The sequence below is a fragment of the Undibacterium sp. GrIS 1.8 genome (assembly GCF_040544445.1).
In the GTDB taxonomy this organism is placed as follows: Bacteria; Pseudomonadota; Gammaproteobacteria; order Burkholderiales; family Burkholderiaceae_D; genus Undibacterium.
Genome location: NZ_JBEONQ010000035.1, coordinates 1 through 51,439, shown reverse-complemented (window position 1 = coordinate 51,439; position 51,439 = coordinate 1). Strand labels below are relative to the sequence as shown.

42 protein-coding genes and 1 tRNA gene are annotated in these 51,439 nt (G+C 45.3%); 17 read left to right on the top strand and 26 right to left on the bottom strand.

What is annotated here, in order from left to right:
* Positions 1–79 precede the first annotated feature (79 nt).
* Positions 80–664 carry a hypothetical protein gene (locus AAKU64_RS15960; protein WP_354334261.1) on the bottom strand — a complete coding sequence of 195 codons (585 nt, stop codon included), beginning with the start codon at positions 662–664 and terminating at the stop codon, positions 80–82.
* Between the two features lie 512 nt (positions 665–1,176).
* On the opposite strand from AAKU64_RS15960, the gene AAKU64_RS15955 reads away from it, so the two are divergent.
* From AAKU64_RS15955 to AAKU64_RS15945, 3 genes are all read left to right on the top strand, one after another.
* Positions 1,177–1,917, top strand: a complete 741-nt coding sequence (locus AAKU64_RS15955; protein WP_354334263.1) for a hypothetical protein — start codon at positions 1,177–1,179, stop codon at positions 1,915–1,917.
* 534 nt (positions 1,918–2,451) lie between these two features.
* The gene (locus AAKU64_RS15950) at positions 2,452–3,336 is read left to right on the top strand and encodes a CPBP family intramembrane glutamic endopeptidase (RefSeq protein WP_354334265.1); all 885 of its coding nucleotides are present in this window, start codon (positions 2,452–2,454) and stop codon (positions 3,334–3,336) included.
* A 144-nt stretch (positions 3,337–3,480) separates the two neighbouring features.
* Positions 3,481–4,587, top strand: a complete 1,107-nt coding sequence (locus AAKU64_RS15945) for an alpha/beta fold hydrolase (protein ID WP_354334267.1) — start codon at positions 3,481–3,483, stop codon at positions 4,585–4,587.
* Positions 4,588–4,713: 126 nt separating this feature from the next.
* On the opposite strand, the gene AAKU64_RS15940 is transcribed toward AAKU64_RS15945, so the two are convergent.
* Positions 4,714–5,679, bottom strand: a complete 966-nt coding sequence (locus tag AAKU64_RS15940; RefSeq protein ID WP_354334269.1) for a DUF808 domain-containing protein — start codon at positions 5,677–5,679, stop codon at positions 4,714–4,716.
* Between the two features lie 525 nt (positions 5,680–6,204).
* On the opposite strand from AAKU64_RS15940, the gene AAKU64_RS15935 reads away from it, so the two are divergent.
* Positions 6,205–6,750, top strand: a complete 546-nt coding sequence (locus tag AAKU64_RS15935; protein ID WP_354362415.1) for a YybH family protein — start codon at positions 6,205–6,207, stop codon at positions 6,748–6,750.
* 168 nt (positions 6,751–6,918) lie between these two features.
* Positions 6,919–7,596, top strand: coding sequence for a Bax inhibitor-1/YccA family protein (locus tag AAKU64_RS15930; RefSeq protein ID WP_322118782.1), 678 nt, complete (start codon positions 6,919–6,921; stop codon positions 7,594–7,596).
* 237 nt (positions 7,597–7,833) lie between these two features.
* Here the strand turns inward: AAKU64_RS15930 and AAKU64_RS15925 are convergent, their stop codons facing one another.
* The 8 genes from AAKU64_RS15925 to AAKU64_RS15890 form a co-directional block, all read right to left on the bottom strand.
* A complete protein-coding gene (locus AAKU64_RS15925; RefSeq protein WP_354334273.1) occupies positions 7,834–8,658 on the bottom strand; it encodes a formyltransferase family protein in 825 nt (274 codons plus the stop codon).
* A 373-nt stretch (positions 8,659–9,031) separates the two neighbouring features.
* A complete protein-coding gene (locus AAKU64_RS15920; protein ID WP_354334274.1) occupies positions 9,032–9,616 on the bottom strand; it encodes a response regulator in 585 nt (194 codons plus the stop codon).
* 226 nt (positions 9,617–9,842) lie between these two features.
* Positions 9,843–11,168 (bottom strand): TAXI family TRAP transporter solute-binding subunit, encoded by a 1,326-nt coding sequence (locus AAKU64_RS15915; protein WP_354334276.1) that lies wholly within the window; start codon positions 11,166–11,168, stop codon positions 9,843–9,845.
* Between the two features lie 48 nt (positions 11,169–11,216).
* The gene (locus AAKU64_RS15910) at positions 11,217–12,002 is read right to left on the bottom strand and encodes a competence/damage-inducible protein A (RefSeq protein WP_322119346.1); all 786 of its coding nucleotides are present in this window, start codon (positions 12,000–12,002) and stop codon (positions 11,217–11,219) included.
* A 133-nt stretch (positions 12,003–12,135) separates the two neighbouring features.
* Positions 12,136–12,966 carry an EI24 domain-containing protein gene (locus tag AAKU64_RS15905; RefSeq protein ID WP_354334278.1) on the bottom strand — a complete coding sequence of 277 codons (831 nt, stop codon included), beginning with the start codon at positions 12,964–12,966 and terminating at the stop codon, positions 12,136–12,138.
* Positions 12,966–14,000 (bottom strand): sterol desaturase family protein, encoded by a 1,035-nt coding sequence (locus AAKU64_RS15900; protein WP_354362414.1) that lies wholly within the window; start codon positions 13,998–14,000, stop codon positions 12,966–12,968. Before AAKU64_RS15900 ends, AAKU64_RS15905 begins: the two co-directional genes overlap by 1 nt.
* 71 nt (positions 14,001–14,071) lie before the next feature.
* A complete protein-coding gene (locus AAKU64_RS15895) occupies positions 14,072–14,806 on the bottom strand; it encodes a polysaccharide deacetylase family protein (protein ID WP_354334311.1) in 735 nt (244 codons plus the stop codon).
* A gap of 101 nt (positions 14,807–14,907) precedes the next feature.
* A complete protein-coding gene (locus AAKU64_RS15890) occupies positions 14,908–15,882 on the bottom strand; it encodes a YncE family protein (RefSeq protein ID WP_354362413.1) in 975 nt (324 codons plus the stop codon).
* 373 nt (positions 15,883–16,255) lie between these two features.
* Here AAKU64_RS15890 and AAKU64_RS15885 point away from each other — a divergent pair, with 373 nt between their 5' ends.
* From AAKU64_RS15885 to AAKU64_RS15875, 3 genes are all read left to right on the top strand, one after another.
* Complete coding sequence (locus AAKU64_RS15885) at positions 16,256–16,612, top strand: FKBP-type peptidyl-prolyl cis-trans isomerase (protein ID WP_354334284.1); 357 nt, start codon at positions 16,256–16,258, stop codon at positions 16,610–16,612.
* Positions 16,613–16,992: 380 nt separating this feature from the next.
* The gene (locus AAKU64_RS15880) at positions 16,993–19,566 is read left to right on the top strand and encodes a PKD domain-containing protein (protein WP_354334285.1); all 2,574 of its coding nucleotides are present in this window, start codon (positions 16,993–16,995) and stop codon (positions 19,564–19,566) included.
* Between the two features lie 48 nt (positions 19,567–19,614).
* The gene (locus tag AAKU64_RS15875) at positions 19,615–19,998 is read left to right on the top strand and encodes a hypothetical protein (protein WP_354334287.1); all 384 of its coding nucleotides are present in this window, start codon (positions 19,615–19,617) and stop codon (positions 19,996–19,998) included.
* A gap of 157 nt (positions 19,999–20,155) precedes the next feature.
* On the opposite strand, the gene orn is transcribed toward AAKU64_RS15875, so the two are convergent.
* On the bottom strand, positions 20,156–20,764 hold the full coding sequence (orn, locus tag AAKU64_RS15870; RefSeq protein WP_354334289.1) for an oligoribonuclease: 609 nt from the start codon (positions 20,762–20,764) through the stop codon (positions 20,156–20,158).
* Between the two features lie 36 nt (positions 20,765–20,800).
* Between orn and AAKU64_RS15865 the strand changes: the two genes are divergently transcribed.
* The 3 genes from AAKU64_RS15865 to rsgA are packed head-to-tail and all read left to right on the top strand — an operon-like array spanning position 20,801 to position 23,384.
* Positions 20,801–22,075 (top strand): M48 family metallopeptidase, encoded by a 1,275-nt coding sequence (locus tag AAKU64_RS15865; protein WP_354334291.1) that lies wholly within the window; start codon positions 20,801–20,803, stop codon positions 22,073–22,075.
* Positions 22,076–22,101: 26 nt separating this feature from the next.
* Positions 22,102–22,449, top strand: a complete 348-nt coding sequence (locus AAKU64_RS15860; RefSeq protein ID WP_354334292.1) for a 4a-hydroxytetrahydrobiopterin dehydratase — start codon at positions 22,102–22,104, stop codon at positions 22,447–22,449.
* Positions 22,449–23,384, top strand: a complete 936-nt coding sequence (gene rsgA, locus AAKU64_RS15855; RefSeq protein WP_322119355.1) for a ribosome small subunit-dependent GTPase A — start codon at positions 22,449–22,451, stop codon at positions 23,382–23,384. The genes AAKU64_RS15860 and rsgA overlap by 1 nt, the downstream gene beginning before the upstream one ends.
* A gap of 538 nt (positions 23,385–23,922) precedes the next feature.
* Here rsgA and AAKU64_RS15850 read toward each other — a convergent pair.
* Both AAKU64_RS15850 and AAKU64_RS15845 read right to left on the bottom strand, forming a co-directional pair.
* Positions 23,923–25,332 carry an MFS transporter gene (locus AAKU64_RS15850; protein WP_354334294.1) on the bottom strand — a complete coding sequence of 470 codons (1,410 nt, stop codon included), beginning with the start codon at positions 25,330–25,332 and terminating at the stop codon, positions 23,923–23,925.
* Positions 25,333–25,597: 265 nt separating this feature from the next.
* Entirely contained in the window at positions 25,598–25,939 is a 342-nt protein-coding gene (locus AAKU64_RS15845; RefSeq protein ID WP_354334296.1) for a zinc ribbon domain-containing protein YjdM, read from the bottom strand.
* Positions 25,940–26,572: 633 nt separating this feature from the next.
* Between AAKU64_RS15845 and AAKU64_RS15840 the strand changes: the two genes are divergently transcribed.
* Positions 26,573–29,947, top strand: a complete 3,375-nt coding sequence (locus AAKU64_RS15840) for a S41 family peptidase (protein ID WP_354334298.1) — start codon at positions 26,573–26,575, stop codon at positions 29,945–29,947.
* Positions 29,948–30,217: 270 nt separating this feature from the next.
* Positions 30,218–30,484: a hypothetical protein gene (locus AAKU64_RS15835; RefSeq protein WP_354334299.1), complete on the top strand. Its 267-nt coding sequence runs from the start codon at positions 30,218–30,220 to the stop codon at positions 30,482–30,484.
* 80 nt (positions 30,485–30,564) lie between these two features.
* Here AAKU64_RS15835 and AAKU64_RS15830 read toward each other — a convergent pair whose 3' ends face one another.
* The 3 genes from AAKU64_RS15830 to AAKU64_RS15820 all read right to left on the bottom strand — a co-directional run bounded on the left by AAKU64_RS15830 (position 30,565) and on the right by AAKU64_RS15820 (position 35,187).
* A complete protein-coding gene (locus tag AAKU64_RS15830; RefSeq protein WP_354362412.1) occupies positions 30,565–32,628 on the bottom strand; it encodes a M13 family metallopeptidase in 2,064 nt (687 codons plus the stop codon).
* Between the two features lie 179 nt (positions 32,629–32,807).
* The gene (locus AAKU64_RS15825; RefSeq protein ID WP_354362411.1) at positions 32,808–34,790 is read right to left on the bottom strand and encodes a CocE/NonD family hydrolase; all 1,983 of its coding nucleotides are present in this window, start codon (positions 34,788–34,790) and stop codon (positions 32,808–32,810) included.
* 172 nt (positions 34,791–34,962) lie between these two features.
* On the bottom strand, positions 34,963–35,187 hold the full coding sequence (locus AAKU64_RS15820; protein WP_322118269.1) for a hypothetical protein: 225 nt from the start codon (positions 35,185–35,187) through the stop codon (positions 34,963–34,965).
* Positions 35,188–35,453: 266 nt separating this feature from the next.
* On the opposite strand from AAKU64_RS15820, the gene AAKU64_RS15815 reads away from it, so the two are divergent.
* A complete protein-coding gene (locus AAKU64_RS15815; RefSeq protein ID WP_354334305.1) occupies positions 35,454–35,855 on the top strand; it encodes a hypothetical protein in 402 nt (133 codons plus the stop codon).
* A 180-nt stretch (positions 35,856–36,035) separates the two neighbouring features.
* Here the strand turns inward: AAKU64_RS15815 and AAKU64_RS15810 are convergent, their stop codons facing one another.
* The 3 genes from AAKU64_RS15810 to AAKU64_RS15800 form a co-directional block, all read right to left on the bottom strand.
* The gene (locus tag AAKU64_RS15810) at positions 36,036–36,995 is read right to left on the bottom strand and encodes a chemotaxis protein (protein ID WP_354362410.1); all 960 of its coding nucleotides are present in this window, start codon (positions 36,993–36,995) and stop codon (positions 36,036–36,038) included.
* Between the two features lie 92 nt (positions 36,996–37,087).
* Positions 37,088–38,458, bottom strand: a complete 1,371-nt coding sequence (gene ppnN, locus AAKU64_RS15805; protein ID WP_354334307.1) for a nucleotide 5'-monophosphate nucleosidase PpnN — start codon at positions 38,456–38,458, stop codon at positions 37,088–37,090.
* 83 nt (positions 38,459–38,541) lie between these two features.
* Complete coding sequence (locus tag AAKU64_RS15800) at positions 38,542–41,298, bottom strand: diguanylate cyclase domain-containing protein (protein ID WP_354362409.1); 2,757 nt, start codon at positions 41,296–41,298, stop codon at positions 38,542–38,544.
* A 284-nt stretch (positions 41,299–41,582) separates the two neighbouring features.
* Between AAKU64_RS15800 and AAKU64_RS15795 the strand changes: the two genes are divergently transcribed.
* Positions 41,583–41,659 (top strand) — tRNA-Met (locus AAKU64_RS15795).
* Between the two features lie 134 nt (positions 41,660–41,793).
* Positions 41,794–42,789 (top strand): site-specific integrase, encoded by a 996-nt coding sequence (locus AAKU64_RS15790; RefSeq protein WP_354362408.1) that lies wholly within the window; start codon positions 41,794–41,796, stop codon positions 42,787–42,789.
* A gap of 24 nt (positions 42,790–42,813) precedes the next feature.
* Here the strand turns inward: AAKU64_RS15790 and AAKU64_RS15785 are convergent, their stop codons facing one another.
* The 3 genes from AAKU64_RS15785 to AAKU64_RS15775 all read right to left on the bottom strand — a co-directional run bounded on the left by AAKU64_RS15785 (position 42,814) and on the right by AAKU64_RS15775 (position 45,853).
* Entirely contained in the window at positions 42,814–43,635 is an 822-nt protein-coding gene (locus AAKU64_RS15785) for a substrate-binding periplasmic protein (protein ID WP_354362407.1), read from the bottom strand.
* Positions 43,636–44,412: 777 nt separating this feature from the next.
* A complete protein-coding gene (locus tag AAKU64_RS15780) occupies positions 44,413–45,075 on the bottom strand; it encodes a diguanylate cyclase domain-containing protein (RefSeq protein ID WP_354362406.1) in 663 nt (220 codons plus the stop codon).
* Positions 45,076–45,148: 73 nt separating this feature from the next.
* The gene (locus tag AAKU64_RS15775) at positions 45,149–45,853 is read right to left on the bottom strand and encodes a GAF domain-containing protein (RefSeq protein ID WP_354362405.1); all 705 of its coding nucleotides are present in this window, start codon (positions 45,851–45,853) and stop codon (positions 45,149–45,151) included.
* 587 nt (positions 45,854–46,440) lie between these two features.
* On the opposite strand from AAKU64_RS15775, the gene AAKU64_RS15770 reads away from it, so the two are divergent.
* Positions 46,441–47,718: a methyl-accepting chemotaxis protein gene (locus tag AAKU64_RS15770; RefSeq protein WP_354362404.1), complete on the top strand. Its 1,278-nt coding sequence runs from the start codon at positions 46,441–46,443 to the stop codon at positions 47,716–47,718.
* Between the two features lie 366 nt (positions 47,719–48,084).
* Here AAKU64_RS15770 and AAKU64_RS15765 read toward each other — a convergent pair whose 3' ends face one another.
* From AAKU64_RS15765 to AAKU64_RS15750, 4 genes are all read right to left on the bottom strand, one after another.
* Positions 48,085–48,897 carry an EAL domain-containing protein gene (locus AAKU64_RS15765; protein WP_354335494.1) on the bottom strand — a complete coding sequence of 271 codons (813 nt, stop codon included), beginning with the start codon at positions 48,895–48,897 and terminating at the stop codon, positions 48,085–48,087.
* Between the two features lie 44 nt (positions 48,898–48,941).
* Positions 48,942–49,355: a BLUF domain-containing protein gene (locus AAKU64_RS15760; protein WP_354362403.1), complete on the bottom strand. Its 414-nt coding sequence runs from the start codon at positions 49,353–49,355 to the stop codon at positions 48,942–48,944.
* A 329-nt stretch (positions 49,356–49,684) separates the two neighbouring features.
* Entirely contained in the window at positions 49,685–50,671 is a 987-nt protein-coding gene (locus AAKU64_RS15755) for a GGDEF domain-containing protein (protein ID WP_354362402.1), read from the bottom strand.
* A gap of 250 nt (positions 50,672–50,921) precedes the next feature.
* The coding region (locus AAKU64_RS15750; RefSeq protein ID WP_354362401.1) for a hypothetical protein at positions 50,922–51,439 on the bottom strand (518 nt) is incomplete at its 5' end.

Below are 51,439 nucleotides of genomic sequence, written 5' to 3'. Positions count from 1 at the left end.
AAAATTAAGCCAGCTCTCCTGAATCACACCTTTGAACGAAAATCGATAAAAATCACGAAATCTGCTCGCTATCTGGGGTTTATGGAGGGCTTACATCAAACCAAGCTGTGCCGGTGCCTGAAAGTCCGATACCAAAATAGATGACTGCCGCGTTACCCGGCACGGGGACTTGAATCTCAAAGCGTTGCCAGTCGCTAGTACCGGTCGGACCCTGTTCGCCAAGTATGGTGTTAGCTAAGACATTTTGAGCTTTGCCATTGACTTGAAATATCAGCACCGCACGCCCGTTCCGAAGGTCTTTGGTCTTGATCCAGCCAGATAAATGTAAGGGGTGGCCGCCTGCCGTGCTGGCATCTAGTGTTTGGGCGACGACGGTCATGATTGCTGTTTGCGTCTGCGGGTTGCTCTCTAATTTGAGTGAGCATTTTCCCTCTTTGGCGATCTGGCAATCGGCACTGACGGTGTGGGTTTGTACCATCAGGTTCCAAGAAGTGGGTAGGTTTTGCCCGGCCTGCAATTCTTCAAAACCCAGATTGGCGGCGTTGAGCGCACCTGCACGGGCAATCAATGGGCTGCACAAGGCGATGATGATGCTGACATAGGGGATAGGTTTATGAAAACAACTAAATGACTGCCGGAAGAAACCGCGTGACATTGAGGACATCTGCAATTTTGTTTAGGTTGAAGTGAGCAATCTGGCTCAGGAGGAAATAATTCAATTTTCTGATTATAGATGCGCTATGAACAACTTATCTCGGCTTCATTTAAATTATTCGTAACTGCACTTCAGTATTATCGGTGCGCATAGTACACCCTGCTTACAGATACTCTCACTAGGTATATTTTAATTGTCCAATTAATCCCTGGACAATGAGGCATATTTCTATAAATTTATGGGGAGTATATGATTTTCGCCTGCGCTTGCTTTGTACTTTAGCCACTGGGTTGCTGAATCTGAGATCATGCATCTGAGATCACGATTCTCAGATCACGATTCTTAGATCAGTCTTGCATAAGATTGTTACAGCGAGTTACACCGTAGTTTTCAAAGTGTCATTGCAATCGACATCGTTGTCGTAGAAAATAAAAAGACGGTGGCGAGGGACAGGCTGAAGTAGCGCCTATCACCAGAAACAGGTCGTGAAACTGATTAAACAATATTTAACGGAGGGGCGTATGTCGATTTCATCCATAGGATCGAATAGCTATCAGGGCATTAGTAATTTGACGCAGTCGCTGGCGCTAGATGGTACCGCTTTGGCCTCGACCGTCAACAATACCAGCGCGACCTCCACCACCACAACTGGCACATCGGCAACTACTGGCATTGGCGGCAATAACAGCAGTCTGGCAGCAGCGCTGCAATTGTCATTGGCGCAGTTTAATGCGGGGTCCAGCATTACCAGTCTGTTGGATAGCTCTAGCAGTTCTGGTGATACTCAGCAATCGTCGTCGGATTTTTTGAGTAGCTTGCTGGGGTCGCTTTCGGGCTCGTCGGCTTCTGGCTTATCTAATCTGGGGTTATTGTCAGGATCGTCCTCTGGGTCATCATCAAGCTCTCTGGCAGATTTGCTGACCGGATCTGGATCGTCCGGCCAATCGGCGACGCCGGTGCAATTAGATCCAACCAGCGGGACGATACAACTACAGACGAGTATTCAGAATTTGATTACGCAGTTGGATAACAATAGTAGCGGTCTTGGCAGCAGCGGCAGCATCGCGGATCTACTGGGCAGTGGTGGCAGCACTAGCGGCACCAACTCATCGCTGCAGAACTTGCAGGATTCTTTTAACAACCTGGTAACGACTAGCGGTGGCAATCCTAGTCAGTCGTCCTTACAAGGTTTTTTAAAAGTGGTGGTGGCGAACATTCAAAATACCTCGTTCGTCGGCAATTTGTTTGATGCCAGCGCGTGAGGTACACACATAAGGTACAGACGTAAGGTACAGACGTAAGGTACAGACGTAAGGTACACACTTAAGGTACACACTTAACGTGCTCGCTTGACGCACTCACCTGATTTTGGTCTGCCAACGATCAAACTAATGCGACATTACATGCGACTGGGTAAGCTACTGGTTGCTGATGTTAGCTTCTCCTATTACTGACCCGAGTATATTTTTATTGTCCATATAATCATTGGACAATGAGCCTTATTTTCAAAAATAAATGGGGAGTATATTGATATTGGCGGTATTTTCAGGTCAATATCGCATGCCCATTATTTGTGAAGATCAGGAGGCCGCCGTTGTTATTGCCGCTGTGATCTGACCGATCGACGCCCTTCGCAAAGCTCTTCTCCATCGCACATTTATCCTAAAGATTCACAACCCATCCCGCGTATTCTGCAGTTGGTCGCACCAGACTTGTTTGCTCATGGGGGCGGACGGTACAGTCGTGGCTGTTCACTTTGTTCATCCCGTCCACGACTATTTTTAAGAGACACTTCTATGTCCTCCAGCATCCTACAACCTGGCATCGCCCTCCCACTTGGTCAACGTATTTTGCGCTTCCCGCTGACACGGATTGTGCTGGCGCTGATCGCGTTCATGTTACCGTTTTTATTAATACAGGCCGTCTCATCGAAGATGTTCGACGACAAATTATTTGTCAAACTCGGACAATTGACTGGCGCACTCATTGGCTATTTTTGCTATGCAATGTATGTGCGCAAGATCGAACAACGTGCCGTTACCGAGCTGTCTTTGCGTGGGTTTACACAAGAATTTAGCGGTGGCTTTTTGCTCGGTAGTTTGATGGTGTGCGCGACCGTGGGCATCATCGCATTGATGGGCGGTTTTCAGATCACGGCTACGTCCTCGTGGACTGTGATTTTGATCCCCCTGTTGATGCATCTGACGATTGGATTGGTAGAAGAGATACTGCTGCGTGGCGTATTCTTTCGCATTGTTCAGCAATCACTGGGAAGCTGGTTAGCCTTGCTGGCATCTGCGGTGGTCTTTGGTGCCATGCATCTGGTGAACGACAACATCACGGTACTTGGCTTTGCCAGCATCACCGCTGCCGGTTTATGGTTGGCGTCTGCCTTTATGCTGACTGGTAGATTGTGGATGTGTGTGGCAATGCACGCGGCGTGGAATTTTTTTCAGGATGGCATTTTTTCGGTTGCGGTGTCTGGTCATCCGGTACGCAATGGTTTATGGATCAGCAAAATGAATGGGCCGGACTGGATGACGGGCGGCGCTTTTGGCATTGAAGGTTCTGCAATTGCATTCATCATCGTGGTGGTTGTCACTGTCGGTTTGTTATATCAAGCAGCTAGACGCGGCCGCATTGTGCAACCATTTTGGAAGAGGATCGATCGCAATTTTTGATTGTAATTTTTGATCGAAAATAGTGATCGTTGTCGTCACCGATCAGCTAAGATTGTAACGCTGAGCAAGATAAGAACGTACTTTAAAAATACGCAATCAATACTGCTGTATTCCATATGAATGGCATCATTTCGAAAGTAGCTAATGCAAAAACTATCTGCCGTATTTTCTGTATTGTGCACCAGCGCTGTTGCTTTATTTTCTTCGCTCGCACTAGCGCAAAGCGGCACTGCAAGCACGGCAACGTCATCAGACAAAATACCGCCTCTGGTATGCCAATCAAAGACACAAAAAATTAATGAACAACGGTTCGTCCTTATTGGGGGGATCAAACAATGGGTAACGATCAAAGGGAATAGCTGCGCTAATCCAGTGATACTGATTGTGCATGGTGGGCCCGGCAATCCGCTCACGCCTTATGCTGCGAACATGTATGCTGACTGGGAGAATGATTTCACGCTAGCGCTATGGGATCAGCGTGGCGCAGGCTTAACTTATGGTGAGAACAAACCAGCAACTGGCGCGACACTGACGTTAGAGCAATTGAGTAATGATGGCGTCGAACTGGCCGCTTATCTGACCCATTATTTAGGGCAAAAGAAACTCATCCTGATGGGCGGATCGTGGGGCTCTATTTTGGGTGTGTACATGGTCAAAGCGCAACCGGCACTTTTTCAAGCGTATATCGGTACTGCGCAAGTGGTGAGTTATCGCGATAACCAGACGGCGACATATACCAAACTACAGGCGCTGGCACGCGCCACAGATGATAAGGCGACGCTCACCACACTGGATACCATAGGCGCTCCACCTTGGACAAATCCGCGTAACTTTGGCATCGTGCGCCGCATCCTGCGCAAATATGAAGCGAAGGTCAGTACACCACCACCGGCCAACTGGTGGGTACCCGCTGCAGCGTATACAACGCCAAAAATACTCGCGGATTTTGAAGAGAGTGAAGAATATTCTTTCGTTCAGTTTGTGGGAATGAATGGCGACGGGATGTTTTCAAAAGTCGATTTACCCAAACTGGGGACTCAGTTTGATGTGCCATTTTTCCTCGTCCAGGGAGAAGAGGATTTGCTATCCACACCAGAGATAGCACAACGGTATTTTGACAGCATCACGGCACCGAAAAAAGCGTTTGTCCTGGTACCGCATGCCGGCCATGATCCAAATCAAGTGACGCTGGATGCGCAATATAAATTACTCAAAGAAAGCGTAGCGCAAAGTGCTGATTTAAAAAAATAAAGTCGCTTGTCGATCAACTCGCTGGTAGCACATTGCGCTGTCATTCGTGCCTTTAATTGAGCGCATTTGCTACCTAACTTTGAATCAAGCTTGAACTATTCAATGCACTTCGCTATTCAATGCACTTTATTCAGCAGTGGCTTGCGGTTTCATTTTTTTATACAGCGCTTGTAATGTACTAACCACCAACAACACCAAACCACCTGCGATCAAACCTGCAATGGTATTGAGTAAGGATGGCAAGATCGTCGTGACCAGACCGCCCAAACTACCCACATTGCTGGCCGCTGCGGTGAGATCGGTGATCAGGTGATGCGCGAAGGGAATCTGATGCGTCAGAATACCGCCACCGACCATAAACATAGCGATCGTACCGATTACGGTGAGCGATTTCATCAGTCGTGGGGCGAATGCCAGTAAGGCGTTGCCAGTCGTCTGGCGCAATCCGTTGAGGGCTTTGCTGCCTTCCTTCACCTTCAGATACAGGCCAATATCATCAAGCTTGACGATCAGACCGACAAAGCCGTATACGCCCACCGTCATGATCAGTCCAATTGCACATAACACCGCAACTTGCATGCTAAAAGCAGATTCTGCGACAGCTCCTAACGTAATAATGATGATTTCTCCGCTGAGTACAAAGTCGGTACGGATAGCACCTTTGATTTTGTCTTTTTCAAATGCGACCATGTCCACTTCGGGTTGCATTACGGCGCTTAACACTTCGGCTTCATGCGCCTTGTCTTCGGCATCGCTATGCAAAAACTTGTGGGCTACTTTCTCAAATCCTTCGTAACATAAATACGCACCGCCCAACATCAATAGCGGCGGAATCGCCCAAGGCGCAAACGCGCTGAGCAACAATGCCAGCGGTACCAAAATCAGTTTATTTTTTAAGGAGCCAACAGCAACCGCCCACACCACTGGCAACTCACGACTAGCCCTGACGCCACTCACCTGCTCGGCATTCAAGGCAAGATCATCGCCTAACACCCCGGCGGTTTTTTTAGCTGCCATACCGGTCATGGATGCCACATCATCGAGCACGGTTGCGATGTCGTCGAGTAGTGTTAAAAGACTTGCGCCAGCCATTGAGTGTTCCTTTATGTAGAGTCGTCTGATTATTCAAACATCGATGCGAGCCATGATGACAGCGCATCGCTTGCCTGGCATTCTAATTCATTCAATCATTTCATCATCAGATAGCGTATAAAAAATAGCTGATATCGATGACGCAGAGTAGCTTGTGGCTCTGTGATTCAAGACTTGTTGGCTCACTTACTTCTCTCTATACTCACATTTACACTTCCACATATACTCCCAATAAGTATATTTTAATCGTCCATATATTTATTGGACAATATGGCATATTAATTAAAAATTATAGGGAGTATATTCAATTTAGATTTATTGGCACTTAGGAAAATCTTATAAACGGACACCTAAACGCGCTCTTTTTGCCTGGATGAGGAAGGACTTGTTTTACTGGGGTTCATGAACAGTCCTGTGATGTAATTTAAACGCCTGGATTCGCGCCGCGCCAAAAATCAAAATTGTATTGATCTACCAGCACAGATCACCTACGATTTGCGTTTACTCTTCTACGAAAGTCCTCCCATGATCCGACATCTCACTGCAGCGGTTTTAACTTGTACTTTACTCTCCTCACTTTCTGCCTTTGCTGACAGTCCGCCAGTGCATTTACGCAGCAGTACACCAGAAGATATGCAGGCAATCACACAGGTAACACAAGATTTTCAAGCAGCAGTACGCAGCAAAGATTTGAAGATGTTATCGAGCCTGATGCTCAATTCAAAAATCATGTTCGAATCTCCAAGCTCACCAGAAATGGTAAAAAATGTACGAGAGAAATTTGATGTGAGTTTTGATGGCACCGCGACAGGCAGCTACGCTAACTTTGCACAATTTATCGGTAGCGAAAAAGGTGCTTTGGACGAAAAATTTAGTAATATCCAAATCACGCAAGACGGACATATCGCCTGGGTCATGTTCGACTACGAGTTTTTACTCAACGATCAGGTACAAAACTATGGTGTCGAGACTTGGCAAATGATGAAAACTACCGAGGGCAAATGGAAGATATTGAGCGTGTTGTGGACTACTCACCTTATGCCAAAGCCAGTTGAATCATCGGCGAAGTAAGCCGAGCTTGATACCTCGCTTAATGCAATTAAACAAAAAGGCACAATGGCCTGTTGTAGAATGAGGGACTTGTTCTTTTAACAGGTGATTGATTGCATCAGTAGTTTGCAGCACAGTTGACTGCAACAATGTACAAACATAGAAAACATAAATCCAAAAGGGAAATTCATGGAACTGACAAGCACCCAACAAGGCTATGGTCCGGCGCGTGAGCGTTTTATCAGTAAGACTTTTAATCATCTCGGTGGCGCTATCCTCGCGTTCACTGCAATCGAGGTTATTTTGTTCAAAACCGGTATCGCTGAAGTATTGGCAAAAGCGATGTTGGGCTTGCCTTGGCTCGTGATCATGGGTGCGTTTATGTTAGTCGGCTGGCTGGCGTCACGTGCGGCACATACCGTTGAAAGCGTGCCTCTGCAATACGCTGCGCTGGGTGCCTATGTGCTGGCAGAAGCGATTATTTTTGTACCGATGCTGGTAATTGCCAACACCATTGCGCCAGGTGCAATTTCTGACGCTGGCTTGATCACGATTCTGGCGACTGTGTGTCTGGTCGGTGTAGCGTATGTGTCGCGTAAAGACTTTTCTTTTCTTGGTAGCCTATTGAAATGGGGCGGAATTATGGCGCTGATCTTGATCGTCTGCGGCGCTATTTTTGGTTTCCAGTTAGGTTTGTTCTTTAGCGTGGCGATGGTCGGCTTAGCAGGTGCAGCCATTTTGTATGATGCTTCCAATGTGATCAACCATTATCCGGAAGATCGTTATGTCGGCGCTGCACTACAATTGTTTGCCTCTGTTGCGATGATGTTCTGGTACGTATTGCGGATACTGATGCGTTTGCGTTAATTATCCAAGCTACGGTGCGCCACGCGTACTGTAGATGTGCCAACGTGGTGTTAAGTTTTAAAAGCTCAACACCACGTCCAAAATGATCATCTGGCTGATCTGATCAATTCTGTTCTCTTCAAATTCTTTTCCCTGCTAAATAATCCCATCACTTGCTGCATCAGCTACCGCTTGTAAGCGTTGTGAATAATGCATACGAGCCAAAAATAAATCGCTAGCAGAACCTAGTTGCTGTACTCACACAGAATACCAATCCGTCACCGCAAGAAAACCATCTGTGCAGGCGATGACGACCGTTTTTCCACTGACGTGTATAACTTGCCCTGGCAAATGGCTATGTGGCTCTGGCCAGACGTATCCGGCTTTGATCAAAATTTTGTTGTCGTTAATGCGTGCTATACATTCAATCGGACCGAAAGCACGTAATTGCCTGTCTATGTTGTAAACCGGTTGAGCAAAGTCGATAGTTTTATCTTCATCTTTGAACAGCGGCCAATACTCACCGCCTGTTTGTATCTGCGCGTCTTGCCAGAGCGCTGGAAAATTCCTGGCAATACGACTTGCCAGCTTGCTCTTTGCGATCTGAATTTTGATTTCCAAACTATCATGAATCTCATGTGGCAAAAGCGGGAAGACTTCGCTATCGAGTATCTCGCCAGTATCAAAATCCGGTGCGATTTTGTGGCAAGTAACCGCCCAGGTTTTATGTGATTGCAAAATCGCGTTCACTATAGGATAAGGGCCGCGTCCCAGCGGTAACGGTGCAGGATGAAAATTAATCGCGTACGACAAGTAGTTTTTCCACTCCGGTATACGCCAGTTATAGCTGCCAACGACCAGAATGTCACACTGCATCTCGTGTAGTCCGGCTAGATCGTGCTCGTTCATACGAGAAAGATGGATAGAAATTTTTTTAGCTTGCGCAAGTGCGAGCAAATCTTTGTTGGTACTGAGATGATTAATTTCTGGTACCGAGAATAGTTGAACCGGCTCCCACTCTTCTGCAATCAAAGCTTTAAATAAGCTGAGATCTCTGTCACATCCTGCAAACGCAAAGCGCATTATTTTCTTTCGAAATTGACGACGAAAAATGACATATAAAATATTGATTTTATGGATGATGCAGCGATACGGAGCAGTACTGTGTAACGGTTTGGATCAGTTTGTAAAAACGTATTATCAATCCAAAGCGATTAGACGGGGAATAGCGTTGCGCTAAAAATTGGGGCTAGGTGTTTTTTGATATGCTAATAGGGCACGTATTTTTGAGCGTTGTTTTAGAGCCGCTAAAGAGCGTAATAAGTCGAGACGAACTTGTAACAAAATCAGTGCAAATCTTTTCAATTCAATCTGTCTTTTGTTGTAATTATCGATGCTGATTTGCCTGCTGAATACAGAACATTCTTAAATCTGACTTAAATACTGCCAATACTTTTTAGATCGCAGTGGCTAAATGTGGCTTGCGCAGACTTGCCAGAGCTTCGACTCGTTTCAGCAATTCTCTATCGTTCCATGGTTTTTTGAAGATACCGTATAGACCTTGATATTCATGCACCCGCGCTTGCAATTCGTCATGCCCGGTGATTGCGATGATGGGCATGTCTTCTGTCTCCATACTACCGAGAACGGCTGCAATCAATTCCAGACCATTCATATTGGGCATTTCTAAATCTGTGATCAATACAGAAAAAAATTGCTGTGACATCTTCTCCATCGCCTCAATACCATCTACTGCCAGCTCTACACGGTATCCATCGATCGCAAACAGTTTAGATAATTTGGCGCGCGCGACAGCTGAATCATCGACAATCAACAACGCGATGCGGCTATCTTGTGCAGGGAGATCTTCATCAACCACAGGCATGAGAATCACAGGCTCAAGATTTTTACCTCGACCAAATAGCAACAATAAAATCAATACGATTAATGCAATCGCAATACCGACCGGCAAAAGATAATTACTCAAGATATAAAAAACCTGAGAACTCAAATTAACCAAGGGAGACAAATTGGCGCTCATGCTATTTCGTGGTCAGTTTCATAGTCAGTTTCGTGGTGGGAGAAAAGATACAGTGTGAGCGTAGGCAGACAAAAATAATCTAGGAATCTTATTCTAATAGCATTTACTACCAGCATCTGGGATTAATTTACAAAATACCTCGTGCCGTCTTACACCCATATCAATTCTGCCGACTAAATCATCTTAGTCCTGCAATCAGGCAACTATGTCGACTAACTCAACAGGGCTAAACTACCATCAGGCCTTCTACCCGCTTGCGAACAAAGTTGATATGACTGCGCAAGCCGTATAGTTCGACGGCATAAGACAGCGGGATAGAAATACGGTTGACCTTCTCTTCTATCTCATCAAGCATTTTTAATTGATCCGAGAAAACTTGCTGACGCTGATCAGGACTAACGTTATCAATTGCCTGCTCTACCATCATCAGCTGACCGTACCAGCGATAGACGCGGGAACGAATACGCCAGACATACAGCGGTGGGATAATTTTTGACAACGGCAAAATCAAGGCTCCCAGCGCGACAATCACGACCCACATGCGTTCTACAAAATTGGCTAACCAAAAACTTAGATAGCGCTGCAAAAATGGTGGTCCATTTTTATAGAATTTTTCCGCCTGCTCTGCCACGGGGATTTCTATGTATTTATCAGAAGGAAATTCACCTTGTTTGTGGAACCAACCAGCGCCACCATGAATCTTGCGTGCTGCCTGTAGTAGCAAACTGATCAACGCGGGATGCAGACTTTCGTGCGCGACTAAGGTTGCGGTTGGCGAGATTAAATGGTAATCCTTAGCTGGAATATTTTTACCCAGATCAACGATGCCACGCGGCAGTACCACATGAGATAAAAACGGAAAACGCCGGGTATAAGCTTCCGCCTGTGCAAAATCAAATAGCTGGATACCCGGTGTTTGCAACAACATTTGCAGTAGCGGTGAATCTGATGCAGAGCTAAATACCAGCACGTCTATAGTGCCATCCAACAGTGCGACCGTCGCGGGTGTATCTTCCAGGCTAGATAGATGGACGTCTGTAGCTTCCATGCCATTGACTGACAATATCTGCTTAAACAAACGCGCTACGCCAGTGCCTTCTGGCCCTACATTAATTTGCTTACCTTTAAACTGATTGAGGGTGCTGATTTCTTTGGTGCCGCGATAAAAAATCCAGATCGGCTCATAAAATAAACTGCCTAGAGATACCAATCCCTTATCCAAAGTATCGGCTTCGTTAGTAGAGCCGCTTTGGACAAAACCGAGCTCTATCTCAGAGTCGGGATCGCTGATCAGTTTTAAGTTTTCCTGAGAACCTTGAGTCGCCTGGAAGCGGATCGTAATATCATTTTTTGCCAACTCGTCGGCGTACTGTTTGGCAAAGCGTTGATAAGGACTATTCTCCTGCCCTGTCGCAAAATCAATTGTGCGCGGCGGCGCTGGATCGACTAACCAATATCCGACGCCACAAACTAGCAATACCGCCAGGATCATAGGACCAAAAGCGATCAGCAGCGCTCTGACAGAAAACAATGTGAATTTGATTTTTTGCATTGAGCGAATTGTGAAGAGAAGTCAGTACCAAATGCGGAATAATAAAAATCAGGCTGGGACGTATTCCGCCTGAAAGCCATCTAAGCCTTTTAACATCGCATCAAAAGCAGCCTCGACTTGTTGTGGCTCACCTTTGACACCCAGCTCTATATGCCTGCGTATCTGGTGATTACCGACGCTGGGCAGACTAAATACTTTGATTAAAGGGTATTGTGATTCCAACGCTTCCATCATTGGCGTTAGCGTCGATTCCATCGCATCAAATACCAAAACCGATTTTTCTGCCCTGGCGTGCTGATGGAACAAATGTGAATAATGCGAATCAAGTACCCACTCCAGCATTGGCCATGCCATTACAGGGAAGCCTGGTACAAAGTAATGATTTTGAATCGCAAACCCGGGAATCTTGTTATACGGATTGGGGATAATTTGTGCGCCTTGTGGAAACTCCCCCATCTTCAGACGATGCAAATTCTCTGGCAAATTCAAGTCAACTGGCTTACCAGCTTCGATCAGCATATCGGTAATTCTTTGTTCAATTAAGGTTTTTGCTTCCGGGTGTAAAACAATCGGCAAATGCAATGCTGCTGCCGCACATTGGCGGGTATGGTCATCCGGTGTAGCGCCAATACCACCTGTAACAAATACAATATCGTTACCTGCAAAAGAGCGCTCTAGCGTGGATGTGATGCGAGTGCGATCATCGCCAATATATTCTGCCCAATCCAGTTGCAGACCACGCGCAGTTAATAGCTCAATTACTTTGGGTAAATGTTTATCCGCACGTTTGCCAGATAAAATTTCGTCACCAATAATGATAAGACCGATCGCCATAATTAACTCCCAGGTTTTTGAATCTGATTCAATCAATGCATAATTTAAATTCGCAAAATTGAATACGCAAAATCACATTTGCAATGCGGAGCAGAACGCTACTAAGCCGCTGAAACAGTTTTGAGTATTCTGCTTATGTATCTACTGTTTCATCTGCTTGTGCTTTGCAACGCAGCAACGCAAGTGCGTTCAAACAATAGTACTGAAACCATATCCCACAAAACACAAAAATCAAGATATACAGGCCTATCGCCAGTGCGGCCAGCATAGGCAAAAATACTACCGCCAATACGCCGCCTAACCACATCATGCTAGGTGCAGCGCCCAAAGCGCCAGCCATCGTGCCGATCATTAATAAAGGCCAGCGATGTGTGCGCAACAAAGCAATACGCTCGGCTGCATCGGCGTGTTCTGCTAACGCATCATAAGCCATTACGCGATAGGTCAACCAACCCCATAAAACGGCATGTACTACGACATTGACGACCGGCACAAACAACAAAGGCAGACAAACAAACCAGAGCAATACAAAAATTAAAAACGAGGACAAAGCGTGCCATAAGCTGCCAAATAAAGAGCCGCCATGTCTGGCCTCCAGATGAGGATAATCACGTTTTTGTACATGGCGAGAAATCATCGGCATCGCAAATACGCCAATACAAATGAGGGTCGTCACGATCATCAGCGGCAGCAGTAGCCACATTGCCAGTAAGGGTGCGAGTACCGTCTTCAATGCTAAAGCACCGAGCACTGCGAGGAAATCACCCGCCAGCCGAAAGCCATCATGCTGCAACAAAGACTCTTGAATAAAATCGATCAGACTTTGCAAGCCCCACCACATTAATCCGCTCCATAACAATAAGGAGACGATCAAGGGCAACAAGGTCAGCATCAACATACGAGGATGAAATTGGCCAACAAAAGCGCGCCCCATAGAGCTGCCTACATGCAGTAAGCGGCGCATTAACTTGCCTCCTTATTGAAACCAGTTTGTCGATCTGTTTGCGCGTTCATCGGTGTGGCGGTCCGATGGTCTAATCCGAATAGTCGTTTTAAACCCAGACTTTGTTGCGACCAGAAGCCACGACCATATTCTCTGCCACTTCTGCCATCTGGTGATGGCAATTGATCGCGGATACCTGTCATAGAAAATTCCTTACTAAATAAAGCGGTACCAAACAGCATATCCCAGATCGGGAACAGCACAGCAAAGTTGTGTCCGCCTAAGGTGCCACTCCCCTGCGACTCGTGTCCAATACCTATCGCATGGTGAGTGCGGTGGTAGCGTGGCGATACCAGCAAGCGTTCGCCTATGGCGCCAAAATGCAAACGAATATTCGCGTGTTGCAAGCTCTCGACCATGCGCGAGATCACAACTAGCAAAGCATATTGTCCCGGCTGCACGCCAATCGCAATAGCGATTAAACCCATATACACGTCACGAATAAAATCATCCAGCAAGTGATTACGGTTATCGCTCCATAAGTTCATATCACGCTGGCTATGGTGCAAACTATGCAAAGCCCACCACCAGTTAAACTGATGCGAGGCGCGGTGATACCAGTAGTCAAAAAAATCCAGCAGCACCAGATACACTATAAAAACCAATACAGGGTAATCGACCAAACCTGGCCAGAGATTGTCAAGATTAAAAGGATTGACACCTTCTAAATGTAAGACACCAGTCAACGCATCTAGCGCCGGATCAAGCGAGACAAAGATCAGTAAAGAGAAAATACCAAGGCGATGCAAAGCGGTATAAATAAAATCATTCCAGCGAGCATTACGATCATTAAATCGATGCACAGGAATCAAAGCTTCTAGCGGACGCAAGAGCACAAATAAAATAAGTAGTTCACACACGCCAATCAAAAACCATTCAACGCCTTCAAACGCATCTTCAGTAAATTCGCCCAGCCCCGTAAAAAAAATTACAGGCTGTACCAGTGTTTCAAAAATCCAGGCTTGCAGCGATGCGAATAGATCGAGGAAGTTCATGAGGTGTTTTTAAAAAGGGCGAGGTTACTGTTCAACGGAATTATTGTTTTGCACTGTTAGGACTTACTTTTTTATTGAGCCGCTTTATACATAGGATGTTCACGCAAAGTTGCAAAGCAATAGCCTTTGGCCTCAAGTCCTGTTAGCAGAGGCTGCAAATTTTCTGGCATCCAGGCTTGCTTACGTGACCAGATGCCCATATGCGCCATAAAAATATCACCGTCTTTGAGCTGACTTAATACACGTTGCAATAAGACCGGATTGCTCCAGGCCTCACTAGATAATTCATCGCCAGAAAATCCGGCAGGCGCCCAGCCAACATGGGCGTAACCGCAGGCTTGCCCGGCGCTGAGTAAGTTCTTAGTGAGCTTGCCACCAGGCGCACGCCAATAATGATCTAGCGGGCGTCCTGTTAATTGCTGAAAACGCTGATCGACCCGTTTTAATTCGTCGCAATATTGCTGCGGCGTCCAGACTAATTTTTTTCCCGCAGAATCACCAAACTGCGGTTTGACTTCTATCCGTCCATCCCTCAGATCACGGACTACATAAACGTGATCAAAGGTATGCGTACCAAAGGCATGACCGTCCTCAACCAGTTTCTTCCAAAAAGGCGCCCAACTTAGGTCAAGAGAATAATCGCCCTTAATGGTCTTTTCATTCGCTAGAAAAAACGTCGCCTTGATGTGATGCTGGCGTAGGGTATTGGCGATCAATTCTGCTTGCGACTGACTACCGGTATCAAACGTGAGATAAATCTTTGCCTTGCAGGCAGCGCCATTAATAATTTCAGCAGCGCTGACCATGACTGGCAGCACATTCAAGGACGAGATTAATAAAGTAATAATCTGACGGCGATAATGGATCATGTATTTTGTCTCTGAGCCTGCGGTTCGTCTAAATGCAGCTAAATACGCGGCGCATGATCCATAAAATAAACGCCATGCGGCGACCGGCCAACTGGGATTAGCTTGAGAACTTTTTTGGATGGCACATCAATCACGGCCACTTTCTTAATCCAGCGCAGCGTTACCCATAAGGACTTACCGTCGGCACTCAGCTCCATACAATCCGGGCCACCCGGCACATCAATCGTCGCTACATTTTCTAGCGATATCTGATCGATGATATTAATCGTATTGGAAACGCGGTTAGATACAAACGTATTACGTTTATCACCCAAAGCGCGGAAGTTGTGCGCCCCTGCTCCGGTCTTAATACGTTTAATCGTTTTTTGAGCACGCCAATCAATCACCTCGACATAATCACTCCCCATAATGCCGACTAATAAATATTTATCATCCGGCGTCATCGCAATACCTGCGGGAAGTTTGCCTACCGGCAGCGTCCATTTAACTTTTTGCGTTGCCAAATCAATCGCAGACACCTGATCGCTACCCTGGTGAGTAATGAACACAGTCGTACTGGCAGCATCAAACGCCATGTGGCTAGGTAATTTAGCCAAGGGAACACGCTTAACCAGGCTAAGATCTTTACCGCCGTATTGATAAAAGTCGACCCGGTCAAGCCGCAAAGAATTAGAGACAAACCATTTTTGGTCAGGCGAAAATCCAATTTGATAAGGATCGGCAATATCCTTCATGCGGCGCTGCACCTGGCCTGTTTTCGGGTCCAGAAAAACCAATTCATTACCAACAGCATTGGCGACGATTACCGATTTATTGTCGGGTGTTGCCATCAAATGATGTGGCTCTTTACCGATGGCATAGGTGCTGATTTCTTTTTGGGACTCTTGATCCAGCAGGCTGACTGTGGCATCGCGGGAATTAAGCACTACAACAATACCAGCCTCTGCTTGTGGTGCAATAACGGGGAACGAAGACAACACGAACAACAGCAAACACAAAATACGACTAAGCATGAATTTTTACCGCTTTGCAATGTGAGGACAGATTAAAAATAATGGACACTATTTTAACCCGCAAGACCTAATGCAAGCGTTACAAGCTGTGAACTTCAAGATATTATTTCCAAAATATTAATTACAATATCCCCGTGATGTATTCAGAATGTACTCAAAATGAAATCAAAATGTAGCCATCAAGACTTGCGTCATACTTCACCCGTTAATTAACCCGTTAATTCACCTGTTAATTCACCCGTTATCGTAGCGATCTATTTTGAGTAAATCCCAAGCAAATCTGAAGAAATCGACTAAAATTTCTGTTAGGGCATTGCACTGAAGAATCATTCGCTCTATTACAATTGCATCAATTTTTTAATTAAGGAAAATCATGACCACAATCACTACCGTATCCGGCCTGCAATATGAAGACACTATCGTCGGCGAAGGCGCAGAAGCGCAAGCTGGCAATCATGTCGTCGTTCATTACACCGGCTGGCTGCAAAATCCAGATGGCAGTGCTGGCAAAAAATTTGATTCAAGCAAAGACCGTAATGATCCGTTTTCATTCCCATTAGGTGCTGGTCATGTAATCAAAGGCTGGGATGAAGGCGTACAAGGTATGAAAATCGGCGGCACCCGCAAATTGACGATTCCATCTGCATTGGGATACGGTCCACGCGGTGCAGGCGGCGTCATTCCAGGCAACGCAACCTTGATTTTTGAAGTGGAATTGTTGGGCGTTTAAGTTCTACGTTTCAGTTCTAGGTTTCAGTTCTAGGTTTTAACTGCACTTTTTAGTCGAACGTGTCGGTTAGACCTTCAATTAAGCTACTGAGGTATTTTTTGAAGTTCTGAATACGAATTGATACGAATAGTTACAAAAAAGTGGGGAGTATAGGCGTTAATCGCCTTAAGATCGGCACTTTAAATGGACGATTAAAATTACTCCCTACCTGTATATTTCACATATAGATGCACTAGACTTTTTAAGTCATTTCAAATTTATCGTAGCGAACAAGAGAATTCTAATTTGTTGAGCTGGCAAGCGATACCTTAAGAGTGCAAATTCAGAGCACTAATTCAGAGTATTAATTGTTATTTTATTTACCTACTATTTTGTACTCGATGAAAACTCATTTATCTAAAATCGCTCTGGCATTTCTTGTCATTGCTGGCTTATCCGCATGTGGCGGTGGTGGTGGCGGAGATGCGACTCCTGCCGCAGCAACTCCAGCGACAACAATAACCGTAAAAATCAATCCCCCAAGTCAGTCAGTACTGTATGCAGGCAGAAAATTTAATTTAACCGCTACAGCAACTGCCTCATCGAATCTACCAATTACATATAGCTGGACTGTTGGTACCCAGCCAGTCCTGGTTGGAAACAGCATTGATATCACCGCATCAGCAGCAGGAACCTACCCCGTCAAGGTGGTAGCGAGTGATAGCGCGGGTGCAAGTGCACAGGCTACGGCATCATTTACTGTCATCGATGCAGTGCTATCGACACCGGTGATTTCGGCAACGGCACTGACAGGTTTCAAGGCAAATCAAATCATCAGCTTTACAGGCAGCTCCAGCGATCCTAGCGGCGGTACGGTCACTTACGCATGGGCATTCGGTGATGGCACCACAGGAACCGGTGCAACAACTAATCATACGTACAACGCCAGCGGCTCTTACACGGTCACCTTAACTGCAAGCAATGATCTGGGAACGACGGCCAAATCCACTTATACCGTCAACATTGACTTGCCATCAGCACCTGTATTAAAACCAACAGTACTCACCACGACGGTAAATAAAGTAGAAACCTTCAGCGCTGCATCGACTGATCCAAACGGGTTGCCATTAACTTACTTGTGGAATTTTGGTGATGGCATTACTGCCAACACAGCAACCGCAACTCATGCTTACACTGCAGCAGGTAACTACACAGCAACGGTTACGGTCAGCAACAGTAATAACAAATCCAGTACCGGCAGTATCGTCGTCGGTGTTTTGCCTTTAAATTCGTCAAACACCTTAACTCCTGCTTGTGCAGGCACCAATTGCGGTGCGACGAGTGCCACAACTTATAGCGGCAGCGGCGTTGGCGTCTGGACCTACAGCAACAATAGCAACAGCCCGCAATCAGTCAACATCGCGATCTCTGGTGTAACAGCAACAAATAGTGCGACCTTGGTATTTTCTAATGCATCAACAACAACTGCCTACACCGTCCCATCCAGCGGCTCTAGTGTTGTTAGTTCACAAATTGCACCAAAGGGACTGATCGCATCGAATGCTCAAACTGCGCCAGTGGCGAATTTAAATATGATGTCTTTAGCTCTGCATCAAGATGAAAATTACGCCCATACAAAAATGCTTGAGAAAAATCATCAGATAGCACAACAATTAATGACGCGTAGTTTTGCAGCGAAAACTTCTGCTAATTTAGCCCCCAATACAAATGCAATCAATGCTGTAATACCTCACGCAACGCCTGTACTTAACACCACTCGCAGCTGGACAGATAACTATGAAGCGCCCGTGATCTACAACAACGTGGCGGTTAAACAAATCTGTACTTTGTCTTCTGGACGCAAAGCCGTATTTTGGGTTGACCCATTAGCAACCAGTAGCGGCACCATCAAAGATAGTGACGTGTTAGCGCTTAGTGCGACCTACTGTGCATTTGATGGCCAAGGTGGTCCTGGAACAGCAGGATTTGACAAATTAGTGTCCTTATTGGGTGATGCATATGGCACTGCTGCTGCAAACTATTCCTCACAACTCATCAATGACAGTGCTGGCTTGCAAGATATTAATGTTGTTATCCTGAATGTCCCAAGCAATACTGGATGGGCAGGCTATTTTGCTGCATTCAATAATGTGTTGAAAACCTACAAAGATCCATCACCTAGTAAAATTGATTACTCCAGCTCAAACCAAGCACTCGCATTTTTTGTCAATGCAACCTCGATCAAAAATGACCCAGACTACGTTAAATCAACACTGTTGCATGAATCAACACATATGATTAATTTTTATCAAAGAGCTATTCTGCGAGGTGTTGATCATGACACCTGGTTAGAAGAAACTTCAGCCATGATGAGTGAAGATATTCTTGCCAATATCAGTCTGAATGGTATAGATAAAATGACCTCAGTGCGTATCCCTGATTATTTACAATCTGGCGGTGGCGTTAGTTATATTAACTGGGCATCAGATATTAATAACGCAAGTAATAGTTATGCGATGGGCGGATCATTTGGCGCATTTATGAATCGTCGTTACGGTGTCGCACTTGCTAAAAACTTGATCACGAATTGCAGTGATAACCTAAATGGAACAACTAGTCCGACTAGCTATACTTGTCTCGATAATTTGATTAAAACATTGGGCGGAACAGGAATGGCTGACGAATTTACTAAGTTCGGTGCATCCATGTTTGGTGGGATGCCAGGGTCTAATTTACCGTCGGGCTTTGGCTTCCCCGGGGCATCCTATGTTGATAGTGGTACGACTTACAGTTTTGCAGCTATCGATATTGGCACCTTGGCGAAGATATATCAGCCAGCCACGGCAACAAGTTTAAACAACAGCTACACGGCAACTACACACACTTACGCTAAAGACAGCATCACTTCTGGCACCTACACCAAAAACTCGGTAGTGGTGCCATCGGGTACGTCTGTCACCTTGGTGATTCATTAATGTAGGGAGGCGTGACTGTATCGCCACGCCTCCCCATTAAGACAAGCCATGAAAAAAAATCTCATCTCGCACCGGCTATTTTATTTGCTACCAGCACTGACAGTCTCAACGCTATTGATTGCTTGCGCTGAGCATCGGGCGCAAGCGATAGCAGCAACTCCGGCAGCAGCAACCCAAAGTTCTGCAAAAACTGATACGGTCGCCGAGCAATTGACGATTTCTGGCATGCTGACTTTAAAGGGATCAGACATAAACTTGTGGCTGGCGGTGAGCGATGTCAACGGCAAAGTCTGGCGTTTAGAAAGCGATGATAAAAATCGTCTGGTGCAATTGCGCGAATGGCAAAATCGTAATGTAAAAGTAAAGGGTACAAAATTACCCGCCTTCTTAAATGTCAACAGGCTGCAAATTAGCAATATCAATTTGGAGTAGTGTTTATGTGTAGTACTGCTGAATAAGTATCGTCCAATAAAAAAACGCGCCATTGGCGCGTTTTTTTATTTTAAGCAAATGACACTCTACATCAGGCATCTAAGCAAACATCTCGCTAAACACCAAATCAAGGCCACACTAAAATCCAAACTTCAGATCACTCCTTGATGAAATGTTCACGGTAGTATTTCAGCTCTTCAATCGACTCGATAATATCGGCCATCGCTGTGTGCTTCTGATGTTTTTTAAAGCCGCTGGCAATTGCTGGCTTCCAGCGTTTGCATAATTCTTTCAGCGTCGATACATCCAGATTTCGGTAATGGAAAAACGCTTCCAGTTTAGGCATACCGCGCGCCATAAAACGACGATCTTGGCAAATTGAATTACCGCACATCGGCGATTTTCCTGCCGGTACATATTGTTTTAAGAAAGCGATCAATTCTTTTTCTGCATCTTCTTCCGACACGGTCGATGCCTTAACACGTTCAATCAAACCTGAGCGACCGTGCGTGCCTTTGTTCCAGGCGTCCATCTTGCCCATGGTCTCATCCGACTGGTGGATCGCGAATACCGGACCTTCAGCCAAGACGTTTAATTGCATATCGGTGACGACAACGGCCACTTCGATGATGCGGTCATTGTCGGGATCAAGACCGGTCATTTCCATGTCCAGCCAGATCAGATTGAACTCATTTGGCTTTGCCGGTGGGGTCGGCGCTGGCTTATCAGATGCAGTGTTTGCTTGAATGTCGGTAGCTTGTGACATAATTCTTCCTTCTCTTAATCAATGTGGCATTTTCCCATGATTTCTGTAGCATTTTCCGTTTTATTCGCGGCATTTTTATTAGTGACCCTCGTCGTGCGATTTTGGCTGGGTTCGCGGCAACTACGCCATGTTTTACGGCACCGAGCTGCGGTTCCGGCAGAATTTGCCGAAAAAATCCCTCTCTCTGCCCATCAAAAAGCGGCTGACTATACCGTCGCCAAGACTAAGCTAGACTTGTTGCTGCTGGTGTTGAATGCCGCTGTATTGATCGGATTTACCTTACTCGGCGGCCTGCAATTATTGTCGGTGATGATCATCAAACTCACCGGTCCTGGCATGGTGTACCAACTTTGTTTGCTCGCTGCGTTTGCAGCCATTGGTAGCGTAATCGAATTGCCTTTTGACTATTACCGGCAATTCGTATTGGAACAAAAATTTGGTTTTAATAAAATGACACCTGCCCTGTTCTTTGGTGACATGATCAAAAGCACCTTGCTTGGCGCAGCGATTGGCTTGCCGCTCATCTGGGTAGTACTGAGCCTGATGGAAAAATCTGGCGCATTGTGGTGGCTGTACGCATGGTTGGTATGGAGCGGATTTCAACTACTAATGATGCTAATTTATCCTAGCGTAATCGCACCGATCTTCAACAAATTTACTCCGCTGGAGGATGACAGTTTGCGTACCCGGATTGAAGGCTTGATGCAGCGTGTCGGCTTTGCGTCCAGCGGTTTGTTTGTGATGGACGGTTCCAAACGCAGCGCGCATGGTAATGCGTATTTCTCAGGTTTTGGTGCGGCTAAACGCATCGTATTTTTTGATACATTGCTGTCACGTCTGTCACCGGAAGAAATTGAAGCCGTGCTGGCGCACGAACTGGGACATTTCAAGCTAAAACACATTGTTAAGCGCATCGGCGTGATGTTTGTGGTTTCGCTAGGCTTTTTAGCTTTGCTGGGCTACCTCAAACAACAACTATGGTTTTATAACGGCTTGGGTGTTGACCCGATGTTACTGGCGTCGAACGATGCAATGGCGCTGATTTTGTTTGTGCTGGCACTGCCCGTCTTCACCTTTTTGCTGTCGCCACTAACCTCGATCAGTTCGCGCAAACATGAGTTTGAGGCAGATGCGTTTGCCGCCAAACATACCAATGCCAACGATCTGGTTGCTGCGCTGGTCAAGCTATATGAAGACAATGCCAATACCTTGACGCCAGATCCTTTGCATTCCAAATTTTATGATTCGCATCCGCCTGCGTCCTTGCGAATTAAGCAGCTGCTGTCAGCATCAAGCTCAGCAGCAACCTAACCAGAACTCTACAAGGTAAATGCATCATGAAAACGACAGACCTGTTAGCAAAAAAATCCGTACCGACCGACATTGGTCTTGATACAGCTAGTTTGCCCACTTATCTTGCCGCGGTACCGGGCTGGACACAAGATGGACCGCGGATTGTTAAAGCCTATAATTTCAAAAATTATTATGAGACGCTGGCGTTTATCAATGCCATCGCCTACGTAATCCATGCAGAAGATCATCACCCTGAAATGGTCGTCACCTACAATCGTTGTCTGATCAAATTTGATACGCATACCGTCAACGGCGGTAAAGGTGGGATTTCTGAAAATGATTTTATTTGCGCCGCTAAAGTCGATGCGATTTTTCAGCAAAGTTTTTCTTAATGAGCCAGATCAAAAGCAAGCCCAAGTCAAAATCGTCCACCAGCGAAAAGCTGTTAGCGACTGTCATTGCTGCACATGGCCGTCATTATCTGGTGCAGGCAGAAGGTATCAAACTGCACTGTGTCACACGTGGTAAAAAAAGTGATGTAGCAGTCGGCGATATTGTTGAATATCAGCTCACGTCCAAGAACCAGGGCGTGATTGAGGCGATCACACCGCGCACGACTTTGCTCTACCGCTCGGATCAATACAAATCAAAAATGCTGTCGGCCAATCTGACGCAACTGATCATTGTGGTCGCCACCGAGCCTAGCTTTGCCGATGATCTGATATCACGCGCGCTGGTCGCCTCTGAATCATCCGGCATCAAAGCTAGTATCGTTTTAAATAAAATTGACGTCACCGCCAGCTTACCTAAAGCGCGTGAACGTCTGGCGCTGTATTCTGGCTTGGGCTATCCAGTATTAGAAGTGTCGGTCACCACCGCACCGGAACAAACCCGCGTCGCAATGATGGAACTGATCCAGGACAATCACACGATTCTGATCGGCCAGTCAGGTATGGGCAAATCGTCGCTAATCAATTTGCTGATCCCCGACGCTGAGATCGCCACCCGCGAAATCTCTGCAGCATTGGACACGGGCAAACATACAACAACGTTTACCCGTCTGTACCAGATGGATGACAAAACTGGCGTTATTGATTCGCCGGGCTTTCAAGAGTTTGGATTACATCATCTGAGCGAAGGGATGCTGGAACGCGCCTTCCCAGAATTTTTACCGCATCTGGGCGAGTGCAAATTCTATAACTGCCATCACCATACCGAGCCTGGCTGTGCAATTTTAGCCGCAGTCAAATCGGGAGAAATTGCACAGATGCGCCATGATTTATTTGAGCAACTGGTGCATGAGGCAGCACAAACGATAGGATATTAAGTAGCGGCTAAGTAAATCATTAAGTCACATCAAAAAACGAGAAAGAGGTATTTCTCGTTTTTTTATACCCGGGTAGGAAAACTATTAAAGAAAATTATTAAGGAAGATTAATAAAGAATTTATCTGCTGGCAGCACGCTGAGCCATCACTAAAAAATCCAGTCAAAATCAGGTGACATCAGTCGAAATATCAATATACTCCCCACCTATTTGATAAAATATGCCCCACCGACCAATGATTACTTGGACGATTAAATATACACACTACCAGTATATTTAACCCAGATTTTCCATTGGAACAGCGACAAGTGTGCCTTTGGCGAACTGACTGGCTAGACGCGACGATGACGCAAGCTGCATCTTGCTAGGAGGAGCAACAACGCGAGGCAGTTTCGCCAAAGGTGCAATTGTCGCTGTAGCGTTCCCACTCAAATCGCGGTGGTGCTATCCCTCTGAAGACCGCACGCCGTCTGGGTTTTTTGCGAAGTGGTAGCGATCTAATGGAAAATCTGGGTTTAATCTAGCAGCAGCGATGGTAATCAATTTGCCGCTGGCAAGCCCTTGCTGACGCTCTCACCATCCTCGGCGCGCAAAGTCCAAAATGTCAGCGACGAGAGCATCGTCATTACCCCCAAAGTCAAAAATGCGTGATGCAAGGCGCTGGTCACGGCGACTTTGTCCGACTGCGGCAAGTCCCCCAAATACCAGGCCGTCACTAAAGATCCGCAAGCCAGACCAAAGCTCATCGACATCTGCTGCAACGAACTGGCAATCGTACTAGCCATACTGGAATCGGCAGTGCCAATATCGGCAAACGCCATCGAATTCATGCTGGAGAATTGCAGCGAATTAAAAAAGCCCTGCGTTAATCCTAAAAAAACAATCCAGATAATCGGTGTGCCTGAAGACACCGTAGCAAATGTGCAAATCGTCACGCCGATCATGACGGTATTCATCATCAATACTTTGCGATAACCAAAGCGGCGCAATACGCGCGCTGAAATCAGCTTCATCCCCATCGCAGCGGCAGCAGCGGGCATCATCAGCAAACCAGATTGCCAGGCCGGCAATCCAAGACCAAGCTGGTAAAGTAAAGGCAGCAAAAACGGCAAACCGCCCAAGCCTAGGCGCGTGATAAACCCACCCACCACAGAGACTCTAAAAGTACGGATGCGGAACAAGGTCAAACGCAATAAGGGGTGCGGCGTATTGCGTGCATGCCAGCCATAGGCGGCTAGCAGACAAAGCGACAGCAAAAATAAAATGCCCTCTGATGTCCCGTCTATCCGGTGTTCGCCAAATATCTCTAGCAGCCAAGATAGCAAGGCCGTGCCAACGCCAAACAGCAGCAGACCAATCACATCAATCGGCCGATTGCCATCACCACGATAATCAGGCATATGTTTGTGGATCAGCCATTGCGCGACCAAACCGACCGGCACATTGATAAAGAAAATCACCCTCCAGGGTAACCAATGCACAATCAGACCACCAATCGTCGGCCCCAACAAAGGGCCGATCAAGGCCGGGATGATTACAAAGTTCATCGCCATCAATAGCTCAGATTTTGGAAAGGTACGAATAATCGCCAGGCGCCCGACTGGCATCATCATCGCCGCACCTATCCCCTGCAAAATCCGGGCGGCAACCAGCATCGGCACATTAACTGACAAACCACTCAGCACAGAAGCCAAGGTAAAAATGCCGACCGCCGTGCTGAACACACGCCGCGTACCAAAGCGATCTGCCATCCAGCCGCTGATGGGAATACACACCGCCAGACTCAGGATATAACTGGTGACAACCGCTTTAAGACTCAGCGGTGTGACCTGCAAACTGAGGGCCATTGAGGGGACTGCGGTATTGAGGATGGTGGAGTCGAGCTGCTCCATGAATAAGGCGGTTGCTACTACCCAGGGCAGGTAGCGTTTGACGTCGGTTTCATTCATAGAGAAAAGAGAGTAAGTGAGTACAGGAATTTGCTTAAAATTTTCTTAAAAGCTAGTAAGAAATTTAGCTTGAATCACTAATTAGTGCTGCTGAACAATAAGGCGATGATAGCACCGCCCCCTTTAATCCGCTGTAACAGCATGCAGCATGTGTAAGTTAGAGCCCCGCCTTGCTACATATTTATACCGCCTGCCGCTATCCAATTAGCAAAAACCAAAGCAATCACATTATTGATACCTGATGCTGATGCGCTAAAACTCAGCATCAGGCTTTTTTAACGAACTCCGATTTCAATTGCATCGCGCCTATGCCATCAATTTTGCAATCAATATCATGATCGCCATCCACCAGACGAATCGATTTGACCTTGGTGCCGACCTTGACGACTAAAGAAGAACCTTTGACTTTTAAATCTTTGATGACCGTGACCGAATCACCGTCATTGAGCACCGTGCCATTGGCGTCGCGCACCACTGCTTTTTGATCAACGCTATCCTCCACTACGTCCTTGCTCCACTCATGAGCACATTCAGGGCAAACAAAATTACTGCCATCCTCATAGGTATAGACGGATTGGCATTGAGGACATTGCGGCAAACTGCTCATGGTGTGCTTTCTTGTATTGGAACTGGGAGACGATTTTTAGACGGGAGCAGGCAATAAATCAGATCGAGTGCAGTATTGCCAGCGAATAAATAGGAAGTATTGAAGTTCGCTATTTTATGCGCTCTTCTACATCTGACGGATAAGAATTGAGTCTTGGCAGAAAGCGATAACGACTTTATGACCGCAATCAACGACAGGCAAACAATACGCTAACAAACGTGCAATTACATTAAAAGTTAGATAAAAAATTAAGTCTTCATAAAAATATACTCCTATTTAGTATATTTTATTGTCCAAATAATTAATGGTCTTAAACGCATATTTATCGACATACTCCCCTATTAATTAAAATAGCAAGTGATTCACTTCGTGCCGTACTAGGAATCTTGAGCACAAACAAGATCGACAAATAACGCAACACTGGCTATAAAGCTTAGACTCGCCGAGGTATTTTTTTAAAACTGCGAACTATTTCTATGGTGAAATAGTCTATGTAATTCATTAATATAATAAGACTGAAACAATTTGCGTCGACAAGACGCAGCGATAGCAACTGTGTATGCTAAATTTTGCGTCAGTCTAAATATACTCAGGCACCTGCCTGAACTAGAAAACTTATAAAGGAGGAGTCGAATGCGTATTCATCAACTTGGTCGTCTATCTGTTCTGAGCATCTTGCTGGCAAGCTGTTTTACTACCCAGGCAGCAAACGCTGCCGACACGCTGCTGCTGCGCCAACCAACGGTGTCCCGCGACCATCTGGCGTTTGTATATGCAGGTGACATCTGGCTGGCAGATCGCGACGGCCAACATCCTATGCGACTGACTACGCATCCGGCATCTGAATTTGCCCCCAAATTTTCTCCTGATGGCAAATGGCTGGCGTTCTCTGCCAGCTATGACAACAATACCGACGTGTATGTAATCCCAGTCCAAGGCGGAGAAGCGCGGCGCTTGACCTGGCACCCTGGTCAAGACGTGGTGGTGGGCTGGAGTGCCGATGGTAAACGCGTGCTGTTTTCATCCAACCGAGAAATCGCGAATAGTCGCAGTAACCAGTTGTATGAGGTGCCGCTGGAAGGCGGTTACGAGAAAAAAGTCATGGAAGCCATTGCCTTTGAAGGTAACTGGTCTGGCGATGGAAAACTCTTGGCCTATCGCCCTTTCCGTCAGGCATATAGCGGTACCAGCGGCTGGCGTCAGCATCGCGGCGGTACCACGCCACCGGTCTGGATTATGGATGTGGCAAATAACAAATTAGAAAAAATCCCTCACGAGAACGCCAACGACAGCAATCCTGTCTGGGTTGGCGACGAGGTATTTTTTATCTCTGATCGCAAAGATGGTGCGGCCAATCTATTTGCTTACAACCGCCAAAATAAAACAGTACGGCAAGTCACGACAGAAACCGTTTGGGATGTCCGTAACCTCGGTGCTTATGGCACGACAGTCGTGTATGAAGTCGGTGGCGCGCTTAAGGAACTGGATACGGTCAGCGGCAAAACACAAAGCATCCACGTCGATCTGGAGTCACAAACAGCGCAAGCAATACAAGCGCGACCACAATGGAAAGACGCCAGCAGCAATATCACTTCGGCGAGTCTGTCCCCCAGCGGCAAACGTGTCGTCGTTAGCGCCCGCGGCGATGTATTTACCGTACCGGTGAAAGATGGTTCAGTCCGCAATTTGACAGAGACCTCAGGCATCCGTGAAAAAGATGGTATCTGGAGCGCTGATGGCAAGCAGATCGCCTACATCTCAGATGCAGGTCGTCAGCATAGTCTGGTCGTACGCGATCAGACCGGCTTAGACAAAGCCAAAACCTATGCGCTGGGCAAGCAAGGCTATTTCAACTTATTAGACTGGTCACCGGATGCCAAGACGATCGTGCTACAGGACAATCACTTGCAACTGTATGCAATCAGTCTGGTGACGGGCAATATCAGCAAGATCGATGTGAGCGCCCGACGTTCTAAATTCGCTGTCTCGTTTTCATCCGACAGCCGCTGGCTGGCATATACCGTGGTGGGTGCGAACCAGTTTTCACAAATCAAACTGCATGATTTCCAAACGGGTAAAAACGTCAATCTGACCGATGGCATGAGCCACGCCGATAATCCTGTTTTTGCCGCGGCAGACTATTTGTACTTTACTGCGTCGACTAATTCTGGACCCACCCATGTAGGACTGGATATGTCTACCCAAGAACGTCCCTTGCGCAATGGCATCTACGTTGCCGTACTAGCGGCGGACGGCAAATCGCCTCTGCTACCGAAGAGCGGTGATGAGAACGATAAAAAAGATGATGCAAAAAAAGACGAGGATAAAAAAGATAGCGACAAAAAAGAAGGCGCTAAAGACGATACTAAAGAAAGCTCTAAGGATAATAAAGAGAGTAAAGATAAAGCCAAGGACGATAGCTCTGGCAAGCCAACTAAGCCCGTCAAAATTGATCTGGATGGCTTGCAACAACGTATCGTTGCGCTGCCAGTGGCAGAGCGTAATTACGATACGCTGGCGGTCGCTTCCGACGGCTCACTATTTTATTTAGAGCATCGTCAGCCCGGCGTCAGCAATGAACTGCCTTCTGCAAAAAATGACGACGATGCAGAATTGTTCCGTTTTAGTTTTGACGACAAAAAAGCGAAATCACTCAGACAAAATATCGCTTCTTTCAGCCTCAGTGGTGATGGCAAAAAAATCTTAATCCAGTCCGGTAAAGTCAAACTAGAAATTGGCGATGCAGGTGAAAAATTAGAAACCAAACCAATCGATTTATCTCAGCTACGCATGAAGGTCAATCCGCGTGAGGAATGGGAACAGATTTTTAACGAAGCCTGGTGGATGGAAAAAGAATTCTTCTATGATGCCAATTTGCACGGACTGGACTGGGACGGTATTTATAAACGCTACCAACCATTGCTTAAACATGTGCAACGACGTGAGGATTTAAACGACTTGCTGGTAGAAATGATCGGTGAATTACAGGTCGGTCATAACCGCATCGGTGGTGGAGACGTGCAAGAAGAAAAACCAGTCGCTGTAGGTTTACTCGGTGCCGACTTTAGCATCGACCAAGGACATTATCGTGTTAAAAACATTCTGCCGGGCGACCGTTGGAATCCATTTTTAAAAGCACCATTAGCAATCCCCGGCCTGCAAATCAAACCTGGTGATTACTTGCTTGCGATTAATGGCAAACCTCTGGATGCCAGCAAAAATATCTATTCACTGTTAGAAAACACGGTAGGTAAGCAAGTGACATTAACGCTTACCAGTGACCTGGCCAGCAAGCAAACCCATCAGATTATCGTGCAGCCTATCGGAAATGAATCTGCATTACGCCAATGGCAATGGATAGAAAAAAACCGTGAGTATGTGCAGAAAAAAACCAACGGCAAAGTCGCTTACGTTTATCTGCCAGATACTGGTGAAACTGGCTATCGATACTTCAACCGCATGTTTTATGCGCAAGCAGATAAACCTGCCTTGATCGTAGACGAGCGCCGCAATAGCGGTGGACAAGCGGCTAACTACATCACAGACATCCTGAGCAGAAAATATCTGGCAAGTTGGAAGGACCGAGATGGCCTGCTGTTTGATACGCCAGGAGCAGCGATCTATGGCCCTAAAGCCATGCTGATTGATCAGGATGCAGGATCAGGCGGCGACTTCTTACCATATGCGTTTAAACGTCTGGGTTTGGGTGCGTTAATCGGCAAACGCACCTGGGGTGGATTGATCGGCATCTCCACCAATCCCGATCTAATCGATGGCGGCAATCTGCTAGTACCGTTCTTCCGGTTCTTTACCCCAGACGGCGAATGGCGTGTTGAGAATGAAGGCGTCGTACCAGACATTGATGTCGAGTTAGATCCGACAGAAGTCAACCTCGGACACGACACACAACTCGACGCAGCGATCCAGAATGTCATGCAAAAAATGCAGACCTATCAGCCAGTACAACGCCAGCAGGCTCCCGCAATGCCGACGCAATTAGGTAAGTAATGAGCGACTGCTTAGGTAGTAACTAACAGCATTGGGGTAGTGATATCATCAGGTGCACTACCCTTTTTTTAACTCAATTGAGTTGGAAACCATTCAACACTTATAAGGTTTGCAGGCTATTTTCGCGCCATAAGCCTTATAGAATCTAGACATCTGATTTCAAATAATTTTATATTTGAAGACACCAAGACGAGCAAGCACACTTAACCGCGGCATCAAGCTATGGGATAATGCGTCTCCCATCTATCACCACACTTCAGGACTCCCAATATGACTACCCCAAAATTACTCGACTGTAAAAATCAACCAGTTGCGGTGGGAGATATCGTGCGTATTGTGAGTCTGGACAAGCAATTTATCAAAAGCTTTCCCGAAGATGAAAGAATTTTATTTGAATCAATGATCGGTAATTTTTTTAAAATTGTTGATCTGGATGATTTCGGCCAGGCATGTGTTGTGCGCGAATGGCATGACGAGACGGGCATGCTGCAAACTCATGTGATCGCGTTAGATGCAGAAGAAATGGAAAAGGTGTAATCAGTCCCGATGATCCAGCCGGGGTCTGATTACACCTTCTATCTGTATTAGTTATTTACTCTGACTACGACCGTTCCAAGTTACCAGATCGTGACGCGCCTCCCTGCTGGGCGCAACGGCGAGCGATCGGCAGGACAGCTAAAAGCTTCGGCAAATTCTGGCATATTGGCGATAGGTCCAATCACCCGATATTTTTCAGGTGAATGGGGATCAGTCGCTAATTGCAGACGCAAATTTTCATCACGTGTTTTGCCACGGAAACTTTGTGCGTTGGCGATAAAGTAGCGCTGCTCTGGCGTCAAACCATCAATCACTTCGGGCTGTGGCGTCTTCTTCAGCGCTGCGCGCAATGCTTGCAGAGCGATTTTATCGCCACCTAAATCGGCAATATTCTCACCCGCAGTTAATTTACCGTTGATATGCAATTTTTCGATAGGATTGAATTCGTCAAATTGTTTTTCTATTCCCGCTACTCGTTTTAAGAAGGCTTTTTCATCGGCCTTGGTCCACCAGCTTTTCAGATTACCATCGGCATCAAACTGACGGCCCTCATCATCAAATGCGTGTGTCAACTCATGCCCGATAGTCGCACCAGTATTGCCATAATTAGCGGCCAGATCAGCCTTAATATGGTACAGCGGCGGTTGCAAAATACCCGCTGGGAAGACCATTTCATTCATCGTAGGATTGTAGTAAGCGTTGACGGTTTGCGGCGTCATGCCCCACTCGTTACGATCAATTGGCTTACCTAACTTGGCAAGATTGCGTTTGAACTCAAACTCGGCAGCACGCATGTTGTTACCAGCGTAGGAGTTTGGATCAATCTTTAGCTGGCTGTAATCACGCCATTTATCTGGGTAACCAATTTTGACTACGATGGTATCGAGCTTACGATAAGCTTGCTGTTTGGTACTGGCAGACATCCAGTCTAATTTACTCAAACTGTCGCGCATCGCTTGCTTGATGTTGTCGACCATTTCCAGTACACCTGCTTTTGCATCTGGACCAAAAAATTGCGCAACATAAAGCTCGCCTAATGCTTCGCCGATATTGGTATCGAGGTTATGTAATACCCGCTTCCAACGCGGTTGTAATTCTTTTGTTCCCGCTAAAGTTTTTCCGTAAAAATCAAAATTAGTATTCACAAATGCAGAAGATAAATCCTTGGCATTTGCGTTGACTAATTGCCAGCGTAAATAGGTTTTCCATTGAGGAAGCGGTAAGGTATTAAGCATCAAACCGGCTTCCGCAATAAATTTTGGCTGTCCGATATTAAATTGTGCCGGCTGATCTAATCCTATGTCTTTGAAATAGTTTGCCCACTTGGCATTGCCATCAAGTTTGCTTAATTTGCTTAAGCCGTTGATATCCATGAGGTGGTAAGAAGCTTGTGGATCGCGCAGTGCAACTTTGCTTAAGGAGGCTTTTGCCAGGCGCGTCTCGAATGCGATGACTGCGGCTGCATTTTGTTTTGCCACTTCTGGTGCATCACCTAACAACGTGAACATAGTGGCGACATATGCTTGATATTTTTTACGAATATCTACCGTCTTTACATCGGTCTTAAGGTAATAGTCACGATCCGGCAATCCCAGTCCACCTTGAACGATTTGCGCAATATAGCGCGTCGTGTTTTTAGCATCTTGATCAACGTAAAAATTAAATAACGATCCGACACCAATTTGATGTTGTCTGGCGATGACAGCTAGCAACTGTGTACGATCAGTAATCGCATCAATCTGCGCCAAATCTGCTGCCAGTGGCTTGGCGCCATCGGCCTCGATCCGAGCCTCGTCAATACCGCTATGGTAATAAGCACCAACCAGATTAACAACGGCGGTAGTTCCTGGTTCTGCCAATTTGGCGGATGCGGATTCTGCAATCGCTTTCAAGGCCAGCAGATTTCTCTCAGTCACTTCGTCATAAGCAGAAAAACGGGAGCGGTCGGCCGGGATCATATTATTCTTGAGCCAGGTACCGTTAGAATATTCAAAAAAATTCGTACATGGATCTGCTTTGAGGTCCATCGTCTGTGCCTCTAATACCAGATTATTAGTATTGGATTGGGCATGAACCGCTGCGGTTGAAGAGAAGCACAGCAAAATCGCTAATGCGCTACGACGTAGTGTCATTGTTTTTTTCATCGATCGTGTCTCATAAAAATAAATGAAAGCCTGACTCAGCTTAACTAAGTCAGACAGGAATCAAGTAATCAAATGACGTCAATGACATCACTCAGATCACGAAGCGCTTTTGGCACTTTTTTACTACCATTTAGTACCATTTGTTGCCATTGCATCGAACACTGATTAGCTTATCGACGCTATTTTTCCGTCGGTAAAACTTGAACCGCGATGGCGGAATACTGTCCCGGTGCATGGTACACGCGCTGAGTCGCTTTTTGAAAATCTTCAGGCTTTGCATCAGGAATCTGCATAAATTTTTGTGGGTTCAAATCAATCAGCGGAAACCAAGAACTTTGCACCTGCACCATAATGCGGTGACCACGACGGAAAGTATGGTTGACGTCTGGCATAGAATAATTCACGCTTTCAATCTGACCAGGAACGAACGGTTGCGGCTTTTCAAAACCATTACGGAATTTGCCGCGCAAGGGTTCACCGCGCACTAATTGCTGATATCCAGCCATCGTCATAGAAGGTGGTGGCACATCATTGGGTCTAGATTTTTCTTCTACGGTAGAAGGATAATCACTCGGATACACATCGATCAGCTTCACAACCCAGTCAGCATCAGTGCCCGTGGTAGAAACGAATAGTTTAGGAGAAATCGGTCCGACGATGGTGATATCTTCCTCCAGCGGCTGGCTCTTATACACCAGCACATCTGATCTGGTGGAGGCAAAACGCTGATCGGATGTCGGATATTCTCTTGGCACACCAATCGCGGTATAACCAACAAACGGGACAGGTTTTTTAGGATCACTGACATACTCATCAAATGCGTTGCCATCAGCAAGAGAAGAGGATGGCTGGGTCCAGCTTAAACTGCCATTGGCACCTAAATACAAGCTGCGGGATTGCGCTTGTTGCGGCGGCCAGGATGGATAGCTGCGCCAAACATTCGTACCAGTTTCAAACATTTGCGCCTCAGGCATCGCTTTGCCAGTAACGCCTTTCAGATACTGTTCAAAAAATGGGAAGACGATATTTTTACGATAATAGTCGCCCGTCTTCGCATCAAAATTGGCATATCCCAGTGACTTTCCTTCTGAGCGGCCCCAACCTCCATGTGCCCATGGCCCCATGACCAAGCCATTGTAGATACCAGTATTATTTTTCTTAATGCTACGGTAAGTGGTCAAAGGTCCTTGTGGATCTTCTGCGTCATACCAACCACCAACGGTGAGCACGGCAGCATGTATGTTTTTGAGGTGTGCTGCGATATTTCTGGACTGCCAAAAACCATCGTAGCTAGTGTGAGTAATTGTGGGCATCAATAACTCGCGCTGCTTTTCTGTGAGCTGATCCGTAATATTTTTTAACGTTAAGTGTGACAGAAAATAGTCATAACCGTCGTCAGTGCCGTAATCAAATTCATCCCAACGCTTAGGTTGATTAGTCGGGTTAGCTTGCTCTGTAAAGCTGGCATAAAACCCAAAATTTGCCGCCAGCATGAAGGCGCCGCCGTGATATGAGTCATCGCCCATATACAAATCAGTCACTGGTGCTTGCGGAGATGCTGCTTTGATCGCCGGATGGGAGTCGATGATACTGGCAGATGTATAAAATCCGGGATAAGAAATGCCCCAGATTCCGACTTTGCCGTTATTGCCAGATACATTTTTCAGCAACCATTCAACGGTGTCATGCATATCCTGACTCTCAACACCCTCACCTGCTAAACGCGCAGTTTTTTGATGCGGCGTCATCTCTTGCCATTTACCCTCAGACATATAACGGCCACGCACATCTTGATTGACGAAAATGTAGCCGCTGGCATCAAACTCTTTAGATGGACCTAAAGAAGTAGGATAAAAATCTACCCCATAATGCAATTGATCCTGCTGATGAACGCCTGCACTGTATGGCGTGCGTACCATCAAAAATGGATAGGTCTTGCTGGCATCTTTGGGAACATACACCACAGTGAATAACTTAACGCCGTCACGCATGGGAATGCGATATTCATACTTGGTGTAGTTTTCACGGGTATTGGGCTTACTTGCTTCAGCAGCGTCGGCTTTGTTCAACTCTTTTGTATTGAAACTATCCGCACTAGCAATATTTGTAAAAGCAAAGACAGAGAGGGGGAAAATAACGAACAAGGACTTCAAACTTGGCATGGCAGCTTTCAAGTAAATTAAATCAGCATTGGACAAAATGAAAGAAAAAAACCTTAATAGAAAGCACTAGCGCTCTTTCATAAAAAGGATGATTTTCTCTTTAAACTGTAAAAACTAAATCAAAATCTTGATATTGACCATTAGAGCAACATTTAGTGCCTGAAAATCGAAATTATTTTCGATAAATTTCTGGACGTGATTTGTTTCTTTGCTCAAATACTAGTTTGGCATCATGAATCGCGCGCTGTTGATTGCGCATTTCTGGGTAATCGTCATGCAAACTAAAAAAACTCGCCGCTTGTGCGCGCATCACATACCTAATCGCCGCCTCGTCTGTGAGGTCATACATTTCAGTCAACAGCGTGGTTACTTCATCTAAATATTCTTCGTAAGTCATTTTTCTCTCCGCTTTACTATCTTAATTAAAACGCTATTTGTATTGTATTGATTAAACTTTTTCATACTTATCCGGTCAGATACACACGGCTGTATCAATAATGTATTGAGCTCTATTTTGCTTAAAACCTGCCATGTAACGTAGTTTAAATAAAGATGATAAGTGTGTAACGAACCAGTAACAGGCTGTAATTCGTTAAGCAATATTATGATTTTCATCCTAAACTAAGTATAGATGTCGTCATTGTATTTTTTGTGAGGTGTGTGATGAAGTTAATTAAACCTTTTGTTTCTTTGTTGGTAATCCTTGCCATCACTAGCAGCAGTGTAGCGCTAGCACGTCCGTTTTATCATGGACCACGCTTTGGTCTGGGGATTTATGTAAACCCATTCCCTGTGTTTGCCAGTTCATATTACTATGGTGGACCATATTATTACCCAAATACCTATCGCTATTATCCAGATGTCGTAGTTGCTCCTCCAACCACAGTCTATATTGAGCAGTCAAATAGTAATAATCCGCCTAATAACTACGTAACACCTGTGACACCGCAACAAAGTTCTGGTGATTGGTACTACTGTCATAACCCCGATGGCTTTTATCCATCAATTAAAAGTTGCCCTGCTGGCTGGCAACGAGTACCGGCACAAGCACCAGCAGATCGTTAAATCAAAATTAATTTTGGCCTAAAGTGACTGTCCCAAACGATTACTTAATTAGACTATTTAATTATAAAGGGCGCTTAATGCGCCCTTTATAATTGGTAATTTACATGTGAACTTACGTTTAAATCAAATTAACTTAGCTCAGTTTAACTTACTAGCGTAGTCAAACTTAAGCGATCAAGATTAACCTCGTAACACCTCACGAATAGTCGCAGCCAATTCTTCTGCTACAAATTTTGCGACATATGCATCTGCGCCAACGCTTCTGACATGATCCTCATTAGTGGAACCGGACAAAGATGAATGAATCACCACTGGCAACCCTTTAAAACGCTCATCCTGTTTTATATTGCGGGTCAAGGTGAAGCCGTCCATCTCTGGCATTTCCAAATCCGTCAGCACCATCGCTACTTTGTCGTGTACCGTCTTGCCTTCTGCTTGCGCAGCAGCTGAAATAGCTTGCAAGCGCTCCCATGCTTCCTTGCCAGTTTTGGTCATAATGAATGGCGTTCCCATGGCATTTAAAGCTTGCTCGATCAAGCCACGTGCAACGGCAGAATCATCGGCTGCCAAAATCGCTGCGCCAGCGCGTAGTGCAATTTTGGCACCTATTGTTTCTGGGTCTACGTCCTTACCATCTTTGGGTGAAATTTGACGTAGGATTTGCTCCACATCCAAGACTTGTGCCAAACGGGTATCTTCTACATCGCCATCAAGGCGGGCTATACTGGTGACCATGCCGCCACCGGCGCTAGATTCTGCGGATAACACCTGGCTCCAGTCGAGACGTACGATTTCTTCTACCGATTCCACCGCAAAACCTTGGGTTGAACGGGCGTATTCAGTAACCAACATAATATTTAGACCAGTCTTAGGCTTGCACCCAACTACCGATGGCAAGTCAATTACCGGAATAATCTGTCCACGCAAATTCACTACACCAAGATTGTGTGGCATAGCACCAGCGACAGCAGTAATCACTGGCATGGCAACAATCTCACGCACCTTAAAAACATTAATACCAAACAGCTCCGAGCGATCGCCGTTAGCATCTCCGCCTAGCCGGAATAACAACAGCTCAAATTTATTAGAACCAGTCAGGTTAGTACGCTCATCAACTTCCTGTTGTACGCTGCTACTCATGTCAGTAATCCTCAAGGGTTAGGGAGTCGATCATGTTGTATGTATGAGCAAATCGGGCGACTCGTCATTACATCTAATTATGCTACTAAAACTTATTTTATAACGCGATAACACGGTATATATGCTTTGCCTGGTAGTTTCATGCGACTTTGTGCAACAAATGAGTTAAGCAAGGCATCCATGGACTCCATCAGAGTGACATCGCCCCTGATTTCAAAATGGCCATGCTTCTCGATGGCACGTATCCCCTGGTCTTTGACATTGCCTGCGACCACGCCTGAAAAAGCGCGCCGTAAATTGGCCGCCAACAAATGGCGCTCCTGATTTTTGTGCAACGCGAGGTTGCGCATATTCTCATGAGTGGGATCAAACGGCTTTTGGAATTCTGTATCGATTTTTAACAACCAATTGAAATAATACGCATCTCCTCTGGCTTTACGGAATTCTCTTACCTTCTTGATACCGGCCTGCACTTCCTGCGCGACTAATACGGGATCGTTCACAATAATTTGATAGCGTTGCTGCGCCTCTGCACCCAAAGTATGAGCAATAAATTGATCAATTTGTTTGAAATAATCCTTAGCGCTTTCTGGTCCTGTAAAAATCAAGGGAAAAGGCATTTCCGCATTTTCTGGGTGAAGCAAAATACCCAACAAATACAAAATCTCTTCCGCCGTACCTGCTCCGCCAGGGAACACGACAACAGCATGACCTACTCTGACAAATGCTTCTAAGCGCTTTTCAATATCAGGCAAAATAATCAAATCATTGACGATAGGATTTGGTGCCTCTGCCGCGATAATACCTGGCTCAGTCAGCCCTAAATAACGTCCGCCGTGAATACGTTGTTTCGCATGGCCGATCGTTGCACCCTTCATCGGCCCCTTCATTGCGCCCGGACCACAACCGGTGCAAATATCTAAGGCTCGCAAACCCATTTGATAACCCACCTGCTTGGTGTAGTCATATTCATCACTAGAGATGGAGTGCCCGCCCCAACAAACGACGATATTAGGATTGATTTGTGGTCGTAAGAAATTAGCGTTGCGCAGAATGTGAAATACCGCGTTGCTAATACCTTCTGTGGCTGTCAAATCGAACTGTGGATTGTCTTCTATCTCGGACTGAACAAACAAAATATCGCGCAGCACAGCAAACAAATGCTCTTGTATTCCCTTGATCATTACACCATCAACAAAGGCGCTGGCAGGTGCCGCTTTGACGTCCAGCTTAATGCCACGTTCACGTTGGACAATGCGAATATCAAAGTTCTTATAACGCTCCAGCAATTCTTTACCGTCATCCAGACTGCTACCGCAATTTAATACAGCGAGTGAGCATCGGCGAAACAATTGATAAAGACCGCTATGGCTGGTATCCAATAATTTTTGTACTTCGGCTTTGGATAAAACTTCCATCCGGCCATCGGGTGAAATTTGTGTATCAATTACGGCATATTCCATGTGTCGCATATCTTTCTAAATAGGAATGAACTCAGGCAGTCGCTTAGTCGATATCCGAACGTACCTGTGATGATGTATTTATTTTACTCGCCGGGCTGCTTGGCACGCAAAGCATGGACTACAGCCTCCGTCACTTTATTTGTAGTCATGCGCAATTCGTTATTGAGTATGGCGGCTTGCGCGTCGGCCTTCAAGGTACAAAGCAATAATTCTGGCCATGCGTGTTCTTCCGCCAACAAGCCAACCCAACCATTTCTGCCAGAATGCTTCACTGAATATAAGGCGATATCAGCAATATCAATTACGTCTTGCCAGTCAATCGCACGTGGATAAGCTGTCACGAACGGGAAACAAGCAAAACCAATCGAGCAAGTCTGACGGATAAATAGGTCGCCCTCAAGTTGGAAGGGCACATCAGCCACAATAGTTCTCACTCTCTCTGCCAGTTCTTCAGCTCTGTCTCTTGAAGTGCCACGTGCCACGATCAAAAATTCTTCACCGCCCCACCGTATCAGGTAATCAGAATCGCGGAATACTTGCTGCAAGCGTTGCCGTATCTGCACCAAGATCGCATCACCGGCAGCATGACCATATTTATCATTGACTTGCTTAAAATGGTCTAGATCAACTAGGAACATTAGCAAATCTGTATCTTTTGGAATTGGGTCATCCGTGGTAGATGGCGCCTGATAGCTACGAATACTTAAAGCGACATCAGCCTCAATATTTTGAGTCAGAAAACGTCGGTTTTTGAGTCCGGTTAAAGGATCAGTCAAACTCGCATCTTCTAATTCAAGCAAAGCTTGTTCTAGCTGTTTTTGAGTTTTTTGTAAATTGTGGTGCGTATGAGCGTTATCTAAAGCGATAGCACCGTATGCACATAAGCTACGAAATATGAGTCGTTGCCGCTCCCCGTAAGCGGCTTGGTTGGGCGACTGTATCGCGATCACACCCAAGATATGATCGCCGACAATCAAAGGGCCATACAAAGCGATGCGCATGCGATCAGCATTGGATACATCAGAAGACGAATTAGAAAATCCCATCTCCATCAACAATTCTTGGCCCTCAGTGATACAACGCGCAGCATTGCGGGTGCTTCTATCTGGTGTCGTCAGTTGCAAAGAAATAACTTCGCCATTTTCTACCCGGTGATACAAGTTCAGACTAATGCCATCTGCGTCTAACAACCAGATGGATAAATCAGATGCATCTAATAAAGCACTCAGGTGGCGATGCAGCCCGTGACAAACATTTTCGAGGTTTAAGTCAGCGGTGATTTCTTGACCGATCTTGCTCAGTAAATCGAGAGTTTGCGAGGTTTCTATCAGGGTCGCAGCTAGCTGCTGATGATGCAATGCATCAGCTCGGGCACGTTCAGTCTCATGACGCACTTGCATCAATGTTGCCCAATTTGCCGCTTGTTTGGTACGCTCGCGCTGGTCAGCAGCAATCGCTTGTTTGGCATACGCAAACGCGCGTTGGCCATCGCCCGCGTTGGACCAAGCTTCACCTAAAGACAATAACAATTTAGAAGGTGCCAGCCAACCAGGTACCGTGTTACCAAAGTTCAAAGCTCGCTCAAGATAATGCAAGACGATATTCGGTGCCGTCATATCCGCAGGTGAGAACGAAGTATGACGACCATAAATTTCGGCCATTGCCTCGTTAATATCAACACCCAGCGCATCGAAAGATAGCTCGTCGATTAACTGTCTTGCCTCCTCAATCGCTTTTAGCGCGGCATCTGGCTGACCTGCTGTTGATAAGGCGCGGGCGTAACAAATCAAATGCTCAGCCAAATTATTACGCGAACCTGCTTCACGGTACAACACAATTGCGGATTCAAAATAACGTGCCGCCTGAATCGCATCTCCACGCAACAACAAGGTATTAGCAAGCTCTGCCTGCGCAATTGCTTTGTGAATACCGATCTTGTTATCACTCATGCGCTCTAAGGCTTCTTGCAGCACAATCTGGCTTTGTTCTAACTGCCCCAAATGCCGTAATAATTCGCCCAGGCGCATCATACTGTAACCAATTAATGCAGGCCATCCAGTCTTGCGCGAGCAAGATACCGCCCAGTCATAGCAAGCTGCGGCCTCTTCAAAGTCACCAAGTTTTTGCAAGCAAACGCCCGCGTTTGATGCGGCGACAATCGCCAACCGTAAAAGCCCTGCCTGTTCAGCAGATTTACTGGCGTCGTGGTACATCACAGCAGATCGAGTCAGTTCAGGAGAGAATAAAATTTCTCCTTGTGTTGCTGAAATCAACGCGGCAACAGCGGGGTGTCGTGGCTCAGGATTGAGAGTAATCAGTTCAGCCAACAGCTCACTTGCAGCCAAGCTATCGGTAAATGCCGTTAAATAAATCGCCCAGCCACGAGCCAGGGTTTGGCGCATGTGATCGCCAACTCGCCCAAAATTACTGCTGCCATTTTGAGCAGCGGCAATGGCGCGCTCCAATTGACCTTGTTCCAGCGCGATCACTGATTCTGTTAAGGCGGCGTCGCCCTCGCCGACCGGATCTCTGGCAGCAATAAAACCCGTTCTGGCACTTTGCAAAAACTCTTCAGCGTTATCAAATTCGCGGAACAGCGCAGCCACCTCAGCGCGGATTAATGCCAATCTGGCGCGCACGCCGCGACGCTGGTCTGGCATCAAAGGGCTGTTGCGCAACAAACCGTCAGCCTCGTCCACCAAACTTAATGCCCGCTGGCTATCGCGCTGCCTTAAGTGCCAGGCAACGTTGACTAAGGTGTTAACTCTTGCTGCGCCAGCCAATGCAGCCAACTCGGTCTCAAGCCGATTTACTTCATCATCAAGCGCGTATAAATACATGGAAATTCTTTAAATGTGCAAAAGCATCAAAGCGCTCTATTATGCATGCATTTTATGTAGGTTTTATTGCGATAAGACATTATCTTGAGTGAAACATACATAGATCAAAATTAGCCTTCAGTTTGCGTGCGGCTCCACCTATTTTTTTCAACATTAAACGACAGAAAAGTTTCCGCAAAAAAATAGTAGTGCCGATATGAATGTAGTAAATAATACGGTAAAACATTATTTTCAGTAATAGATTGTGAAGTTCGTAATCGACCTGTACAATTCGTTCCTTCAGACGCGGGGTGGAGCAGTCTGGCAGCTCGTCGGGCTCATAACCCGAAGGTCGTAGGTTCAAATCCTGCCCCCGCAACCAATAAAATCAAAGGCTTACAGAATTGCTGTAAGCCTTTTTGCATTTAAAACGATTTATTGCTGCAATTTTGCTGCACTTCCGTTTGAAATGCCGGTGTCTATACCCTGTTCCTCAACCTCAATTGGAGCAGAAGTATGGCAACAATCAATAAACGCGGTCCGTATCAATATCAAGCCATTGTCCGGTGCAAAGGCTATCCAACCCAAACACGCACTTTAGAAACCACCAAAGCAGCCAACGACTGGGCCAGAGACGTCGAGGCAAAAATGCGACGTGGTGAGTTTAGCGACCGTTCAACCGCAGAAAGTACGACACTCGGCGATGCATTAGAACGTTATCGCTTGGAAGTAACGCCCGCTAAGCGCGGTCACGTCAAAGAAAATTACCGTCTTTTGCAGTTGATGCGACACCCTCTGGCTTTACGTTCACTCGCCAGCCTACAAAATGTCGACTTTTCCACTTACCGTGACCAACGACTGAAAGAAGTTAGCCCAAAGACAGTACAACTAGAACTCTCCGTATTCTCTGCTGTACTCAATACAGCCCGCCGTGACTGGTCTATTTCGGTCGCCAATACCATCACCGATATTCGCAAACCAAAACTCCCCAGAGGGCGCTCGCGGCGTCTGGTTGGCGATGAGGAGAAGCGCCTGTTTGATACTGCTCGTAAGAGGGAATCATCTGACCTAAATTTATTAATCTTACTTGCTATCGAAACCGGTATGCGTTGCGGAGAAATGGTGTCCTTAACTTGGGATCAAATCGATCTAGCTCATCATTTTATTCATTTGGATATGACAAAGAACGGGACTGCTCGGGATGTGCCTTTGTCAGTCACTGCAGAATCTGCTCTGCGTAGTGCCCAACAACATCCACATGGTCGATTGACGGGATTCCAGGCAACGGATGGCGTTACTGCGGCATTTAGTCGACTTTGCCGACATGCTGGCATAACCAATTTACGTTTTCACGACCTACGCGATGAAGCGGCGTCCAGATGGGCGAAAATTTTACCCGCAGCAACACTTGCAAAAATCTTTGGCTGGAAAACCTTGCAAATGGTGATGCGCTATTACAACCCTACTCCGGATGAGTTAGTAGCAGCTATCCGGCAATCGACAGCGTTGTAAAAACCTACTTGTGTTGGCAAGTACTCAAGATGCATGTAAGCCAATACGATAGACATCCATCGAAGCCTGTTCATTAGGCAGCCATTTTTGGTAAATTTTTTGAAATGTTCCATCCTTTTTAATTTGACGCATTGCGCCCTCCCACAACTTAATAGTGGCAAGTGGGGTCTTTGCCGAGAACGCTAGAAAAAGTTCCAGACTATCCAGAATCATCACCGGTTCTACATCATCGCCAGAGTAGCCTATTTCCTTTAACACTGATGGCACGACAACACTGCCTTCTGACCACAAATCAAAGCGATTCATCATGAGCATTTTCGCAGTGATCTGGGGCGCCGCAGCTAAATCCAAAGTGTGAAAGCCTTTTTTTACCGCTGCATCTGCAAATATGCTGTCTCTATATGCACCTACAGGAGCGTCGTAGATTTTGTCTCCTAGGGACAATAACCTTTTTGCATTCCCTTTTCTTGTGTACAGCACCGTTTTGGATACTGCCACTGGACCAAGCAAGGTCATTAGTTTTTCTCTTTCAGCAGAGCGTCCGACTGTAAAAAGCAAGACGTTGGGGTCTTCTAGCACCGCCTTGTATCCCCTCGCCCAAGGCACAAGTTGTATCGCTGAATTTGTTCCAATTTTCTTTTGTAATGCATCCACTACTTCAACTGCCATACCATCTACTTTATCGCCGTTTTTAAAACTGATTGGTGGCCAATTTTCGGTATAGATGGTTAATTCAACACAATAAACTGGTGTAGCCAGTGCGCTGAAAAGAAAAGGCACAGTAAATTTACATATATTCAATTGCCATGAGTTTAGTTGGCTAGTTGTGATTTTAAAAAGGTTCATAAACAACTTCTCCAAATAGATTTCCCCTAATTTGGTAGTAATCGCATGACTTCGAAATTGACGTCACTCGAAATCCTGAGGTTTCTTTTACATTACATCACTTCGCTTTAGCACAATCAAATAAACTTGGCAGACTAGGCACTTTGAAATTTAAATCTATCAAAATTATTAGATGCAAAGAAATACAAAATATTAAGATTTTCGTAGGAATGAGGTTCAATTGATTTCAAGCTCAGCAGCCAGTCAAGAGAGTTATTTCATTGTTGGTTACGCAACTGCAATGTTGAACTAGCCTTTTATGTCTTGAAGAAGCATGCCTTGAACCTTATTTTTATTTCATTGCAACCGAACCTTGTTGGGTTAGTACTGACGCGTTTCACTCTCATGAATTTAAAGTCCTGACCGGTTGCACCGCAGACGGAAATCGTTTCGGGAGGCGTCTCATGAACCTATGGTTAGGACTTTGTAACCTTCACGATCTAAACGAGTAATGTTAGTCGTCAGATGCCTATATTATTTTAAGCAATTAGCCGGCTCGCTAAAGCTTACTTAAGAAACGCTGAAATTTTGCAGGACTGCGATTTTCAGGTGGCATGATTATTCACAACTTTAGAGGGAATATATGAAAGATGAATATGAAGTTCCTACCCCACACGAACACGCATTTGATCAGGCCTTCTAAAGAGAAAATAATGGTATCGCTCAATAAACTGCTTTAATGATATCTTTAATTACTATAGATAGCGCACTCATCAACTATAAACTAGGTTACTTCGATCAATTCACGACTGTCGTAACTATATTTTGTTCCACAAAGGTGACGCTCCTGCTATCCTTCGATCTATTTTTTTTTGCGTAGTACATTGCTAAATCTGCCCCTTTTATAAATTGTGCTGCGTCGCTTTGCGACTTGTATAAACTGATACCGATACTTGTATCGATCAAAATTGCGCTACCAGGTAAAGGCAGGTCTAAAGTTATTACAATTTTTTGAGCCAATAATTCCGCTTGCTCTAAGACTTGAATGCCTTCTGCTAGAACTACAAATTCGTCACCTCCAAGTCGAGCTACCGTATCAGTTTCACGTAGGCAGCTACATACCCTATTGGCAAACTCTTTAAGTACCTTATCCCCTACTTCATGACCGTGATTGTCGTTAATCTGCTTAAAACCATTCAGATCCATGAACAATAAAGCCAGGCCATGTTGTTGGCGACGATGCCGGGCAAGTGCTTGCTCTAAAGTATCCATGAAATGTCGCCGGTTGGGGAGGCCTGTTAATCCATCCGAAAGCGCCATTTCGCGCAAGGTACCTTCCAAGATCTTGCGTTGAGAAATATCGTGCAAGAAGGCGGTAAATTCGAGCCGTCCGCCGATATCGTTTACATTTAAACTGACTTCTACATGAAGTTTTTTACCTTGTCGGTCTACTACCAACAATTCCCGACGTATTTTGGAAGTATCCTGAGCGTTGATGTAAAAATTTTGGAGAATTTCGTTGAAGCTATTTCGTTTATCTGGGGGGGATGATGAGATCGACTAAATTACGCCCTATTGCTTCATCACCTGTCCAGCCAAACAAACATTCCGCTGCTCTATTCCATTGTGTGAGAATTCCATCGCGGTCTGTTGAAATGACGGCATCATTCGCATGCTCAAGAATTGTACGCATACGCTGTTCACTTGCGCTTAGCTTCGCCTGCATCTGAACCATCGCATCAAAGGCTACTTGTTTACCCAGCGCAGCGCCTAGCGCGCCAGACATAAGACTCAAGGTTTGAATATCTTCGTCATTGAATGCTGATGGTATTGCTGACATTACCTTAAGGACACCTACTGGTACTCCATTTTCAAAAAGTGGCGTACAAATCATAGAACGAACGCCAATCTTGCGACAGGCATTAATATCCACCCTGGGATCAGATTCAGCATCGCTACAATTGAGTACCTGAGTGGAACTCACGCATAAGCCAGATAAACTGTTTGCACGCAGAAGGCGCAGTCCAACGTATTGTGCTATTGCTCCGCTCGCTGAACGATAAAACATATATTCACCATCTACTAATTCAATGGCGGCCCCTTTAGCTTGGGTTAGCTCCTGCACCGTGCCCACTACAAGTTGCATAAATACATCAAGGTGTAAATCAGCCTGAGCGATCAACGCCTGTGTTTTAATTATTCGTTCTAACCGGCTCTGTTGCCCTTCCCTATTTTTCATTTGCGCCTCCAATGAGAGTGGGGTTTTAGGCTAAACGCTGAATTTATTATACTTCTGTTGATTTTGAGAGCTATGATTTTTCTGCACTGAATCGCTCATTTTTTGCTTGTTCAAAGACTTGCGGGGGACTTTAATAAGGTCAACTAATTAATCATAAAAAGACTTGATATGTCTGAAATGAGTTTTCATATCTGTAAGCTAAATACGCGATCAAATAGCGTTCTTATTGATAACTACCCATACGCTATTGGCAAATTAATTAATGTAATCTTTAGCATTATTAAAATGGAAAATCTGTTTAAATAATCATGATCGACCCACAAACTTTTTACCTTTATCCAAAAAAATCAAGTACCTTCAAGGCTCAATTTTTTAATATTAGAGTTTCTCGCGATGAAAATATTTTCGGATCATCTTCTAGCAATAAACGCACGATCTGACAAAGTCATATTTTACGTACTTGCTGGCATGCAAGTTTTTCCTTTTCACTTGCCAACTGGTACGGCACTTGGCTGTTGTCGTTTTTGGTTGGAGTTCCGTTACTTTCAATTTCAGCGATACTAGTCTACAAAAAACCAGGTAGTGTAGTGACGCGTCTTTTCAATGGTGCAGCAACCATGATTTATTGTGCTCTCCACATACATCAAGCAATGGGCATGACGGAAATTCATTTTAACATTTTTGCATTTTTAGCATTTTTGCTAATATATGCAGATTGGCGTGTCATTTTGATGGCGGCAACAGTAGTAGCAGTCCATCACTTTAGTTTTGATTATTTGCAAGAAATTGGCACAGGTGTAATGTGTTTTGCCAAACCGAGTTTGGCGATTCTATTTACTCACGCCGCGTATGTGATTGTCGAAGCCTCAGTACTTTCCTATATTTCAATCAGTATGCATAATGATCGTATTCAGGAAGCTGACCTGATGAACTATACGAGCGCCTTAACTAGCACGGAAGGCTATATTAACCTACAAAACCAAGGCATTAGTCCGACAAGCGCATCTGGATTCGCCCTGCAACACATGATAGAAACACTTAACTCCGCAGTGCACTCGGTTAAACAAGGCGTAGGATCAATTATTACCGCATCGACAAAAATTTCTTCTGGCAATTCTGATTTGCTAAGTCGAACTGACGTGCAAGTAAATGCGCTGCAAGAGGCAGCTGGTTTGATGAGCGGATTGAGAAGCCTAGTAAAACATAACGCGGATAATTCCAAGCATGCTAACCAACTTGCTACTTCAGCATCGAATATTGCTAGCGATGGGAACGTTGTTGTAAGCCAAGTCGTTGAAACGATGGGATCGATCAAAGGTAGTTCGAAAAAAATAGTGGAGATCATTGGAGTGATTGATGGAATCGCTTTTCAAACAAACATCCTTGCATTGAACGCAGCCGTTGAAGCTGCGCGAGCTGGCGAACAGGGGCGCGGTTTTGCTGTTGTTGCCAGTGAGGTACGCAATCTTGCGCAGCTCAGTGCGAGTGCAGCTAAGGAAATTAAGCTGCTAATTATTGATTCTGTTGAAAAAGTTGATGCAGGGAGTGACTTGGTTGATATTGCGGGTAAGACAATGAAAGACATGCTCATGAGTGTGCAACAGGTTACTAACATAATGCATGCCATCGCAAAATCGAGCGAGGAACAAAGGATTGGGATTGAACAAGTGAGTCAGTCCGTTAATGTTTTGGAGGAAACAACTCAGAGAAACTCTGTACTTGTAAGAGAGTCAGCAACAGCTGCCGAAAGCATGCAGGAGCAAGCAGAAAAAATGAATAGTGTTGTAGATTTGTTTCTAATTTCGGAAGTAAAAACTCGCGCAATATCTTCCGCTGCAGTTCAAAAGTCTCGAAGTTTTTACTGATCACTCACCGCTGGCTGAATAAAACAATAACTTCTGAGTTGCCTTGAAAAAGTTAGTCTCTAATTTCTTCGGTTCAATTCATACTGACATATTTTTATAAATAAATGTACCGATTAGATATGATGAGCAAACTAGCTTGTTCTAAGCTAAGACTACTGTTTATTTAGTTGAAAGGTAAATCATTCAAACTCGATAATAGTAACGTGGCAAATTTAGATTAGTAAAATGATCGCATCAAAACGACAAATCGTTCCGAAATTGATTAAAGCAAAGCAACGCAACTAAATTGTTTTTTCAAAAGGTTGGTCTCATTCAGCCGCGATATGAAAGACAAAAAATCTTTAGTAATAATCTACGATACTATTTTTATTCCCAGGCTGCATCCGGAATAACTCCCAACCCTTTAAATACGGGTTTAGAGAACCAGTATCCTTGCATTAAGTCGATACCCGATTTTTTCAGAAAATCTCTCTCTGCACGTGTTTCTATGCCTTCAGCAAGCACCTTGATGTTTAATGCCTTGCAAATATGTACAATGCCACAGACGATCGCCTGCCTGGGTAAAAAATGATCGATGTCGCGCACCAAATCCATATCAATTTTGATGATATCTGGTTGATACTCTGACAATAAATTTAGTCCGGCATACCCTGCACCAAAATCGTCAATCGCTGTATGAAAACCAAATCGCCTATATTCCTTGAAAATATTGACCAAATGTGGGCGGTCCTCTACTCGTTCACCCTCCGTTACTTCGAAAATTATTTTCTCAATAGGAAAATTAAATTTCTTTGCTGCTTCAAATGTAGTTCGAATGCATACTTCAGGACGATAAACTGCATTTGGTAAGAAATTAATAGATAACAATTCCTGCATGTTTAACCGTGCCGCGCCTTCGACCGCTTTTGATCGGCAAAGTTGATCAAATCGATAACGATTTCCATCATTAATTTTCGCTAAGATACTTGCCGCAGATTCCCCGTTTGGGCCGCGGACCAAGGCTTCATGTGCATATACGCTGCGGGTAGATAAATTAACTATAGGTTGGTAAGCATATTCGAACTCAAACTCGAACGGCTCATCGTTTCGGCAAGCAACACATTTATTAGTCGAAGCAACATCGTGAGGCAAGCTATCAATATCGCCTCGATATGAGGTATCAATTTGAATCGGAATCATTAGCAGACCTCAGTTGATTAACCATAAAGCTAAATTACGTTTTTCTAGCTTTTAAAAATTTTCAGTAAAGCTACAGCAGGTGATGCTACTCCAATCTTTCGGTCAGTCTTTGCGGCCTCGATGACTTCAACAAGTTCGTCATATTTATCTGCCTGGCGGTCATCTAGATTGGTCATATTCATGCTCCAGCGCGTGAAGGTTCGAAACTTTGCTGGTTCATTGTGGATGATGCGGGAATTTTTATGACGTGGATCTTTTTCAATTTTGTCGTATAACATCTTTAAGGTATCTTTTGGCCCTTCAAGAACCTGCAAGAACCAGCCACCGTTATAAAATAGACTTCCAGTGACATCAATGATTTCATTATTAATCTTAGCAATTTTTTGAATGCCTATTAAATCTTCTGACGACATCTTTCTTGTGGCTTGGCTAATATAAATTAGTTGGGTAAGTGACATTTACTATCCTTTGTAGAACGAATAAAATTGAAGTTATTCAGACGAATTAAAAATTACGATCTAAGAAAAACTTGCCAGAAAGCATGTTATCACAAGTGATTTTTTTAAGTTTAGATTGCACACCATAGATTTTAGACCACTCGTTATCATAAATTACATCAAAACTATCAGTTAGACCAGCGATAATTTCAAGGAGGTTTAACTATTCTATGTTTCCATAAATAACCGGACTAATCATTAATATTCCGGTCGCAGTGAAATGAAATTTGAAGGCTCTCCTGACTGCGGGCTCATTACCAAAACTGGAGACTGTATTGAGTATATGAACGTTATCTGAGCTTGCTTAAATAGAGCGCTTTGTCGGCTTGATCAAATAACTCAGACGCTTCTGTGCAAGTTGGTGATGAGGTTGCCGTTCCTACCGACATTCCTACCCTTACTTTTGCGCCATTAGCTAACTGGATCTCCGGTCGAATTGAGTCAATGAGACGTCGCACCATTGAATTCGCATCATTATGGTCACAGCATCGTGCGACTACTGCAAACTCATCTCCTCCTAGACGTGCCAGTAAATCTCCTTGGCGCATTTGTTGGGAAAGTCTCCTTGCAACCTCAAATAACACTTGGTCGCCTGCGGGATGTCCAAATTGATCATTTATTTGTTTGAAACCATCCAGATCCATGCATACTAAGCTGTAGGGGACACCCGACCTCACTGCATATGCCATTTCAGCCGAATTAGTAATATCGAATTGAGCCCGGTTAGGAATCCCCGTTAGATAGTCAGTCAGAGCTAATTGTTTTAATTCGACTGCGCGCTTATGGCTTTGTAGGGCGTTCATCACAATGACTCCAAAATCACACAAGGCATCTCGTTGAGATGTCGAGAATATACGCGGTTTAGAGTCAATAACAGCAACCGTGCCTAGCACATGGTCATTCCAATCTACCAGGGGTACACCGGCATAGAAGCGTAGGTGAGGGGCAGCTGCTACAAGTGGATTTGAAATAAACCTTTGATCGTTAAACAAATCATTCACGATTAAAGGTTCCCTGGGAGACATGATGGTATGTGCACAGAAAGCAACTTTCCTATCGAGCTGCTGCACGTTTAACCCAAGCTTTGATTTAAACCAAAGTCGATCAGTGTCCATTAGAGCTACGACTGCAACCGGTGTATCAAAAGTGTGGGACGTAATTCGAGTAATTGCTTCAAATTCTAGTGAGGGTTCTGTATCCAATATTTGATATGAGCGCAGTGCATTAATTCGTTGCATTTCGTTTGTCGGCAAAGGACATATTTGATCTACTGCCACATTACACTCCTTCAAAATTCGAGGCTAACGTCTAAGCTTTCCAGTTCATTGTAACTTTTAACGCGAGTATTTGTTGACGCCCCCCATCGGGGGTGCGTCAACATCAATATCGCACATTACACAAATGTCTATTGTTAAAGCACCTCGTGTCCACCTGTAAAAATAACCTGCGACTGCGTAATAGCCTGATGACATAAAAGCGAATCCCTTGTTTTGATGAAGATTTTTCCTGTGCTCTTTAAAAATAAAATCAAACGTCCTTTAGCGTTAGCCACTGCTGAATCGTCTCCTCAGACCAAGCCAAAGACCGCCCAGGATTATTTGGCGGCGACACTTTGAGCGCCGCGTAAATACTATCAAACAGTATTTGTACCGATATATCATCGACATCCTTCCTGTTTTCAGCAGCCTTTAATGCAGACCAAATCATGCATTTAAGTTGATATCGTTGTTGGTTAACCCCATAAAATCCTGGCCGTTTCTGCTGGTACTCCAACCATCTAACGATGGTTGCTGCTGCCTGTGGTGTGAGCTTTTTATAGCTGCTCAGAAAGCGCCCAATCAATTCGGTTGCCATCGCTTTGGCTTCATTAAAGGATTCTTTACTGATGACCCATGTCAAATGTCGACCGCCGCTACTCATTATCTCTTGACCATCCTCATCGACTATCACCTCGCCTTTGCGGTTCTTCGCTACATGCTTGCGGTGTTCAAGCTGCGTCAGTTTATAAATACGGGAGGTCTCCCAGCCGTCATGTTCGGTTCGTT

Bases quoted from the DNA above. Each gene is read 5' to 3' on its own strand.
- AAKU64_RS15880 (WP_354334285.1), top strand. From the start codon at position 16,993: ATGAAAACTCATTTATCTAAAATCGCTCTGGCATTTCTTGTCATTGCT.
- AAKU64_RS15830 (WP_354362412.1), bottom strand. From the start codon at position 32,628: ATGAAAAAAACAATGACACTACGTCGTAGCGCATTAGCGATTTTGCTG.
- AAKU64_RS15910 (WP_322119346.1), bottom strand. From the start codon at position 12,002: ATGGCGATCGGTCTTATCATTATTGGTGACGAAATTTTATCTGGCAAA.
- AAKU64_RS15820 (WP_322118269.1), bottom strand. From the start codon at position 35,187: ATGACTTACGAAGAATATTTAGATGAAGTAACCACGCTGTTGACTGAA.
- AAKU64_RS15920 (WP_354334274.1), bottom strand. From the start codon at position 9,616: ATGAGCGCCAATTTGTCTCCCTTGGTTAATTTGAGTTCTCAGGTTTTT.
- AAKU64_RS15835 (WP_354334299.1), top strand. From the start codon at position 30,218: ATGACTACCCCAAAATTACTCGACTGTAAAAATCAACCAGTTGCGGTG.
- orn (WP_354334289.1), bottom strand. From the start codon at position 20,764: ATGTCACAAGCTACCGACATTCAAGCAAACACTGCATCTGATAAGCCA.
- AAKU64_RS15900 (WP_354362414.1), bottom strand. From the start codon at position 14,000: ATGAACTTCCTCGATCTATTCGCATCGCTGCAAGCCTGGATTTTTGAA.
- AAKU64_RS15890 (WP_354362413.1), bottom strand. From the start codon at position 15,882: ATGCTTAGTCGTATTTTGTGTTTGCTGTTGTTCGTGTTGTCTTCGTTC.
- AAKU64_RS15815 (WP_354334305.1), top strand. From the start codon at position 35,454: ATGAAGTTAATTAAACCTTTTGTTTCTTTGTTGGTAATCCTTGCCATC.
- rsgA (WP_322119355.1), top strand. From the start codon at position 22,449: ATGAGCCAGATCAAAAGCAAGCCCAAGTCAAAATCGTCCACCAGCGAA.
- AAKU64_RS15860 (WP_354334292.1), top strand. From the start codon at position 22,102: ATGAAAACGACAGACCTGTTAGCAAAAAAATCCGTACCGACCGACATT.
- AAKU64_RS15765 (WP_354335494.1), bottom strand. From the start codon at position 48,897: ATGATTCCGATTCAAATTGATACCTCATATCGAGGCGATATTGATAGC.
- ppnN (WP_354334307.1), bottom strand. From the start codon at position 38,458: ATGGAATATGCCGTAATTGATACACAAATTTCACCCGATGGCCGGATG.
- AAKU64_RS15905 (WP_354334278.1), bottom strand. From the start codon at position 12,966: ATGCGCCGCTTACTGCATGTAGGCAGCTCTATGGGGCGCGCTTTTGTT.
- AAKU64_RS15810 (WP_354362410.1), bottom strand. From the start codon at position 36,995: ATGAGTAGCAGCGTACAACAGGAAGTTGATGAGCGTACTAACCTGACT.
- AAKU64_RS15775 (WP_354362405.1), bottom strand. From the start codon at position 45,853: ATGAAAAATAGGGAAGGGCAACAGAGCCGGTTAGAACGAATAATTAAA.
- AAKU64_RS15915 (WP_354334276.1), bottom strand. From the start codon at position 11,168: ATGCAAAAAATCAAATTCACATTGTTTTCTGTCAGAGCGCTGCTGATC.
- AAKU64_RS15960 (WP_354334261.1), bottom strand. From the start codon at position 664: ATGTCCTCAATGTCACGCGGTTTCTTCCGGCAGTCATTTAGTTGTTTT.
- AAKU64_RS15800 (WP_354362409.1), bottom strand. From the start codon at position 41,298: ATGTATTTATACGCGCTTGATGATGAAGTAAATCGGCTTGAGACCGAG.
- AAKU64_RS15790 (WP_354362408.1), top strand. From the start codon at position 41,794: ATGGCAACAATCAATAAACGCGGTCCGTATCAATATCAAGCCATTGTC.
- AAKU64_RS15940 (WP_354334269.1), bottom strand. From the start codon at position 5,679: ATGGCTGGCGCAAGTCTTTTAACACTACTCGACGACATCGCAACCGTG.
- AAKU64_RS15760 (WP_354362403.1), bottom strand. From the start codon at position 49,355: ATGTCACTTACCCAACTAATTTATATTAGCCAAGCCACAAGAAAGATG.
- AAKU64_RS15865 (WP_354334291.1), top strand. From the start codon at position 20,801: ATGATTTCTGTAGCATTTTCCGTTTTATTCGCGGCATTTTTATTAGTG.
- AAKU64_RS15925 (WP_354334273.1), bottom strand. From the start codon at position 8,658: ATGCGCTTTGCGTTTGCAGGATGTGACAGAGATCTCAGCTTATTTAAA.
- AAKU64_RS15885 (WP_354334284.1), top strand. From the start codon at position 16,256: ATGACCACAATCACTACCGTATCCGGCCTGCAATATGAAGACACTATC.
- AAKU64_RS15785 (WP_354362407.1), bottom strand. From the start codon at position 43,635: ATGAACCTTTTTAAAATCACAACTAGCCAACTAAACTCATGGCAATTG.
- AAKU64_RS15845 (WP_354334296.1), bottom strand. From the start codon at position 25,939: ATGAGCAGTTTGCCGCAATGTCCTCAATGCCAATCCGTCTATACCTAT.
- AAKU64_RS15840 (WP_354334298.1), top strand. From the start codon at position 26,573: ATGCGTATTCATCAACTTGGTCGTCTATCTGTTCTGAGCATCTTGCTG.
- AAKU64_RS15945 (WP_354334267.1), top strand. From the start codon at position 3,481: ATGCAAAAACTATCTGCCGTATTTTCTGTATTGTGCACCAGCGCTGTT.
- AAKU64_RS15895 (WP_354334311.1), bottom strand. From the start codon at position 14,806: ATGGTCAGCGCTGCTGAAATTATTAATGGCGCTGCCTGCAAGGCAAAG.
- AAKU64_RS15930 (WP_322118782.1), top strand. From the start codon at position 6,919: ATGGAACTGACAAGCACCCAACAAGGCTATGGTCCGGCGCGTGAGCGT.
- AAKU64_RS15825 (WP_354362411.1), bottom strand. From the start codon at position 34,790: ATGCCAAGTTTGAAGTCCTTGTTCGTTATTTTCCCCCTCTCTGTCTTT.
- AAKU64_RS15950 (WP_354334265.1), top strand. From the start codon at position 2,452: ATGTCCTCCAGCATCCTACAACCTGGCATCGCCCTCCCACTTGGTCAA.
- AAKU64_RS15955 (WP_354334263.1), top strand. From the start codon at position 1,177: ATGTCGATTTCATCCATAGGATCGAATAGCTATCAGGGCATTAGTAAT.
- AAKU64_RS15850 (WP_354334294.1), bottom strand. From the start codon at position 25,332: ATGAATGAAACCGACGTCAAACGCTACCTGCCCTGGGTAGTAGCAACC.
- AAKU64_RS15935 (WP_354362415.1), top strand. From the start codon at position 6,205: ATGATCCGACATCTCACTGCAGCGGTTTTAACTTGTACTTTACTCTCC.
- AAKU64_RS15875 (WP_354334287.1), top strand. From the start codon at position 19,615: ATGAAAAAAAATCTCATCTCGCACCGGCTATTTTATTTGCTACCAGCA.